Origin of the sequence: Micromonospora sp. A200, assembly GCF_029893845.1 — a bacterium.
GTDB classification, from domain to species: domain Bacteria; phylum Actinomycetota; class Actinomycetes; order Mycobacteriales; family Micromonosporaceae; genus Micromonospora; species Micromonospora purpureochromogenes.
Genome location: NZ_JARXXY010000011.1, coordinates 1 through 57671, shown reverse-complemented (window position 1 = coordinate 57671; position 57671 = coordinate 1). Strand labels below are relative to the sequence as shown.

48 protein-coding genes and 2 pseudogenes (1 of these 50 running past the window's edge) are annotated in these 57671 nt (G+C 74.2%); 35 read left to right on the top strand and 15 right to left on the bottom strand.

Going from position 1 to position 57671, the window contains the following annotated elements; translation table 11 throughout:
- Positions 1-420, top strand: the 3' portion of a protein-coding gene (locus tag M2302_RS13030; protein ID WP_280838169.1) for a low temperature requirement protein A. 918 nt of this gene lie to the left of the window's left edge; the window shows 420 of its 1338 coding nt (coding positions 919-1338); its start codon lies off the left edge, out of view; the stop codon is at positions 418-420.
- 57 nt (positions 421-477) lie between these two features.
- Here the strand turns inward: M2302_RS13030 and M2302_RS13025 are convergent, their stop codons facing one another.
- From M2302_RS13025 to M2302_RS13015, 3 genes are all read right to left on the bottom strand, one after another.
- Positions 478-2304: a long-chain fatty acid--CoA ligase gene (locus M2302_RS13025; RefSeq protein WP_280838168.1), complete on the bottom strand. Its 1827-nt coding sequence runs from the start codon at positions 2302-2304 to the stop codon at positions 478-480.
- A 138-nt stretch (positions 2305-2442) separates the two neighbouring features.
- A complete protein-coding gene (locus tag M2302_RS13020; protein ID WP_280838167.1) occupies positions 2443-3384 on the bottom strand; it encodes a terpene synthase in 942 nt (313 codons plus the stop codon).
- 130 nt (positions 3385-3514) lie between these two features.
- Positions 3515-4144, bottom strand: coding sequence for a TIGR03085 family metal-binding protein (locus tag M2302_RS13015; RefSeq protein WP_280838166.1), 630 nt, complete (start codon positions 4142-4144; stop codon positions 3515-3517).
- 180 nt (positions 4145-4324) lie between these two features.
- On the opposite strand from M2302_RS13015, the gene M2302_RS13010 reads away from it, so the two are divergent.
- Positions 4325-6202 (top strand): ABC transporter ATP-binding protein, encoded by a 1878-nt coding sequence (locus M2302_RS13010; protein WP_280838262.1) that lies wholly within the window; start codon positions 4325-4327, stop codon positions 6200-6202.
- A 114-nt stretch (positions 6203-6316) separates the two neighbouring features.
- A complete protein-coding gene (locus M2302_RS13005) occupies positions 6317-8116 on the top strand; it encodes an ABC transporter ATP-binding protein (RefSeq protein WP_280838165.1) in 1800 nt (599 codons plus the stop codon).
- Between the two features lie 45 nt (positions 8117-8161).
- Here the strand turns inward: M2302_RS13005 and rpsD are convergent, their stop codons facing one another.
- A complete protein-coding gene (rpsD, locus tag M2302_RS13000; protein WP_210774764.1) occupies positions 8162-8773 on the bottom strand; it encodes a 30S ribosomal protein S4 in 612 nt (203 codons plus the stop codon).
- 69 nt (positions 8774-8842) lie between these two features.
- Between rpsD and M2302_RS12995 the strand changes: the two genes are divergently transcribed.
- From M2302_RS12995 to M2302_RS12985, 3 genes are all read left to right on the top strand, one after another.
- Entirely contained in the window at positions 8843-9595 is a 753-nt protein-coding gene (locus tag M2302_RS12995) for a DUF2470 domain-containing protein (protein WP_280838164.1), read from the top strand.
- 144 nt (positions 9596-9739) lie between these two features.
- Positions 9740-10156, top strand: a complete 417-nt coding sequence (locus M2302_RS12990) for an SCP2 sterol-binding domain-containing protein (protein WP_280838163.1) — start codon at positions 9740-9742, stop codon at positions 10154-10156.
- A 7-nt stretch (positions 10157-10163) separates the two neighbouring features.
- A complete protein-coding gene (locus tag M2302_RS12985; protein WP_280838261.1) occupies positions 10164-12245 on the top strand; it encodes a glycogen debranching N-terminal domain-containing protein in 2082 nt (693 codons plus the stop codon).
- Here the strand turns inward: M2302_RS12985 and M2302_RS12980 are convergent.
- The 3 genes from M2302_RS12980 to M2302_RS12970 are packed head-to-tail and all read right to left on the bottom strand — an operon-like array spanning position 12242 to position 14351.
- The gene (locus tag M2302_RS12980) at positions 12242-12859 is read right to left on the bottom strand and encodes a TetR family transcriptional regulator (protein ID WP_280838162.1); all 618 of its coding nucleotides are present in this window, start codon (positions 12857-12859) and stop codon (positions 12242-12244) included. The genes M2302_RS12985 and M2302_RS12980 overlap by 4 nt on opposite strands.
- A complete protein-coding gene (locus M2302_RS12975) occupies positions 12856-13611 on the bottom strand; it encodes an ABC transporter permease (protein WP_280838160.1) in 756 nt (251 codons plus the stop codon). Before M2302_RS12975 ends, M2302_RS12980 begins: the two co-directional genes overlap by 4 nt.
- Positions 13611-14351 carry an ABC transporter ATP-binding protein gene (locus M2302_RS12970; protein WP_280838159.1) on the bottom strand — a complete coding sequence of 247 codons (741 nt, stop codon included), beginning with the start codon at positions 14349-14351 and terminating at the stop codon, positions 13611-13613. Before M2302_RS12970 ends, M2302_RS12975 begins: the two co-directional genes overlap by 1 nt.
- 106 nt (positions 14352-14457) lie before the next feature.
- On the opposite strand from M2302_RS12970, the gene M2302_RS12965 reads away from it, so the two are divergent.
- From M2302_RS12965 to M2302_RS12940, 6 genes and pseudogenes are all read left to right on the top strand, one after another.
- Positions 14458-14844 (top strand): MerR family transcriptional regulator, encoded by a 387-nt coding sequence (locus M2302_RS12965; protein ID WP_280838158.1) that lies wholly within the window; start codon positions 14458-14460, stop codon positions 14842-14844.
- Complete coding sequence (locus M2302_RS12960; RefSeq protein ID WP_280838157.1) at positions 14841-15845, top strand: aldo/keto reductase; 1005 nt, start codon at positions 14841-14843, stop codon at positions 15843-15845. The genes M2302_RS12965 and M2302_RS12960 overlap by 4 nt, the downstream gene beginning before the upstream one ends.
- An 18-nt stretch (positions 15846-15863) precedes the next feature.
- Positions 15864-16682 (top strand): annotated as a pseudogene (locus tag M2302_RS33115) (phosphoribosyl-AMP cyclohydrolase); the annotation flags it as partial.
- A 216-nt stretch (positions 16683-16898) separates the two neighbouring features.
- Positions 16899-17261, top strand: a pseudogene (gene hisI / locus M2302_RS12950) (phosphoribosyl-AMP cyclohydrolase); the annotation flags it as partial.
- A gap of 58 nt (positions 17262-17319) precedes the next feature.
- Positions 17320-18873, top strand: a complete 1554-nt coding sequence (locus M2302_RS12945; RefSeq protein WP_280838156.1) for an anthranilate synthase component I — start codon at positions 17320-17322, stop codon at positions 18871-18873.
- The gene (locus M2302_RS12940) at positions 18870-19469 is read left to right on the top strand and encodes a Trp biosynthesis-associated membrane protein (RefSeq protein ID WP_280838155.1); all 600 of its coding nucleotides are present in this window, start codon (positions 18870-18872) and stop codon (positions 19467-19469) included. The genes M2302_RS12945 and M2302_RS12940 overlap by 4 nt, the downstream gene beginning before the upstream one ends.
- Here the strand turns inward: M2302_RS12940 and M2302_RS12935 are convergent.
- Complete coding sequence (locus M2302_RS12935) at positions 19462-19740, bottom strand: hypothetical protein (RefSeq protein WP_154943793.1); 279 nt, start codon at positions 19738-19740, stop codon at positions 19462-19464. The two genes, M2302_RS12940 and M2302_RS12935, sit on opposite strands and share 8 nt — an antisense overlap.
- A 487-nt stretch (positions 19741-20227) precedes the next feature.
- On the opposite strand from M2302_RS12935, the gene trpC reads away from it, so the two are divergent.
- The 3 genes from trpC (at position 20228) to trpA (ending at position 23192) form a co-directional block, all read left to right on the top strand.
- Complete coding sequence (gene trpC / locus M2302_RS12930) at positions 20228-21031, top strand: indole-3-glycerol phosphate synthase TrpC (protein ID WP_238451801.1); 804 nt, start codon at positions 20228-20230, stop codon at positions 21029-21031.
- Positions 21032-21151: 120 nt separating this feature from the next.
- Complete coding sequence (gene trpB / locus M2302_RS12925; protein ID WP_280838154.1) at positions 21152-22384, top strand: tryptophan synthase subunit beta; 1233 nt, start codon at positions 21152-21154, stop codon at positions 22382-22384.
- A gap of 4 nt (positions 22385-22388) precedes the next feature.
- Complete coding sequence (gene trpA, locus M2302_RS12920) at positions 22389-23192, top strand: tryptophan synthase subunit alpha (RefSeq protein ID WP_154943786.1); 804 nt, start codon at positions 22389-22391, stop codon at positions 23190-23192.
- 221 nt (positions 23193-23413) lie between these two features.
- Here trpA and M2302_RS12915 read toward each other — a convergent pair whose 3' ends face one another.
- A complete protein-coding gene (locus M2302_RS12915) occupies positions 23414-23950 on the bottom strand; it encodes an NUDIX domain-containing protein (protein ID WP_280838153.1) in 537 nt (178 codons plus the stop codon).
- Between the two features lie 103 nt (positions 23951-24053).
- Here M2302_RS12915 and lgt point away from each other — a divergent pair, with 103 nt between their 5' ends.
- Positions 24054-25247 (top strand): prolipoprotein diacylglyceryl transferase, encoded by a 1194-nt coding sequence (gene lgt, locus M2302_RS12910; protein WP_280838152.1) that lies wholly within the window; start codon positions 24054-24056, stop codon positions 25245-25247.
- An 11-nt stretch (positions 25248-25258) separates the two neighbouring features.
- Positions 25259-26449, top strand: coding sequence for an NAD(P)/FAD-dependent oxidoreductase (locus M2302_RS12905; RefSeq protein WP_280838151.1), 1191 nt, complete (start codon positions 25259-25261; stop codon positions 26447-26449).
- A gap of 103 nt (positions 26450-26552) precedes the next feature.
- Here the strand turns inward: M2302_RS12905 and M2302_RS12900 are convergent, their stop codons facing one another.
- Complete coding sequence (locus M2302_RS12900; protein WP_280838150.1) at positions 26553-27395, bottom strand: GNAT family N-acetyltransferase; 843 nt, start codon at positions 27393-27395, stop codon at positions 26553-26555.
- A 146-nt stretch (positions 27396-27541) separates the two neighbouring features.
- On the opposite strand from M2302_RS12900, the gene gltB reads away from it, so the two are divergent.
- From gltB to M2302_RS12880, 4 genes are all read left to right on the top strand, one after another.
- Positions 27542-32197 carry a glutamate synthase large subunit gene (gltB, locus tag M2302_RS12895; protein ID WP_280838149.1) on the top strand — a complete coding sequence of 1552 codons (4656 nt, stop codon included), beginning with the start codon at positions 27542-27544 and terminating at the stop codon, positions 32195-32197.
- Positions 32190-33698 (top strand): glutamate synthase subunit beta, encoded by a 1509-nt coding sequence (locus M2302_RS12890; protein ID WP_280838148.1) that lies wholly within the window; start codon positions 32190-32192, stop codon positions 33696-33698. Before gltB ends, M2302_RS12890 begins: the two co-directional genes overlap by 8 nt.
- Before the next feature lie 253 nt (positions 33699-33951).
- Positions 33952-35520 (top strand): MFS transporter, encoded by a 1569-nt coding sequence (locus M2302_RS12885; protein ID WP_280838147.1) that lies wholly within the window; start codon positions 33952-33954, stop codon positions 35518-35520.
- 302 nt (positions 35521-35822) lie between these two features.
- A complete protein-coding gene (locus tag M2302_RS12880) occupies positions 35823-36344 on the top strand; it encodes a hypothetical protein (RefSeq protein WP_280838146.1) in 522 nt (173 codons plus the stop codon).
- 246 nt (positions 36345-36590) lie between these two features.
- On the opposite strand, the gene M2302_RS12875 is transcribed toward M2302_RS12880, so the two are convergent.
- Positions 36591-38132, bottom strand: a complete 1542-nt coding sequence (locus tag M2302_RS12875) for a M1 family metallopeptidase (RefSeq protein ID WP_280838145.1) — start codon at positions 38130-38132, stop codon at positions 36591-36593.
- A gap of 198 nt (positions 38133-38330) precedes the next feature.
- On the opposite strand from M2302_RS12875, the gene M2302_RS12870 reads away from it, so the two are divergent.
- Both M2302_RS12870 and M2302_RS12865 read left to right on the top strand, forming a co-directional pair.
- Complete coding sequence (locus tag M2302_RS12870; protein ID WP_280838144.1) at positions 38331-39128, top strand: SGNH/GDSL hydrolase family protein; 798 nt, start codon at positions 38331-38333, stop codon at positions 39126-39128.
- A 109-nt stretch (positions 39129-39237) separates the two neighbouring features.
- The gene (locus M2302_RS12865; RefSeq protein ID WP_280838143.1) at positions 39238-41916 is read left to right on the top strand and encodes a hypothetical protein; all 2679 of its coding nucleotides are present in this window, start codon (positions 39238-39240) and stop codon (positions 41914-41916) included.
- 54 nt (positions 41917-41970) lie between these two features.
- Here M2302_RS12865 and M2302_RS12860 read toward each other — a convergent pair whose 3' ends face one another.
- Positions 41971-43383: an alkaline phosphatase PhoX gene (locus M2302_RS12860; RefSeq protein WP_280838142.1), complete on the bottom strand. Its 1413-nt coding sequence runs from the start codon at positions 43381-43383 to the stop codon at positions 41971-41973.
- A gap of 191 nt (positions 43384-43574) precedes the next feature.
- On the opposite strand from M2302_RS12860, the gene M2302_RS12855 reads away from it, so the two are divergent.
- Positions 43575-46112 carry an FtsK/SpoIIIE domain-containing protein gene (locus M2302_RS12855; protein ID WP_280838141.1) on the top strand — a complete coding sequence of 846 codons (2538 nt, stop codon included), beginning with the start codon at positions 43575-43577 and terminating at the stop codon, positions 46110-46112.
- Positions 46113-46844, top strand: a complete 732-nt coding sequence (locus M2302_RS12850) for a hypothetical protein (RefSeq protein ID WP_280838140.1) — start codon at positions 46113-46115, stop codon at positions 46842-46844.
- Here the strand turns inward: M2302_RS12850 and M2302_RS12845 are convergent.
- Both M2302_RS12845 and M2302_RS12840 read right to left on the bottom strand, forming a co-directional pair.
- Positions 46836-47048: a hypothetical protein gene (locus tag M2302_RS12845; RefSeq protein ID WP_280838139.1), complete on the bottom strand. Its 213-nt coding sequence runs from the start codon at positions 47046-47048 to the stop codon at positions 46836-46838. The two genes, M2302_RS12850 and M2302_RS12845, sit on opposite strands and share 9 nt — an antisense overlap.
- On the bottom strand, positions 47045-47221 hold the full coding sequence (locus M2302_RS12840) for a hypothetical protein (protein ID WP_280838138.1): 177 nt from the start codon (positions 47219-47221) through the stop codon (positions 47045-47047). The genes M2302_RS12845 and M2302_RS12840 overlap by 4 nt, the downstream gene beginning before the upstream one ends.
- A 460-nt stretch (positions 47222-47681) precedes the next feature.
- On the opposite strand from M2302_RS12840, the gene M2302_RS12835 reads away from it, so the two are divergent.
- The 6 genes from M2302_RS12835 (at position 47682) to M2302_RS12810 (ending at position 52989) form a co-directional block, all read left to right on the top strand.
- Positions 47682-47927, top strand: a complete 246-nt coding sequence (locus M2302_RS12835; RefSeq protein ID WP_088961183.1) for a winged helix-turn-helix domain-containing protein — start codon at positions 47682-47684, stop codon at positions 47925-47927.
- Positions 47928-48029: 102 nt separating this feature from the next.
- Positions 48030-48293, top strand: a complete 264-nt coding sequence (locus M2302_RS12830; protein ID WP_088961184.1) for a DUF6244 family protein — start codon at positions 48030-48032, stop codon at positions 48291-48293.
- Between the two features lie 456 nt (positions 48294-48749).
- Positions 48750-50963, top strand: a complete 2214-nt coding sequence (locus M2302_RS12825) for a M48 family metalloprotease (protein ID WP_280838137.1) — start codon at positions 48750-48752, stop codon at positions 50961-50963.
- 13 nt (positions 50964-50976) lie between these two features.
- Complete coding sequence (locus M2302_RS12820; protein ID WP_280838136.1) at positions 50977-51369, top strand: hypothetical protein; 393 nt, start codon at positions 50977-50979, stop codon at positions 51367-51369.
- A 215-nt stretch (positions 51370-51584) separates the two neighbouring features.
- The gene (locus M2302_RS12815) at positions 51585-52397 is read left to right on the top strand and encodes an alpha/beta fold hydrolase (RefSeq protein WP_280838135.1); all 813 of its coding nucleotides are present in this window, start codon (positions 51585-51587) and stop codon (positions 52395-52397) included.
- A gap of 226 nt (positions 52398-52623) precedes the next feature.
- Positions 52624-52989 carry a YciI family protein gene (locus M2302_RS12810; RefSeq protein WP_280838134.1) on the top strand — a complete coding sequence of 122 codons (366 nt, stop codon included), beginning with the start codon at positions 52624-52626 and terminating at the stop codon, positions 52987-52989.
- Here M2302_RS12810 and M2302_RS12805 read toward each other — a convergent pair.
- Positions 52973-53140: a hypothetical protein gene (locus M2302_RS12805; RefSeq protein ID WP_280838133.1), complete on the bottom strand. Its 168-nt coding sequence runs from the start codon at positions 53138-53140 to the stop codon at positions 52973-52975. The two genes, M2302_RS12810 and M2302_RS12805, sit on opposite strands and share 17 nt — an antisense overlap.
- A 235-nt stretch (positions 53141-53375) precedes the next feature.
- On the opposite strand from M2302_RS12805, the gene pyk reads away from it, so the two are divergent.
- The 4 genes from pyk (at position 53376) to M2302_RS12785 (ending at position 57358) form a co-directional block, all read left to right on the top strand.
- A complete protein-coding gene (gene pyk, locus M2302_RS12800) occupies positions 53376-54824 on the top strand; it encodes a pyruvate kinase (RefSeq protein WP_280838132.1) in 1449 nt (482 codons plus the stop codon).
- Entirely contained in the window at positions 54821-55702 is an 882-nt protein-coding gene (locus M2302_RS12795) for an acyl-CoA thioesterase II (protein ID WP_280838131.1), read from the top strand. The genes pyk and M2302_RS12795 overlap by 4 nt, the downstream gene beginning before the upstream one ends.
- A gap of 57 nt (positions 55703-55759) precedes the next feature.
- The gene (locus tag M2302_RS12790; protein WP_280838130.1) at positions 55760-56230 is read left to right on the top strand and encodes an Rrf2 family transcriptional regulator; all 471 of its coding nucleotides are present in this window, start codon (positions 55760-55762) and stop codon (positions 56228-56230) included.
- A gap of 117 nt (positions 56231-56347) precedes the next feature.
- On the top strand, positions 56348-57358 hold the full coding sequence (locus tag M2302_RS12785; RefSeq protein ID WP_280838129.1) for a sulfite exporter TauE/SafE family protein: 1011 nt from the start codon (positions 56348-56350) through the stop codon (positions 57356-57358).
- Positions 57359-57671 lie beyond the last annotated feature (313 nt).

Genomic DNA, 57671 nt, shown 5'->3' with positions numbered 1-57671 from the left:
CACCTGCCGCTGATCGCCGGGGTCATCTTCGTCGCCCTGGGGCTCAAGGACCTGCTGGCCGAGGGTGCGGACCCGAGCACGCCGGCCTGGGGGGAGCCGCTGGGCGGCTTCTGGGTGCTGGTGCTGCACGGCGGGGTGGCCGTCTACCTGCTCGGCCTGGCCGGGCTGGGGTGGCGGGCGTGGGGCGAGCTGCGGTGGGTGCCGTTGGCGACGGTGGTGCTGCTCGCGGCGCTCGGGCCGCTGTCCAGCGGGGTGCCGGAACTGGCCGCGGTGGGGCTGCTGGCGCTGGTCTGCGTCGCCTCCACCGGAGCGCAGACGATGGTCGACGGCCCGCGCCGGCGCCGGACCCGGCAGGTGGCGCTGGCGGAGCAGGAGGCGTCGGAGGCCGAGCAGAGCAGGTGGCGGAGCGAGCACCTGTGAGGGGACGCCCGGGTGGCCGTGCCCGGCGGAGGAACCGGCCACGGCCACCCGAGGCGGTCAGAGCTCGGCCAGCGTGCCCTCGTACATCTTCTCGATCTCGGCGGCGAAGTTGGTCTCCACGCCGCGTCGCTTGATCTTGAGAGACGGGGTGATCTCGCCGTGCTCGATGGTCAGGTCGCGCGGCAGGATGGTGACCTTCTTGATCGTCTCCCACCGGTTGAGCTTCGCGTTGAGCTGCGCGACGTACTCCTCGACCATGGCCTTCGCCTCGGGGGAGGCCACGACCTCGGCGTAGTCCCGGCCCTCCAGTGGGCCGCCGGCCGTCCAGCCCTTGATCGCGTCCGGGTCCAGGGTGACCAGCATGGTGCAGTAGTTGCGGGCCTGGCCCACCACGATCGCCTGCGAGGTGTACGGGCAGATCGCCTTGAACATGCCCTCGATGTGCGACGGGGCGATGTACTTGCCGCCGGAGGTCTTGACCAGGTCCTTCTTGCGGTCGGTGATCCGCAGGTAGCCGTCGTCGTCGAGGCTGCCGATGTCGCCGGTGCGGAAGAAGCCGTCCTCGGTGAACGCGGCCTTCGTCTCCTCGGGCAGGTTGTGGTAGCCGCGCATCACCGGCGTGCCCCTGACCAGGATCTCGCCGTCGGTGTCGATCCGGCACTCCAGGTCGCCCATCGCCCTGCCGACGGTGCCGATGCGCAGCCCCTCCGGCGGGTTGACGAAGTTGCCGGCGCTGGTCTCGGTCAGGCCGTACCCCTCGGAGATGGGCAGGTTCGCGGCGGCGAAGAAGGTGGCGATCTCCTTGCTCAGCGGCGCCGCGCCGGAGACCAGCACCCGCATCCGGCCGCCGAGGCGGGCCTGGAGCTTGCTGAAGACCAGCTTCTCGGCCAACGCGTACTTCAGCTTCAGCCCGGCCGGGACCGGCTGGCCGGCCTGCTCCAGCGCGACCTTCTCCTTGCCGACGCGGACCCCCCAGGCGAAGATCTTCGCCTTCGCGCCGCCGGCGCTCTGGGCCGTGGTGACCGCCTTGTTGTAGACCTTTTCGAAGACCCGGGGCGCGCCGCACATCAGCGTCGGCCGGACCACGGCCAGCAGCTCGACCAGCTTGTCCACCCGCCCGTCCACGTACGTCGGCAGGCCGACGTGGGTGGCGCCGCAGAGCAGCGTCTTGCCGAACGAGTGCGACAGCGGAAGCCAGAGGTACTGCAGGTCGTCGTCGCGCAGCAGCCCCATCTCGGCCTGCGCCACGCCCTCCCAGCACCAGCCGCCGTGCAGCAGCTCGACGCCCTTGGGCCGGCCCGTGGTGCCCGAGGTGTAGATCAGGGTGGCCAGGTGCTCCGGGCCGATCGGGGCGACGAGGCGCTCGACCAGGTCCGGCTCGGCCGCCAGCCGCGCCGCGCCCTGCTCCTCCAGCTCCGCGAGGGTGAGCTGGGGTACGGCCGCGGCCGGGTCGACGGCGCCGTCGAAGAGCACCACGTGGGTGAGCGCGGGAAGCTCCGCCCCGGCGATCTTGGCAGCCTGGGCCGGGTTCTCGGCGAAGAGCACCCGGGAGCCGGAGTCGGCGATGATGTAGACCGCGTCCTCGGGCTCGGTGGTGGGGTAGACGGTGGTGGTCGCGCCGCCGGCGCACATGATGCCGAAATCGGCGATCACCCAGTCCAGCCGGGTGTTGGCCAGGATCGCCACCGGATCCTCCTGGCCGACGCCCAGTGCGTGCAGGCCGGCGGCGACCGCCTTGGCCCGCTGGCCGACCTGCTCCCACGTCAGCCAGACGGGGCCGGACTCGTCCGGGCCCGGGTGGGCGAAAGCGTGCCGGTCGGGGGTGGCGGCCACGCGCTTGAGGAACATATCGGGAATGGAACGGTACGGTACATCGAGAACCATCGCTGTAGCCGCCTTCAGGGGGTGGATGGGCGTGACGGGGGTCACGCCGTTCTGCGGTTACCGAAGAGTATTGCCTGCACCGGGGCCTCGGCTAGCCCCGAAAGCTGTGAGCCGACTGTGTCCCGCGAGGTGGAACGCTCAGGCGTACCGGACGGCCCGCAGCGACCAGTCGTAGGTGGCCCGGATCCAGGACCGGCGGACCTCCAGCAAGGGTGCCATGGCCGGCTCACCGGCCAGCGCCGCCTCGCCGGCGAGGTAGCGGTCCAGCCGGTCGTTGAACAGTCCGGCCGCCGTGCGGACGGCGCTGTCGACGTCCTGCCCGGTGCGGGCCGCGATGACGGTGACCAGGTTGTGCGGGTCGGGCGCGCCGCGCAGCTCCTTGCGATGCGAGAAGAGGTCGTTGCACCAGCAGACCAGGTCGGTGGTGAGGTCGTCGAGGGCGAGCACCGCCGGGTCGGTGCGCCTTCCCGGGCCCGGCCGAACGTCGTACGCCAGGTCGGTCAGGGTGAGGCTGGGGCGTACGCCGCCGGTGTGCCGGCGCAGCTGGAGGTACTCGGTCAGCTCCGGCACCCGCCGGTGCTGCCGGTTGGCCGCCTCCCAGAGCAGGGCCAGCAGGTACTCGCGCAACTGGGCCACCAGCCGCAGCAGCAGCGCCGGGCGGCGGTGCTCGCGTACCCGCCGGCAGATGTCGGCCAGCGCGACGCCCAGCGGCCCGTCGACGGGCGCCGCCCCGCCGTCGGCGCCGTGCCGGTCGAGGACGTCCAGCAGCGTGCCGACGGTCGGTGCGAGCCGGCCCGGCTCGGCCCCGAGGTCGTCCTCGTCGCAGCTGTCGTCCACCACGAACAGCCAGGTGATCAGGTCGGTGAGCAGCCGCAGCCGGTCGACCGGCGCCCGTGGGCAGGCCCGGCCGGCGAGTTCGGCGGCGTCGGCGGCCCGCAGCCGGTGCCAGCGTGGCCTGTCCTCCACCAGCCCGAGGCTCCGGGCCCAGGTCAGGCTCTCCGCGGCGACCCGGCCGGTGGCGGGATGCCGCCGGGCGAGGAAGGGGGGCTCGTGCAGTCCCGACCCGGCGATGCCGCGCATGGTGGCCCCCCTCGTCCGCCGCCCGGAACGGGATCGGCGCGCAGAAGAGTACGACACCTCACATTGGCGGGTATCGCTGGGCGCGCGCGGTGGGAAAACTCCTCCTGACCGGTTCCGCACACCCGGGAGGTCAGAGGCCGAGCGAGGCGTGGCGGAGCCGGTCGGCGAGGCGAGCGGAGCCGTCGACCTGGACCCGGGCCACCCGCTGCCGGCCCGAGAGGAAGAGCGCCAGCTCGCCCGGCGATCCGACCAGCCGGAGCCGTTCGCCGCCCCGGCCCACCGACAGTTCGCCGTGACCGGGCGCCTGCACCAGCAGGTCGGCCGGGAACCGGCGCAACGTCGCCCGGGCCATCAGGGAGGCCGGCTTCCACAGCCGCGCCCGCAGGCCGGCCGGCAGGTCACGCGGCTGCCATCCCGCGGCAGCCCGCCGGACGTCCTCGTGGTGGATGAAGAACTCCAGGGTGTTGGCCAGCTCGTCGGTGAGCGGGTTGCTCACCGGGCTCCACAGCGGCGGGCGGCGCACCAGGCCGACCAGCTCCGCCCAGGGGCGGGCGGCGATCCGCCGACGCACCCGCTCGGCGTACCCGCGCAACGGCGGCAGCACGATGCCGCCGGCGGCGTCCGGGCGGCGTTCGCGCACCACCAGATGAGCGGCGAGGTCGCGGGTCGTCCACCCCTCGTTGACGGTCGGTGCGTCCGGTCCCAGCTCCAGCATGAGATCGGCGAGCGCCTCGCGCTCCGATCGGGCGTACCGCGGCATGAGGGTGATGGTAGGCGCGCCGGCCGGTGTCGGCGCGCCGGAGCGCGGGCCGCGGTGACCGAGGCGCGCCGGAGTGTGCCGGAGCGCACGTGACGGCGGACATACCGGGTCCGGGTCGGCGGAGGTGGCCGGGAGCGGTAAGGATGAGGGGGAACAGTGCGGCTTACGGCGGGGGACAGTGTGGCGAGCGGGACAAGTCGGGACGTGCTGGGCAGGGGGCTGTCGGTCCTCGGCAAGGCGATCCGGGAACAACCGCGGATCTTCGCGGTAGCGGTGAGCGGCAGCGTGCTCTTCGGCCTCATGGTCATCGCCAGCGCGTACGTGGTGGGCGCGGTGGTCGGCGAGGTGGTGGTGCCGGCCGTCGCCCGCGGCTCCGTCGGGACGGGCGCGCTGGGCCTGGCCGCGGCGGCGCTGTTCGGCATCAGCGTGCTGCGGGTGGTGGGCATCTTCGGCCGCCGGCTCGGCGCCGGCTACATGCAGTTCCGCCTCCAGGCCGCGTACCGGCGCCGGGTCACCCGCCGCTACCTCGACCTGCCGCTGGCGTGGCACCAGCGCAACGCCACCGGCACCCTGCTGTCCAACGCCAACTCGGACGTGGAGGCGGCCTGGTACCCGATCGCCCCGCTGCCCTTCGCGGTCGGCACGCTGGTCATGCTGGTCGGGGCGGTCGTCTCGCTCTTCCTCACCGACTGGGCGCTGGCCCTGGTCGGGCTGGCCGTCTTCCCCGCGCTCTTCGCGCTCAACGTGGTCTACTCGCGGCGGATGGCGCCCCGGCAGGCCCGCGCCCAGCGGCTGCGCGCCGAGGTCAGCGGCATCGCCCACGAGAGCTTCGACGGCGCCCTGGTGGTCAAGACGATGGGTCGCGAGGCCGAGGAGACCGCCCGGTTCTCCGCCCGGGCCGGCGAGCTGCGCGACGCGCTGATCTCCGTCGGCCGGCTGCGCGGCGTCTTCGACCCGTTGCTGGAGACCCTGCCCAGCCTCGGCACCCTCGCCGTGCTGGTGGTCGGGGCGTTCCGGCTGCAGGCGGGCGCGATCAGCGTCGCCGAGCTGGTCAGCGTCGCCTTCCTCTTCACCGTGCTGGCCTTCCCGGTGCGGGCCATCGGCTGGGTCCTCGCCGAGCTGCCGCGCAGCGTCGCCGGCTGGGACCGGGTCCGCCGGGTCCTGGACGCCACCGGCGAGATGCCGTACGGCGAGCGTCGGCTCGACCGGGCCGAGCCGACACCCGCCACGCTCGCCTTCGCCGACGTCTGCTTCTCCTACGAGCCGGCCGAGGCGCACCTGCCCGGCACGGAGGTACTCGGCGACGTCACCTTCACCGTGCCGGCCGGGAAGACGGTCGCCCTGGTCGGCCCGACCGGCGCCGGCAAGTCCACCATCGCCTCGCTGGCCGTGCGCCTGGTCGACCCGCGCGCCGGCACGGTGGCCCTGGACGGCGTCGACGTCCGCGAGCTGGCGGCGGACTCGCTGGCGGCGACCGTCGCCCTGGTCGCCCAGGTGCCGTTCGTCTTCGACGACACCGTGCGGGCCAACATCACGCTGGACCGGCCGGGCATCGGCGACGAGGACGTGTGGGCCGCGCTGCGGCTGGCCGAGGCGGACGGCTTCGTCGCCGCGCTGCCCGAGGGGCTGGACACCATGGTCGGCGAGCGGGGCACCTCGCTCTCCGGCGGGCAGCGGCAGCGGCTCACCCTGGCCCGGGCGCTCGCCGGCCGGCCCCGGCTGCTGGTGCTCGACGACGCGACCAGCGCCGTCGACCCGAGGGTGGAGGCGGCCATCCTGGCCGGGCTGCGCGCTCCGACCGGGGGGCAGGGCGCCGCCGCGTCGATCCTGGTGGTCGCGTACCGGCGGGCGACCATCGCCCTCGCCGACGAGGTGATCTACGTGGAGCAGGGGCGGGTGGTGGCCCGGGGCCCGCACACCGAGCTGCTCGCCACCGTGCCCGGCTACGCCGACCTGGTGACCGCGTACGAGCAGGCCGAGCACGAACGCGAGCAGAACCGCACGTACGACGAGGTCGCGCCGCTGACCTCGGGCCTGGAGATCGAGGTGGACCGGTGAGCGCGAGGAGTGCAGCGGGGCGGAGCCCCGCAGTCGCGAACGAAAGGTCGGCCCGGTGAGCGCGAGGAGTGCAGCGGAGCGGAGCCCCGCAGTCGCGAACGAAAGGTCGGCCCGGTGAGCGCGACGACGGTGGAGCCGGAGCGGCGCGAGGAGCCGCAGGAGCGTCCCGAGACGACCTGGCGGACGCTGCGGCGCGGCCTGGCGCTCTCCCCGGAGCTGCGGACCGGGCTGGCCGGCACCCTGGCGCTGGCCCTGGTGTACATGGTCGGCCGGGTGGCCGTGCCGGTCGCCGTGCAGCGGGGCATCGACGGCGGCATCGTCGGCGGCCTGGACCTGGCCGTGGTGTGGCGGGTGGTCGCGGTCACCGCGGCGGTGCTGGTGGTCACCACCGGCTGCGGGTACCTGATGATGCGCCGGCTGTTCACGGTCAGCGAGACCGCGCTGGCCAATGTCCGGACCCGGGCGTTCCGGCACGTGCACGACCTGTCGATGCTGCACCAGCAGTCCGAGCGGCGTGGGTCGCTGGTCTCCCGGGTGACCAGCGATGTCGACCAGATCACCCAGTTCCTCCAGTGGGGCGGCGTGATCCTGCTCGTCAACCTGGGTCAGCTCCTGGTCACCACGGCCGTGATGCTGGCGTACTCCTGGAAGTTGACCCTGGTGGTGCTCGTCGCCTTCGCGCCGGCGGTGCTGGTGATCCGGCAGCTGCAGCGTCGGCTCGGCGCCGCCTACGGCGTGGTCCGGCAGCGGACGGGCACCCTGCTCGGCACGATCGCCGAGAGCGTGGTCGGCGCGCCGGTGATCCGGGCGTACGGCATCGCGGGGCGCACCGCCCGGCGGCTCGACACCGCGATCGAGGGGCAGCAGCACGCCCAGCAGCGGGCGATCCGGATCAGCATCCTGGGCAGCTCGGTGGGGGAGTTGGCGGCCGGCCTGGCGCTGGCCGGCGTGGTGGTCCTCGGGGTGCTGCTCGGCGTGGACGGCTCGCTCTCCATCGGCCAGCTCACCGCGTTCCTGTTCCTGGTCACGCTCTTCATCCAGCCGGTGCAGATCGCCACCGAGGTGCTCAACGAGGCGCAGAACGCCATCGCCGGCTGGCGTCGGGTGCTGGACGTGCTCGACGTCGCGCCGGACGTGGCCGACCCGGGCGAGCAGGGGCGGGAGCTGCCGCCGGGCCCGCTGGACATCCGCTTCGCCGGGGTGACGTTCGCGTACCCGGGCGGCCCGCCGGTGCTGCACGACGTCACCCTCGACATCCCGGCGAAGAGCCGGGTGGCGGTGGTCGGCGAGACCGGCAGCGGCAAGACCACCTTCGCCAAGCTGCTCACCCGGCTGATGGACCCGACCGACGGGCAGGTGCTGCTCTCCGGGGTGCCGCTGGACCGGGTGCGGTTCGACTCGCTGCGCGCCCGGGTGGTGATGGTGCCGCAGGACGGTTTCCTCTTCGACGCCACGGTGGGCGACAACGTCCGCTTCGCCCGCCCCGAGCTGACCGACGCGCAACTCACCGCGGCCTTCACCGAGCTGGGGCTGGCCGACTGGCTGGACGGCCTGCCGTCGGGGCTGGCCACCGCGGTCGGCGAGCGGGGCGAGTCGCTGAGCGTGGGGGAGCGGCAGCTGGTGGCGCTCGCCCGGGCGTACGTGGCCGACCCGGACCTGCTGGTGCTCGACGAGGCCACCAGCGCCGTCGATCCGGCCACCGAGGTACGCCTGCAGCGCACCCTGGACGCGGTGACCCGCGGCCGGACCACCCTGGCCATCGCGCACCGGCTCTCCACCGCGCAGGCGGCCGACGAGGTGATCGTGGTGGACCGGGGCCGGATCGTGCAGCGCGGCCCGCACGACGAGCTGGTCCGCGACCCGGAGTCGGTCTACGCCCTGCTCTACGCCTCCTGGCTGGAGCAGACCCGCTGACCCGTTGAGCCGGATCCGGCGCGTCGCGCGCCGGATCCGGTCGGCTCATCGGGAGTAGTGCTCGACCACCAACTGCTCGTCGCAGATCACCGGCACCTCGTGCCGGGCCGGCTCGCGCAGCAGGGTGGCCCGTAGGCCGGTCAGGTCGACCGACAGGTACGGCCGGCCGGGCCCCTCGTCCGCGTTCGCCCCGGTGGCGGCGAGCTGGAAGGGCGGCAGCTGCCGGCTGCGCTCGCGGACGGCGACCACCTGACCGGGCCGCAGCCGGTACGACGGCCGGTCGACCTTGCGCCCGTCGACGGTGAGGTGCCCGTGGGCGACCAGTTGCCGGGCCTGGTAGATGCTGCGGGCCAGGCCGGCGCGGTGCACCACCGCGTCCAGCCGCCGTTCCAGCAGCGCGACCAGCGTCTCGCCGGTCTTGCCGGCGTCCCGCGCCGCCTCCTCGAAGGCGCGGCGCAGCTGTACCTCGCTGACGTTGTACTGGTGCCGCAGCCGCTGCTTCTCCAGCAGCCGGACCTGGTAGTCGGAGGTGCGCCGGCGGGCCCGGCCGTGCACGCCCGGCGGGTAGGGGCGGCGTTCGAGGTACTGGACGCACTTGCGGGTAAGAGGGATGCCGAGGGCCCGGGAGAGGCGGGCCTTGGGGCGGGGGTGGTTCACGTGGACGTCTCCGCTCGGGTGTTCTAGGGTGCTACTTAGGTAAGCCTAACCTACGCAGGAGGTGCCCCGATGGGACCGAGCCCCGCCGAGATCGTCCGCACCCTGGTCGCCGGTCGGCTCCCCGGTCTGGTGCACCTCGCGCACCGCCCGGGCCCGTACCACGTCCGGCACGCCACCGACCCGGAGGGACAGGTGCTGATGCTCGTGCCGGTGGTCAGCGACCTCGCCGCCGAGCTGGACCCCGGGGCCGACGACGACGTCGCCGTGGTGCTCGACGTGCTGGACCTGCCCCCGGCGCCCGGCGCGCCGTCGCTCGGCCGCGCCTGGATCTCCGGCTGGGCGGCGCCGCTGCGGGGTGCGGACGCCCGGCGCGGCGCGGCCGACTTCGCGGCCGTCGATCCGACCGGTGACCTGCTCGACGTCGGCACCCGGTTCCGGCTGCACCGGTTCGAGGTGGTCGAGGCCCGCCTGGAGGGCGCCGACTCCGTGCGCCGCGTCGACCCCGGGGAGTACGCCGCCGCCGAGCCGGACCCGCTGCACGCGATCGAGGCCGAGCTGCTGGCCGACCTCACCGACCACCACGCCGACCAGGTGGCGGGCTACCTGCGCCGGCAGCTCGGCCTGGCCGACGGCGGCACGGACACCGCACCCCGGGTGGTCCGGATCGACCGGTACGGCCTGGTGGTCTCGTACGGCCGGCCCGGCGCCCGTCGCCGGGCCCGGCTCGCCTTTCCGCATCCGGTGGCCGACCACGCGGAACTGGCCCGGCTGCTGCACCCCATGCTCTGCCCGCACGCCGGCGCCGGCGAGCGGAGCCGGTAGGCATTTCTGCCGCCGCAGGAACCAGCGTCCGGTCTCCGACGTCTCCCCAGGGCTGACGGGATCTGATTTGCACCATGGTCCCTCGAAACCACCTCGACGAGGCTGGCGCCTGCCTACACTTTGCCGAGGTGCGTGGGAGGGTGTATGGGCGGGGCGATTGAGGAGTTCTTGCTCGCGCTGGAATCACGCGGTCGCTCATTGTTGCCGCCACGCATCAGGGGGACCATGCGCATCGACCTGGTCGATGGCGGTCACACCGATCACTGGTATGTGAACATGAGCCTGGCGGATGCTGTGGTGGTGACGCGGGAGGCGAAGGCCGCTGACGCGGTGTTGACGACTACCCACGAGCTTTTCGAGCAGCTGATTTGCGGCGAAACGCCGACGACAGCTGCGCTGCTCCGTAATGAGGCGTCTTTTGCCGGTGACGCCCGCCTGATCCTGACTTTCCGGCGGTTTTTCCCCTCACCGTCGGGCACCCGTGATCCGCGGGAGGTGGCGCGGCAGCAGGCCCCGCACGGGCAGGCGTGGCGGGAGCGCCTGCAGGCACGGATCCGGTGATGCCGGGATGAGAAGGTCAATCAGCATTCTGGACGGCAACACGTTCCTGGCCTGCGACGAGCAGGGCGATGTCGATCCATCGCCGAGTGTGCCGACAGGCTTGTTCTCCTATGACACACGCTTCTTGTCGACGTGGCGGCTGAGGGTGAACGGTGAGCGTCTGCACGCGTTGTCGGTTGACGACGTCCGGTATTTCGAGACCCGCTTCTTTCTCGTGCCCGGGGAGCCCACCCACTACATCGACGCGAAAATCTCGGTGATTCGCAACCGGACGATCGGTGGCAGTTTCACTGAAGACCTCGCTGTCCTCAACCACGGCGCTCACGAGGTCGAACTGTCCGTGCGGGTGGACATGGGCAGCGACTTCGCCGACATCTTCGAGATCAAGAACCCGCAGCGCAAGAAGGCGCCGGTGTCGGCGATCGTGGAGGAGGGGCAGCTGCGACTGCGCTATCTGCGCGACCGGTTCCACCGGGAGACCGTGATCTCGTCGTCGGCCGCGGCGGTCATCGACTCCGACGGGATGACCTTCCAGGTCCGTATCCCGCCGCAGGCGGAGTGGCAGACGCAGCTGCACGTGCGGACCCTTGTGCTCGGTGCGCAGGAACGGGACTTCCGGGAAAGCTTGAAGCTGCGGTACGTCCGCTCCCGGGACGAGCTGGACGAGGAGCTGCGACGGTGGGTGGCAGCAGCTCCGCGGCTCTCCTGCGACAGCCCGCCCATAGCGTCCACCTACCGCCGGAGTCTGGTGGACCTGGCGGCGCTGCGGTACACGTCGATCAGCGTGGCCGCGGAGCTGATCGCCGCCGGCCTGCCGTGGTTCATGACCGTGTTCGGCCGGGACAGCATCTTCACCTGCCTGCAGGCCCTGCCGTTCACCCCGCAGCTCGTGCCGGCCACCCTCGGCACCCTCGCTTACGGTCAGGGCACCCGGATCAACGACTTCTCCGACGAGGAACCGGGCAAGATCCTGCACGAGCTGCGCTACGGCGAATCGGCCGGCTTCGAGGAGCAGCCGCACTCTCCGTACTACGGGTCTGCGGACAGCACCCCGTTGTTCGTGATCCTGCTAGATGAGTACGAACGCTGGACCGGGGATGCGACCCTGGTGCGCGCGTACGAATTCGAGGCTCGCGCAGCATTGCGGTGGATCGACACCTACGGCGACCTTCTTGACACCGGATACATCTGGTATCAGACCCGCAACCCCAAGACCGGGCTACCCAACCAGTGCTGGAAAGACTCCTGGGACTCCGTGTCCTACCGCGATGGCCGGCTGCCCGACTTTCCGCGGGCGACCTGCGAACTGCAGGGCTACGCCTACGACGCGAAGGTGCGCGGTGCCCGCCTGGCCCGCCTGTACTGGAACGACCCCGCCTACGCCGACCGCCTCGAACGCGAAGCCGCCGACCTCAAGACCCGGTTCAACCAGGAGTTCTGGGTAGCCGACGGGGAGTACTACGCCTTCGCCCTCGACACCGACGGCGGCCAGGTCGACGCGCTGTCGTCCAACATTGGACACCTGTTGTGGAGCGGCATCGTCGACGAGTCCCGCGCCGGCCGGATCGCCGAACTTCTGCTCAGCCCCAGGCTGTTCTCCGGCTGGGGCGTGCGCACCCTGGCCACCGACTGCGCCCGGTACAACCCGCTCGGCTACCACGTCGGCACGGTGTGGCCGTTCGACAACTCCATCATCGCCTGGGGCCTGTGGCGCTACGGCTTCCGCCGCGAGGCCGCCACCATCTGTCAGGCCATCTTCGACGCCGCCGAGTACTTCCAGGGCCGGCTGCCTGAGGCGTTCGCCGGCTACCCGCGAGCCCGCACCACCTACCCCGTCGAATACCCCACCGCCTGCAGCCCACAGGCCTGGTCGGCCGGGGCCCCGCTGCTGCTGCTGCGCGTCATGCTCGGCCTCGAACCGCAGGGCGAACACCTCGTCATCGACCCCGAGTTGCCCACCGGCGTCGGACGTGTCGAGCTGCTGAACATCCCCGGTCGCTGGGGCAGAATGGACGCCTTCGGCCGCAGCCGCACACCGGAAGACGAGCCGGAGCCGGCCGTACTGCCGGACCGCCCGCGCGCACTCTAGACGTCACGGCCCCGTCCGGCCGGCAGGTCGCCGGTGAGGTAGCGCTGCACCGTCGGGCCGATCGCGGCGACGAGCGTCTCCGGTGCCGCCGACGCGACGGGCTCCAGCCGGATGACGTACCGCATCATGGCCAGGCCGATCATCTGGGTGGCCACCAGCGAGCCGCGCAGCGGCAGCTCCGCCGGCGGGACGTCGAGGTGGTCGAGCACCCGGCGCAGCACCTGGGTGACCAGGAACTCGCGCAGCAGCCGGGCCGTCCAGTCGTTGTTGACCGCCGAGCGGAGCAGGGCCAGCGCCGCCTTGCCGGCCGGCGAGTCCCACACCCCGAGGAACGTCCGGACCAGCCGCTCACCGACGCCGTCCGCCCCGCCGGCCAGCACGACGGGGAGCAGCTCCGCCGGGTCCAGCGGGATCTCGACGGTGGCCCGGAAGAGTTCCTCCTTGCTGCCGAAGTAGTGGTGCACCAGGGCCGGATCGACCCCCGCGGCGGCGGCGATGACCCGGATCGAGGCCGCGTCGAAGCCGCGCTCGGCGAAGGTCGTCCGGGCCGCCGCGAGGATGGCCTGCCGGGTGTCCGGGTTGCCGGGGCGCCGGCCGGTGCGGCGCGGCGTCATCCGCTGCGCCGCCGCAGGGTCGCCGCCGCGAGCACCAGGGCCGCCACCGCCGCGCCGGCGACGATCGCCACGTCCCGCCACATGGTGCCGGTCGGCTCGGCGTGCGCGCCGACCTCCTGCAGGGCCTCGACCGCGTACGACAGGGGGAGCGCGTCGCTGACCGCCTGGAGCCAGCCGGCCATCTGGCCGCGCGGCACGAAGAGCCCGCAGAGCAGCAGCTGCGGGGCGACCACGACCGGCATGAACTGGACCGCCTGGAACTCGGTGCGGGCGAAGGCGCTGCAGAACAGCCCGAGCGCCACGGCCAGCACGGCGTTCAGCGCCGCGACCAGGATGACCAGCCCGGCGCTGCCGGCGGTCTCCATCCCGAGCAGCCAGTACGCCACGCCCGCGGCGATGGTCGCCTGCACCGCCCCGGCCAGCCCGAACGCGATGCCGTAGCCGAAGAGCAGGTCGAGCTTGTGCAGCGGCGTGGTGAGCAGCCGTTCCAGCGTGCCGGTGGTGCGCTCGCGCAGCATCGCGATGCTGGTCACCAGGAACATCACGATGAACGGGAAGAAGCCCAGCATGATCAGGGCGATCCGGTCGAAGGTCGACGGCTGCCCGGGGGCGGTGGGCTGGTCGGCGTACATGTAGTAGACCAGGGTCAGCAGCACCGTCGGCACCACCACCAGCAGCGCCACCGTGCGCTTGTCGTGCCGCAGCTGGCGCAGGATGCGCCCGACGGTGACGGCCAGGATCCTCGCACTCATCACGCCTCCCTACCCGCGGGCTGCTGGCCCGCCTCGCTCGACCGGATCAACCGCAGGAACGCCTCCTCCAGGTCGTCGACCCCGGTGCGCTCCCGGACCGCGTCGGGAGTGTCGTCGGCGACCAGCCGACCCTCCCGGATCAGCAGCAGCCGGTCGCAGCGGGCCGCCTCGTCCATCACGTGGCTGGAGACCAGCAGCGTGGTGCCGGCCGCCGCCATCTCGTGGAACCGGGCCCACAGGTCGGCCCGCAGCACCGGGTCCTGGCCGACCGTCGGCTCGTCGAGGATGACCAGCTCGGGGTCGCCGACCAGGGCGCAGGCCAGCGAGGCCCGGCTGCGCTGCCCGCCGGAGAGGGTGCCGACCAGCTGGGTGGCCGCGTCGGCCAGCCCGACGTCGGCGACCGCCCGGTCGGCGTCGGTCGCGTGCCGGCCCTGCAGCGCCGCGAAGTAGCGGGCGTTCTCCCGGACCGTCAGGTCGGCGTAGACGCTGGGCGCCTGGGTCAGGTAGCCGACCCGGTGGCGCAGGTCGGCCGAGCCGGCCGGCCGGCCCAGCACGGTGACCGTGCCCGAGTCGATCACCTGGACCCCGACCACCGCCCGCATCAGGGTGGTCTTGCCGCTGCCGCTAGGCCCGAGCAGCCCGGTCACCGAGCCCCGGGGGACGGTGCAGTCGATGCCGTGCAGCACCCTCCGCCGGCCCCGGTCGACGACCAGGTCGCGGACCGTGATCGCGTCCTCCACCGCCCACCTCCAAAACTCATCAGCTGTTGAACTCAACGCTAGATGAGATACCCGGACCGACGCAACGGTTGACTTCGAGTGCTCTCGAACTGGAAGCCTGGGCGGCGTGGACATCAGCACGCAGGAAGCGGCCCTCTCCGTGGGCGAGGCGGCGGCCCGGGTCGGCCTGACCACCTACACGCTGCGCTGGTACGAGCAGGAGGGGCTCGTCGCCCCGGTCGGCCGGGACTCGGCGGGGCGCCGCCGCTACACCGAGTCCGACCTGGACTGGCTGCTCCTGCTCACCCGGCTGCGCCGCACCGGGATGCCGGTGCGCGACATGCGCCGGTACGCCGAACTGGCCCGGCAGGGCGACCGGACGCTCGGCGCCCGGCGGGCGCTGTTCGAGGCGCACCGGGCCCGGGTGCTGGCCCGGATGGCTGAACTGGAGGAGGACCTGAAGGTGCTCAACTACAAGATCGACCTCTACCGCCGGGCCGAGGAGGGCCGATGATCCGTCGACGGATGGGGGCCACCGGCCCGGAGGTCTCGGCCATCGGGCTGGGCTGCATGGGGATGAGCTTCGCCTACGGTGGGCGCGACGACACCGAGTCCACCCGTACCCTGCACCGGGCCCTTGACCTGGGCGTCAACCACCTGGACACCGCCGACATGTACGGCGCCGGCGCGAACGAGCGGCTGCTCGCCCCGGTGGTGCGGGCCCGCCGCGACGAGGTCTTCCTGGCCACCAAGTTCGGCAACCGCACCGGCGGCGACAGCGTCGGTGGCACCGGCACCCCCGGCGCGTACGTGGACAGCAGCGCCGCCTGGGCCCGCGAGGCCTGCGACGCCTCGCTGGGTCGGCTCCGGGTCGACACCATCGACCTGTACTACCTGCACCGGCGCGACCCGCGCACCCCGATCGAGGAGACCGTCGGCGCGCTGGCCGAGCTGGTCGAGGCCGGCAAGGTCCGCCTGATCGGGCTCAGCGAGGTCAGCCCGGCGACGCTGCGGGCGGCGCACGCGGTGCACCCGGTCACCGCGGTCCAGATGGAGTACTCGCTGTTCACCCGGGACGTCGAGGGCGAGATGCTGGCCACCTGCCGGGAGCTGGGGGTGGCGCTGGTGGCGTACTCGCCGGTCGGGCGGGGGCTGCTCACCGGGGCGATCAGCGGCCGCGACCAGCTCGCCGCCGACGACTGGCGGGCCGGCGTGCCGCGCTTCGCCGAGGGCAACCTCGACGCCAACCTGCGGCTGGTCGCGGCGGTGCGCGCGGTGGCCGAGGAGATCGGCTGCACCCCGGCCCAGGCCGCGCTGGCCTGGCTGCTGGCCCAGGGCGAGGACATCCTGCCGATCCCCGGCACCAAGCGGGTCCGCTACCTGGAGGAGAACGCCGCGGCGGCCGACATCCGGCTCACCCCCGAGCAGCGGGACCGGCTGGGCGCGGCGGTTCCCGCCGGCGCGGTGGCCGGCGAAAGGTATCCCGAGGCATCAATGCGAACCGTGGGGCACTAACCCCCCTGAACGGACACCGTGTCCGTCATCGGACACGGTGTCCGTCATCGGGCATTGCGGCCCGATGGGGCGCAACGGCAGGATGGCGCGGTGGATCACGCTCCGTTGTTGGCGGGCACCTTCTTCGACGACTGGGCGACCCGGCTGCGCGAGGGCGCCGAACGCCCCGTCGTCGGGATCCTGCTGCGCGGCAGCCACGCCCGACGGTCCGCCACCGCGCACAGCGACGTCGACCTCGACGTGCTCGTCGCCGACGACGACCGCCCCGCCCCGCCCACCTCGGGCGCGACGGGCCGGTCCACCGGCCCCGGCCGCACCCCGTACGCGGTGCGGCAGGCGTACCTGGTCGAGGTGGACGGCCGGCTGGTGCACGTGTCGGTGGCCGCCCGGGACGTCCGCTCCTGGGTGGACCGGCTCGGCGAGCCGGCCGACTGGGCGTTCGGCCTGCCGGTCACCGCGCCGGTCCGGCTGCTCTGGGCGGAGGAGGGCTGGCGGCCCCGGATCGACCTGCCGGTGCTCTGCCAGCCCGCCGACCAACCCCGGCTGGAGGAACTGGTCGCCACCCTGGGCAAGGTGGCCGCCGCCCGCGCCGCCGGCGACCACCTCGGGGTACGCCTGGCCGCCGCCGACCTGGCCCGGCTCTGCCCCTCGGTGCTGCGGCTGGCCAACCCGAGCGTCCGGGTGGTGTCCCGGCGGGCCGCCTTCGCCGCCGCGCTCGCGCTGCCGGTCGCCCCGCCCGGCTACCGCGACGACATGCTGCTCTGCCTCGGGCTGCGCCCCGCCTCCACCGGCCAGCTCGGGGCCGCCGCGGCGCGCCTGGTCGCCGGGGCCCTCCCGCTGGTCCGCCCGTACGCCGACCGGGTCGCGGAGGTGGCCGGGCCGGACCTGGCCGCGGCGCTCGCCGACCGGCGGCTGGACCGCTACGTCGCCCAGCTCGCCCGGGCCGCCCGCCGGGGCGGGTACGCCCCGCAGGTCCCCGCACCGCGTGCGGGACAATGGGTCACTGTGCCCGTGACTGACTCTTCCCCGAGCGACGCCGACGCCGGCGCCGTGCGCCCGTCGCGCCTCGATCCGGCCGTCGCCGCCCAGCTGCGCCGCACCCCCGACGGCCTGGTCGCCGCGGTGGTGCGCCAGCACGACACCGGCGAGGTGCTGATGGTCGCCTGGATGGACGACGAGGCGCTGCACCGCACGCTGACCACCGGCCGGGCCACCTACTGGTCGCGCAGCCGGCAGGAGTACTGGGTCAAGGGGGCCACCTCCGGGCACCACCAGTACGTCCGCTCGGTCGCGCTGGACTGCGACGGTGACGCGCTGCTGGTCAGCGTCGACCAGGTGGGGGCGGCCTGTCACACCGGGCACCGCACCTGCTTCTTCACCGAGCTGCCGGTCAGCGGCGCAGGCACCCAGCGGTGAGCGCGGACAGCGGGGCGCGGCCGGACCGCGCCGGCGCGGACGAGAGGCAGGCCCGGCGATGACCGACGGCACCCTGAGCCCCGACCTGGGCAGCTTCACCGAGCTGGCCGCCCGCTGGCGGGTGGTGCCGGTGACCCGGCGGCTGCTGGCCGACGCGGAGACCCCGGTCGGGGTCTACCGCAAGCTCGCCGGGGGCCCGGGCACCTTCCTGCTGGAGTCCGCCGAGCAGGGCGTCGGCTCGGCCGGGATGTCCTGGTCGCGGTACTCGTTCATCGGCGTGCGCAGCGGCGCGACCCTGGTCGAGCGGGACGGCGTCGCGGTCTGGACCGGCCAGCCCCCGGCCGGCGTGCCGTCCTCCGGAGACCCGGTCGAGGTGCTGCGCGAGACCGTCGAGGCCCTCGCCGGCCCGGTCTGGGACCCGGCCAGCGACATGCCGCCGCTGACCGGCGGCATGGTCGGCTACCTGGGCTACGACCTGATCCGGCGCTTCGAGCGGCTGCCCGAGCTGACCGAGGACGACCTCGGGGTGCCGGAGCTGGGCATGATGCTCGCGACCGACCTGGTGGTGCTCGACCACTACGACGGCTCGGCGATCCTGGTCGCCAACGCGGTGCTGCCGCCGCTGGACGCGCCGGACCGGGAGCCGCTGGTCGCGGCGGCGTACCACCACGCGGTCGGGCGGCTCGACGCGATGACCACCGCGCTGTCCCGACCGATTCCGCCCATGATCTCCACCGTCGGCCGGCCGCCGGCCGGCGAGGTGGTCAGCCGTACCCCGGAGGGCGGCTACCCGAAGGCGGTCGAGGCGGCCAAGGAGGCGATCCGCGCCGGCGAGTGCTTCCAGATCGTGCTCGCCCAGCGCTTCGAGCGGGACACCCGTGCCGACCCGCTGGACGTCTACCGGGTGCTGCGCACCACCAACCCCAGCCCGTACATGTACCTGCTGCGCTTCGACGGCTTCGACATCGTCGGCTCGTCGCCAGAGGCGCACCTGAAGGTCAACGCCGGTCCGGACGGGCAGCGGCGGGCGCTGCTGCACCCGATCGCCGGCACCCGGCCGCGCGGCGCCACCGCGGACGCCGACACCCGGCTCGCCGCGGAGCTGCTCGCCGACCCCAAGGAGCGGGCCGAACACGTGATGCTGGTCGACCTGGGCCGCAACGACCTGGGCCGGGTGTGCCGTCCGGGCACGGTGGAGGTGCCGGAGTTCGCCACCATCGAGCGGTACAGCCACGTGATGCACATCGTCTCGACCGTGGTCGGCACGCTGCGCGACGACCGGACGGCCTTCGACGCGCTCGCCGCGACCTTCCCGGCCGGCACCCTCTCCGGTGCCCCGAAGGTGCGCGCCATGGAGATCATCGAGGAGCTGGAGCCGGTCCGGCGCGGCATCTACGGCGGCACGGTCGGCTACTTCGGCTTCGGCGGCGACCTGGACATGGCGATCGCCATCCGCACCGCGCTGATCCGCGACGGGCGGGCGTACGTGCAGGCCGGGGCCGGGGTGGTGGCCGATTCCGATCCCGCCGGCGAGGACCAGGAGACGCGGAACAAGGCCGCCGCGGTGCTCGCCGCCATCGCCGCCGCCGAAACCCTCCGGCCGGCCCGATGAGTGGCCCGGTGAGCGGCCCGGACACCCCCGCCGAGGCGGGTACGCCGGCCGGGCCGGGCCGGCGCGAGTTGACGTACGCGGTGCTGCTCTGCCTGGCCGGGGCGGGCCTGGCCTTCTGGGCGGCGACCCGGACCTGGTCGGTGGAGGTGACCCCGCGCGGATCGCTGCCGTCGGCGCGGCCGGGCCGCACCGGCGCGGACCTGCTGCCGTGGCTGTCGGCGCTGGCGCTGGTCGGGCTGGCCGGGGGCGGCGCGGTGCTGGCCACCAGGGGCCGGGTCCGGCGCCTGCTGGGCGGGCTGCTGGCCCTGCTCGGCGCGGCGGTGGCGGCGGGCGGCGGGTACGGGCTGGTCGCCGCGTTCGACGGCGAGGTGAGCCGGCAGTGGCCGGCGCTCTGCCTGCTCGGCGGGGTGCTGGCGGCGCTCGGCGGCGCGCTCACCGCGGCGCGCGGTCAGCGTTGGCCGGCGATGGGCGCCCGGTACGAGCGCCGCGCCGGCGCCGAGGTGCCGGCGGGGGCCGACGGGCGCCCGGCCACCGAGCGGGGCACCCGCGAGGCGTGGGACGCCCTCGACCGGGGCGAGGACCCGACGGTCAGCTGACCGGCTGGCGCTCGCGGACCTCGCGGCGGTCCCGGGCCGCGGCCCGGGCGGCGGCCAGCTCGGCCACCAGGCGGTCCAGCTCGGCCCGCTGGTCGGCGCGGGCCCGGTCGGCGCAGACCGCCTCCCAGGCGTTGCCGCGCGCGGTACGCACCCGGCCCTCGCCGACCACGGCGCGTTCCAGGGTGTGCACCACCCCGACGGCCAACGAGGCGACGGTGCGGGAAAGGGTGGTCAGTCCGAGGGCGGTGGAGTTCGGCCCGGTCGTGCTCATGAGGTCACCCCAACAGGAGGAGTCCGACGTCTCGGCAGGCGCGTCATCGAGTCTGCCCGGTGGACACGCTGCCCGGCTCACGTTTCACCGTGGTGACGGGCGGATCAACTGTCCGTCGGAGCGAACGACCAGGGTAGGGCCGTTCTTCCTTGACCTTCGTCACAGCATCGACGGGCGTCGCCGTGATGCGGGAACCGGGCGCCCGTGCTCTCATGGTCCATGGGCCACGGTGGATGCTCGCGCGACGACCCGGAGCGGGGCGTAGGGGCCGGTCGACGGACATCGTGGCGCTGCGTGACATCGCGTTCACCGGAAGTCGGCCATCATGCCACAGCCCATTTCGTGAGGAGCGCCATACCCCCGGCACCCGTCATCACCTGGCGCCCCCTAGCATCGGCCCATGACACCCGGAGAGGGGAGTCCGTTGGTGACTGCTGAGCATGGGCACGCGGAGGGGGACGAGGCCGGTTCGGCGGCGTCCGGAAGCGTGCTCGACGAGATCCTGGCCGGCGTCCGGGAGGACGTGGCACGGCGGCAGGAGCAGGTTCCGCTGGAGCGGATCCGCGAGCTGGCCGCCGCCGCCCCGCCGCCGCTGGACGCGTACGCGGCCCTGCGCCGGCCCGGGGTGGCCGTGATCGCCGAGGTCAAGCGTTCCTCGCCGTCCAAGGGCCGGCTGGCCGAGATCGCCGACCCGGCCGACCTGGCCGGGCAGTACGCCTCCGGCGGCGCGCGGGCGATCAGCGTGCTGACCGAGGGGCGCTGGTTCGGCGGTTCGCTGGACGACCTGGCCGCCGTCCGGGCCGCCGTCCGGGTCCCGGTGCTGCGCAAGGACTTCGTGGTCTCCAGTTACCAGGTGCACGAGGCGCGCGCGCACGGCGCCGACCTGGTGCTGCTGATCGTCGCCGCCCTCGAGCAGAACGTGCTGATGGGTCTGCTGGAGCGGATCGAGTCGCTCGGCATGACCGCCCTGGTCGAGGTGCACGACGAGGAGGAGGCCGACCGCGCCCTGGAGGCCGGCGCGCAGGTGATCGGGGTCAACGCCCGCGACCTGCGTACCCTGGAGGTCGACCGGTCGGTCTTCGAGCGGATCGCGCCCGGCCTGCCCAGCAGCGTCGTCAAGATCGCCGAATCCGGCGTGCGTGGCCCGCACGATCTCATCCGGTACGCCTCGGCCGGCGCCGATGCCGTGCTGGTGGGCGAGGGCCTGGTCACCCAGAAGAGCCCCCGCGAGGCGGTCGCCGAGTTGGTCAACGCCGGCAACCACCCGGCCACGCCCCGCCCGGTGCGCTGAGCCCGCGCCCGGGAGACGTCAGCAGCGAGAGGACACCGCCTTGAGCGAGCGCAGCGAGCGAATCATCCGGCGTGGTGCGCCAGTGCCTCATGGCGTCGCCGACCGTAGGGAGGTGACGGCATGAGCGCCAACGACTCGGCCCCGGCCGGTCAGCTTCCCGACGCCGCCGGTCACTTCGGTCGCTTCGGCGGCCGGTTCGTGCCGGAGGCGCTGGTCGCGGCGCTGGACGAGCTGGACGCCGCGTACCGCAAGGCGATGACCGACGCCGCGTTCCTCGCCGAGTTCGACGGCCTGCTGCGCGACTACGCCGGCACCCCGTCGCTGCTCTACTCCGCCGAGCGGTTCTCCGCCAAGGTGGGCGCCCGGGTGCTGCTCAAGCGGGAGGACCTCAACCACACCGGGGCGCACAAGGTGCGCAACGTGCTGGGTCAGGCGCTGCTCACCAGGCGGATGGGCAAGAAGCGGGTGATCGCCGAGACCGGCGCCGGCCAGCACGGCGTGGCCACCGCCACCGCCGCCGCCCTGTTCGACCTCGAGTGCGTGGTCTACATGGGCGAGGTCGACACCCAGCGGCAGGCGCTCAACGTGGCCCGGATGCGGATGCTCGGCGCCACCGTCGTCCCGGTCACCACCGGCTCGCGCACCCTCAAGGACGCGATGAACGAGGCCATGCGGGACTGGGTGGCCAACGTCGACGACACCCACTACCTGATCGGCACCGCCGCCGGCCCGCACCCGTTCCCGGAGATGGTCCGGGACTTCGTCCGGGGCATCGGCGAGGAGGCTCGCCAGCAGTGCCTCGACCTGACCGGCGCGCTGCCGGACGCGGTCGCCGCCTGCGTCGGCGGCGGCTCCAACGCGCTGGGCATCTTCCACGCCTTCGTCGGCGACACCGACGTGCGGCTGTACGGCTTCGAGGCCGGCGGCGACGGGGTGGAGACCGGCCGGCACGCGGCCAGCATCACCGGCGGCAGCTCGGGCGTGCTGCACGGCACCCGCACGTACGTGCTCCAGGACGCCGACGGCCAGACCATCGAGTCGCACTCGATCTCCGCCGGGCTGGACTACCCGGGCGTCGGGCCGGAGCACGCCTGGCTGCACGACAGCGGCCGGGCCACGTACGAGCCGGTGACCGACGCGGAGGCGATGGCCGCGTTCGAGCTGCTCTGCCGTACCGAGGGGATCATCCCGGCGATCGAGAGCTCGCACGCGCTGGCCGGCGCGCTGCGGATCGCTCCCCGACTCACCGCCGAACTCGGCCGGGAGCCGGTCATCGTGGTCAACCTGTCCGGTCGGGGTGACAAGGACGTGCACACCGCCGGCGAGTACTTCGGCATCCTCGACAAGGAGTGACAGCGTGAGTCGGATCGGGGTGGCCTTCGACAAGGCCCGCGCCGACGGGCGGGCCCTGCTGGTCGGCTGCATGCCGGCCGGCTTCCCGACCGTCGAGGGCAGTATCGCCGCGATGACCGCCATGGTCGAGGCGGGCGTCGACGTCATCGAGGTGGAGATCCCCTACTCCGACCCGGTGATGGACGGGCCGGTGATCCAGAAGGCCAGCGACATCGCCCTGGCCGGCGGGGTCCGCACCGCGGACACCCTGCGGATCGTCGAGGCGGTCGCCGCCACCGGCGCCCCGGTGGTGACGATGACCTACTGGAACCCGATCGAGCAGTACGGCGTCGACGCCTTCGCCCGCGACCTCGCCGCCGCCGGCGGCACCGGTCTGATCACCCCGGACCTGATCCCCGACGAGGCCGGCGAGTGGCTGGCCGCCTCGGACGCCCACGGCCTGGACCGCACGTTCCTGGTCTCGCCGTCGTCCACCGACGCCCGGCTGAAGATGACCGTCGAGCACTGCCGGGGCTTCGTCTACGCGACCGCGATCATGGGGGTCACCGGCGCCCGGGCGCAGACCTCGGAGGCCGCGCCGGTCCTGGTCTCCCGGCTCCGCGAGGTCACCGACCTGCCGGTCGGCGTCGGCCTCGGCGTGGGCACCGGCGCCCAGGCCGCCACGGTCGCCGGCTACGCCGACGGCGTGATCGTCGGCAGCGCCCTGGTCCGCTGCGTGCTCGACGCCCCGGACCCGGCCGCCGGGCTGACCGCTCTGCGCACGCTCAGCGCCGAACTCGCCGAGGGCGTCCGCCACCCCGTCCGCTGACCCGCACCACCCCCCCTCGCCGCCGCCGTCCCGGCGCCCCGGCTGCCCGTGCCCGTGGCGGTCTGCCCTGCCCGCGCCCGCGCCCTCGTGACCGGGCCGGTGTTCGGCGACGGCCGGCATGATCGACACCGTTTGCGGTGTGTCGCGGTATCCCAAGCCGGGACACCGCGACACGCCGCATGTCGAGTGCCTCCCTCGAACGGCGGGGGGTGGGAGCCCGGTCAGGGAGTGGGCCGGACGGCCGACCCGGTGCGCGGCGCGGGCGGCACGGAATCGCCCGGCCGGGACTGCGGACCCGCCGGGGTCGTCGTGGCCGGGTCGGGGCGCAGGTCGCGCAGCACCCCTGAGCACCCGGCCCGGGCGTCGGCGACGGCGGCCCGGGTGACCGGGGTGACCTCCGCGGGCAGCCGCTCCGGCAGGTGCCAGGAGAGCGTGCAGCCGGCCGGCGGCGCCTCGGCCGCGTCCCGGCCGGTACGCGCCCGGAACACGTGCACCAGGACGTCGGGCTGCGGGTCCGGCTTCGACGGCCCGCCGCAGGGCGAGCCGCTGAGGTGGTAGAGGCCGACCAGATCGACGATCTCGACCGGGCACCCGGTCTCCCGCCGGACCTCGCCCGCCACCGCTGCGGTCGGGCACCCCGGCCGGTGCAGCCGCCCACCGGGCAACGCCCACCGCCCGCCCCGGTCGCGCCGGCACAGCAGCACCCGACCGGCCTCGTCGGTCAGGACCGCGGCGACCGCCCAGGTGAGCGTGCTCATGGACAAAGAGCGTACGGGCCGGCAAACCCGAAGTCAGCCGGCGCGCGAACCTCGCCGGACCGGGGTGCCGCGGATGCGGTCCGCAACGGTAGCCTTTGCAGCCGTGACCCTCGCCTCGTTGAGCCCCCAGGCGGCCCTGCCGAGCCCGACCACCGCGGTCTGGCAGCTCGGGCCGGTGCCGATCCGGGCCTACGCGCTCTGCATCATCCTCGGCATCGTGCTGGCCTGCTGGGTCACCGAGCGCCGGCTGCGCCAGCGCGGCGTGGCCCCGGGCGCGGTGCTCGACATCGCGGTCTGGGCGGTGCCGACCGGCATCATCGGCGCCCGGATCTACCACGTGATCACCTCGCCGGAGAAGTACTACTTCGGCGCCGGTGGCGAGCCGCTGAAGGCGTTCGCCATCTGGGAGGGTGGCCTGGGCATCTGGGGCGCGGTGGCCGGCGGCGCGGTCGGCGCCTGGATCGCCGCCCGGCAGCTCGGCATCCCGTTCGCCGTGGTGGCCGACGCACTCGCCCCCGGCCTGCCGCTGGCCCAGGCGGTCGGCCGGTTGGGCAACTGGTTCAACAACGAGCTCTACGGCGGCCGCACCACGCTGCCCTGGGGGCTGGAGATCCACAAGATGGACCCGGCCGACCCGGGCCAGGCGCAGCGCGACCCCGCCGGCCAGCCGGTCCTGGAGCCCGGGCTCTACCACCCGACGTTCCTCTACGAGGCGCTGTGGAACGTCGGCGTCGCCGCCCTGGTGTTCGCCCTCGACCGCCGGTTCAAGCTGGGCAGGGGTCGGGCCTTCGCGCTCTACGTGATGGGCTACACCGTCGGTCGGTTCTGGATCGAGCTGATGCGCACCGACGAGGCGAACGAGATCCTCGGCGTGCGCCTCAACGTCTGGACCGCCGCCCTGGTCTTCCTCGGCGCGTTGATCTACTTCCTCCGGGTCCGCGGTCCCCGCGAGTACCTGATCCCGGTGGGCGTGCCGGCCGTCCCGGCCCCGCCGGCCGGTGGGGACATCTCCCAGGTCGACCTCTCCCACACCGAGAACGGGCCCCGGGCGGTCGCCCCGGAGGGCTACCGGACGGTCAGCGAGGAGCAGTTCCAGGCGTACCGGGAGACCGGCGAGGTCCCCGACGAACCCGCCGCCGAAACGACCACGGTGACCGACGACGAAACCCCGGCCGACGCCGACGACGAGGCCGCGCCCGCCGACGACGAGGCCGCGCCCGTGGGCGACGAAGACGTCCCGGAGCGGGACGACCGGGCGGGCGCCGCCGGCGCCCGGCCCGCCGACCGGGACAGCTGAGCGGGGCGGGGATGCGCACCGCGGTGGTGGTCGGCGCCGGGCTCGGCGGGCTGGCGGTGGCCGGCACGCTGGCCCGGTCCGGCTGGCAGGTCACCCTGCTGGAACGGGCGGACCGGGTCCGTCCGGAAGCCACGGCCGTGGTGCTCTGGCCCAACGGGGTACGCGCGCTGCACGCGCTCGGCCTCGGCGCGGGCCTGGACGCGATCGCCACCCCGCTGCCCGACGCCGGGGTGCGCCGCCCGGACGGGCACTGGCTGGTGCAGCCGCGCCCCACGCCGGCGGACCGGATGCCGGTGGTGGTGCACCGGGAGGACCTGCACGACGCGCTGATCGCCGGGCTCGGCGACCGGGTGGAGCTGCGCACCGGCGTGGCCGTGGACACCGTCCGGGTCCGCCCCGGACAGCGGCCCGCGGTCGGCACCGCCGGGCACCTGGTCGAGGCCGATCTGGTGGTCGCGGCCGACGGCACCGACAGTGCGGTACGCCGCCAGCTCGCCCCCTCCTCGGCGGTGATCAGCTCCGGCTGCGCGGCCTGGCGCGCGGTGATCCCCTGGTACCGGGCGCCCCGACTGCCGGCCGACCAGCCGCTCGGCGGGGAGGTGCTGGGGGCGGGCTACCGCTTCGTAGCCGCCTCGCTGGGCGAGCGCGGCTCCTCCGGCGCCTCCCGCCGGGGCGGCATCTACTGGGTCGCCACCGCCGCCGGAGCGCCCCGGCCCGAGCCGCCGGAGACCCAGCTCGCCCTGCTCAAGCGCTGGTACGCCGGCTGGCCCGCGCCGATCGGCGAGCTGCTGGACGCCACCGAACCGGCCGACCTGGTGCAGCAGGAGGTCCGCGAGCTGCGCCCGCTGCCCCGGGCGTACGGCTTCCCGGCCGGCTCCGGTGGCGTGGTGCTGCTCGGCGATGCGGCGCACGCGATGCCACCGCACCTGGGGCAGGGGGCCTGCCTCGCCTTCGAGGACGCCGCCACCCTCTCCTCGCTGCTGCGCGAATCCCGACTGCCCGACGCCGTGCAGGCGTACGACCGGTTGCGCCGCCCGCGCGCGGCGACGGTGGTCCGGCAGACCCGCCGGATGTCGGCGGTCCTCCAGGCCCGGGGCCGGCTGGCCCTGCGCGCCCGCGACGCCGCCCTCGGCACGATAAGCCCCCGCCTGCTCTCCAGCGCCGCCTCGTCGGCCGCCCAGTGGCGCCCCCCAACCCCCTGACCCACCCCGCCGCCGCCCCCGTTGATCATGAGGTTGGCCGGGCTCGCCTCGGCGTGTCGTGCCGCCAACGTCATGATCAACGCAGGCGGCCGGGGGCCGGAGGTCAGATGAGGGCGGTGGGTTCGGCGATGCAGGCGGTGCCGACGCGGCGGAAGCCGACCCGGAGGTAGACCCGGGCGATCTCCTCGCTGCCGGCGGAGAGAAAGACCAGGTCGGTGCCGGCGGCCAGCAGTTCGTCGGCGAGGGTGGCGGTGACCGCCGCGCCGAGGCCCCGGCGGCGGGCGGCCGGCAGGGTGGCCACCCCGGCGATCTCGGCCACGTCGTCGACCCGCATCGCCATCCCGCTGGCCAGCGCCCCCTCCTCGGGTGTGCCGGCGAGCGCCGACAGCCGGCGGCCGTCGGCGAGCCGGGTCCGCTCCTCGTCCAGCGCCGCCACGTCCAGTTCGGTGATCGCGGCGTCCCGCTCCGCCGGGCCCGCGTCGCCGCGGGCCGTGCCGGCGGCGGCGAAACCGACCGCGGCGACCGCGCGGCGGGCGGCCACGTCGGCGGCGAAGCCGGGCGCGTCCGGGTCCAGCACCCGCACCGGTACGTCGGTGAGCGTCGCCGGGTCGGGCAGGGCGGCCGGGTCGAGCACCATCAGCGGCGCCTCCAGCACGCTCAGCCCCGCCGCCCGGGCCACCGCCAGCAGGTCGGGCGTGGTCTCGTGCACCCACTCCAGGGCCTCGGGCAGGCCGAGCTCGCGCTGCCGCTCGCGGACGGCGGTCACGTCGGCCAGCGACGGGGGTGCGGTGGCGTCGAGGCGGGGTCGGGCGTAGAACGGCCAGCCGACCCCTTCCCGCACGAAGAGCACGAGCGCGCCGTGCTCCTCCCCGCGTGCGACGTCGCGGGGCACCGCGTCGTAGAAGCGTTCCAGCCGGGCGAGGATTTCGCTGCGCAGGGGATCCACCGCGCGAGACTACCTGTCCCAGAGTCTGGAAGGTGTGATCAATCTGCACTGGCCTTGCGCGGGTCTCCCTAACGTAGACTCAATAAACCGCCAAGGGCCGACGTCGTCCCGACCATGATCCAACCTGAGTGACGACAGGAGGCCCGGTGGCCTTTCCGTACCCTCACAGCCCGCAGTCGGCCCCGCCCCCGGCCGGTCTCTACGACCCCGCCAACGAGCACGACGCGTGCGGCGTGGCCTTCGTCGCGGACCTGCACGGCCGGCGCTCCCACGCGGTGGTGGCGGGCGGCCTCGGCGCGCTCTGTCGCCTGGACCATCGGGGCGCCCGGGGCGCGGAACACAACACCGGTGACGGCGCCGGGATCATGATCCAGATCCCGGACGCCTTCCTGCGCGCGGTGGTCGACTTCCCGCTGCCACCGGTCGGCCAGTACGCCACCGGCCTGGTCTTCCTCCCCGACGACGACGCGGCGGAGGCCCGCGCCCGGCAGGTGGTGGAGAAGTACGCCCTGGTGGAGGGGGCCGACCTGCTCGGCTGGCGGGACGTGCCGGTCGACCCGAGCGGGCTGGGCGAGACGGCGCTCGCGGCGATGCCCCGGATCCGTCAGCTCTTCCTGGCCGCGCACCGGCTCACCGACACCCCGGCCGGCCCGGCCGGCTCGCCGCTGACCGGCCTCGACCTGGACCGGGTGGCGTTCTGCGTGCGCAAGCAGGCCGAGCGGGAGAGCGCCGAGCGGGGCGTGCCGGCGTACTTCCCGTCGCTGTCCTCCCGGACCATGACGTGGAAGGGCATGCTCACCCCGGACCAGCTGCCGGCGTACTTCCCGGACCTGACCGACGAGCGGGTCGAGAGCGCGATCGCGCTGGTGCACTCCCGGTTCTCCACCAACACCTTCCCGTCCTGGCCGCTGGCCCACCCGTACCGGTTCATCGCGCACAACGGTGAGATCAACACCATCCGCGGCAACCGCAACTGGATGCAGGCCCGGGAGGCGCTGCTGCGCAGCCCCGAGATCCCCGGCAACATCCGCCGCATCTTCCCGGTCTGCACCCCGGGCGCCTCCGACTCGGCGAACTTCGACGAGGTCCTCGAACTGCTGCACCTGGCCGGGCGGAGCCTGCCGCACGCGGTGCTGATGATGATCCCGGAGGCCTGGGAGAACGACCCGGGCATGCGGGCGGACAAGCGGGCCTTCTACCGGTTCCACGCCAGCCTGATGGAGCCCTGGGACGGGCCCGCCTCGGTCGCCTTCACCGACGGCGAGATCGTCGGCGCGGTGCTGGACCGCAACGGGCTGCGCCCGGGCCGCTGGTGGCGGACCTCCGACGGCCTCGTCGTGCTCGGCAGCGAGGCGGGCGTGCTCGACCTCGACCCGGCCACCGTGGTCGCCAAGGGGCGGCTCCAGCCGGGCCGGATGTTCCTGGTCGACACGGTCAACGGGCGGATCGTGCAGGACGACGAGATCAAGGCCGAGCTGGCCGCCGCCCGGCCGTACGCCGAGTGGCTGCACGCCGGGCTGATCGACCTGACCGACCTGCCGCCGCGCGAGCACTTCGTCTACACCCACGACTCGGTACGCCGCCGCCAGCAGACCTTCGGCTACACCGAGGAGGAGCTGAAGATCCTGCTCGCGCCGATGGCCCGGCTCGGCGCCGAGCCGCTCGGCTCGATGGGCACCGACACCCCGATCTCCCCGCTGTCGACCCGGCCGCGGCTGCTCTACGACTACTTCCACCAGCTCTTCGCCCAGGTCACCAACCCGCCGCTGGACGCCATCCGCGAGGAGCTGGTGACCAGCCTGTCGTCGACCATCGGCCCGGAGGGCAACCTGCTCGACCCGGGCCCGGCGAGCTGCCGGCAGATCGTGCTGCCGTACCCGGTGATCGACAACGACGAGCTGGCCAAGATCCTCTCCATCGACGAGGACGGCGACCTGCCCGGCTTCAAGGCCGTCCGGGTCTCCGGGCTCTACCGGGTGCGTGACGGCGGCGCCGGCCTCAAGGCGCGGCTGACCGAGATCTGCCGGCACGTCTCGGAGGCGATCGAGGACGGCGTGCGGATCCTGGTCCTGTCCGACCGGGACTCCAACGCCGACCTGGCGCCGATCCCGTCGCTGCTGCTCACCGCGGCGGTGCACCAGCACCTGGTCCGCGAGCAGACCCGCACCCAGGTGGCGCTGATCGTCGAGTCCGGCGACTGCCGCGAGGTGCACCACGCGGCCGTGCTGATCGGGTACGGCGCGGCGGCGGTCAACCCGTACCTGGCCTTCGAGTCGGTCGAGGACATGATCTCCACCGGCGCGCTGGTCGGCGTGGACCCCGGCAAGGCGATCCGCAACTACGTCAAGGCGCTCGGCAAGGGCGTCCTGAAGATCATGTCGAAGATGGGCATCTCGACGGTGTCGTCGTACTGCGGGGCGCAGGTCTTCGAGGCGGTCGGGCTGCACACCCGGCTGGTGGAGCGCTACTTCCGCGGCACCCCCAGCACCATCAGCGGCATCGGGCTGGACGAGATCCACGCCGAGGTGGCCGCCCGGCACGGCCTGGCCTGGCCGGCGGCGGGCGCGGAGACCTCCGACCGGCTGGAGGTCGGCGGCGAGTACCAGTGGCGCCGCGAGGGTGAGCTGCACCTGTTCAACCCGGAGACGGTCTTCCTGCTCCAGCACGCCACCCGCAGCCGCCAGTACGACGTGTTCCGGCAGTACACCGCCAAGGTCGACGAGCTGGCCGCGCGGGCCGGCTCGCTGCGCGGGCTGTTCACCCTGCGTACCGGGGTGCGCCCGGCGGTGCCGATCGACGAGGTCGAGCCGGCCACCGAGATCGTCAAGCGGTTCGCCACCGGCGCCATGTCGTACGGGTCGATCTCGGCGGAGGCGCACGAGACCCTGGCCATCGCGATGAACCGGCTCGGTGGCAAGTCCAACACCGGCGAGGGCGGCGAGGACGTCGAGCGGCTGTACGACCCGGCCCGCCGCTCCGCGGTCAAGCAGATCGCCAGCGGTCGCTTCGGCGTGACCAGCGAATACCTGGTCAACGCCGACGATCTCCAGATCAAGATGGCCCAGGGCGCCAAGCCCGGCGAGGGCGGGCAGCTGCCCGGCAACAAGGTCTGGCCGTGGATCGCCCGTACCCGGCACGCCACCCCGGGTGTCGGCCTGATCTCCCCGCCGCCGCACCACGACATTTACTCCATCGAGGACCTCGCCCAGCTGGTGCACGACCTGAAGTGCGTCAACCCGGCCGCCCGGGTGCACGTCAAGCTGGTCAGCGAGGTGGGCGTGGGCACCGTCGCGGCCGGCGTCGCCAAGCTCAAGGCCGACGTCATCCTGATCTCCGGGCACGACGGCGGCACCGGCGCGTCCCCGCTGAACTCGCTCAAGCACGCCGGCACCCCGTGGGAGCTGGGCCTGGCCGAGGCGCAGCAGACGCTGCTGCTCAACAAGCTCCGCGACCGGGTCACCGTGCAGGTCGACGGCCAGCTCAAGACCGGCCGGGACGTGCTGGTCGCGGCGCTGCTCGGCGCCGAGGAGTTCGGCTTCGCCACCGCCCCGCTGATCGTCGAGGGCTGCGTGATGATGCGGGTCTGCCACCTGGACACCTGTCCGGTCGGCATCGCCACCCAGAACCCGGTGCTGCGCGAACGGTTCACCGGCAAGCCGGAGTTCGTGGAGAACTTCTTCCTCTTCCTCGCCGAGGAGGTCCGCGGCTACCTCGCCGAGCTGGGCTTCCGCAGCATCGACGAGGCGATCGGGCACGCCGAGCTGCTCGACGTCGCCCCGGCGGTGGACCACTGGAAGGCGCACGGGCTGGACCTCGGGCGCGTACTGCACCTGCCGGAGCTGCCGGCGGACGCCGCGCGGCGCGGGGTGCGGGCCCAGGACCACGGCCTGGAGCTGGCCCTGGACAACGAGCTGATCGCCCTCGCGCAGCCGGCACTGCGCGACGGCAGCCCGGTCCGGGTCGAGGTGGCGGTGCGCAACGAGCACCGCAGCGTCGGCGCGATGCTCGGCGGCGAGGTCACCCGCCGCTTCGGCGGCGCCGGCCTGCCCGACGACACGATCGAGTTCGTGCTGCGCGGCACCGCCGGGCAGTCCTTCGGCGCGTTCCTGCCGCGCGGGGTGACCCTGCGGCTGCACGGCGACGCCAACGACTACGTCGGCAAGGGGCTCTCCGGCGGGCGGATCGTCGTCCGCCCGGACGCCGCCGCGCCGTTCGCCGACCCGGAGGCCGCCGCCGGGGCGCGGGCCGAGGACCAGATCATCGCCGGCAACACCATCCTGTACGGGGCCACCGGCGGCGAGCTGTTCCTGCGCGGCCGGGTGGGGGAGCGGTTCGCGGTGCGCAACTCCGGCGCGGTGGCCGTCGTCGAGGGCGTCGGCGACCACGGCTGCGAGTACATGACCGGCGGTACGGTGGTGGTGCTCGGCGAGACGGGCCGCAACTTCGCCGCCGGCATGTCCGGCGGGACCGCGTACGTGCACCGGCTGGACACCGACCGGGTCAATGCCGAGCTGGTGGACCTGGTGTCGCTGCGCGACGCCGAGCGCGACCTGCTGCACGAGCTGGTGCAGCGGCACGTCGCGGAGACCGATTCGGTCCTCGGCGCGGAGCTGCTCAAGCGCTGGCCGGAGGCGGTGGAGGAGTTCACCGCGGTGGTCCCGCGGGACTACCGCCGGGTGATGGAGATCATGCGGGCCGCCGAAGCCGCCGGCCGAGACGTCGACGACGCGGTCATGTCTGCGCTGACCGCGCCGGTGCCGCCCGCCCCGCGGGTGGCGGCCCAGGAGGTGGCTCGTGCCTGACCCGAACGGTTTCCTGCGCTACGACCGGCGGCTGCCGGCGCGCCGCCCGGTGCCGGTGCGGATCAGCGACTGGCGCGAGGTCTACCCGCCGGCCGGCGAGGAGCTGATCCGCGAGCAGGCCACCCGGTGCATGGACTGCGGCATCCCGTTCTGCCACGACGGCTGCCCGCTGGGCAACCGCATCCCGGACTGGAACGACCTGGTCCGCACCGGCAACTGGGACGCCGCGGTGGAGTCGCTGCACGCCACCAACAACTTTCCGGAGTTCACCGGCCGGCTCTGCCCGGCACCCTGCGAGGCCGCCTGCGTGCTCGGCATCGGCGGCGGGCAGCCGGTCACCATCAAGCAGGTCGAGGTGGAGATCGCCGACGCGGCGGTGGCCCGGGGCGGGCTGCGGCCCCGCCCGGTGCCGGCGCCGACCGGCCGGTCGGTCGCCGTGGTCGGCTCCGGCCCCGCCGGCCTCGCCGCCGCGCAGCAGCTCGCCCGCGCCGGTCACGCCGTGACGGTGTACGAGCGCGACGACGCGATCGGTGGCCTGCTCCGGTACGGCATCCCCGACTTCAAGCTGGAGAAGCAGCACATCGACCGGCGGCTGGCCCAGCTCGCCGCCGAGGGCGTCCAGTTCCGCACCGGGGTGGACGTCGGCGTGGACGTCACCGCCGAGCAGTTGCGCGCCGAGCACGACGCGGTGCTGCTGGCCTGCGGCGCGCTCCAGGGCCGGGACACTCCGGAGACCCCCGGGCGGCAGCTGCGCGGCGTACACCAGGCGATGGCGCACCTGGTCGCCGCCAACCGCGTGGTGGCGGCGGCCGGTGACGGGCGACCGGCCCTCGCCGTGCTGCCCGACGGCATCCCGATCGACGCCGCCGGCAAGCACGTCGTGATCATCGGCGGTGGGGACACCGCCGCGGACTGCCTCGGGGTGGCCCACCGGCAGGGCGCCGCCGGGGTGCACCAGCTCGACCTCTACCCGGAGCCCCCGCAGACCCGGGACGCCGCCCGGGACCCGTGGCCGACCTGGCCGTGGGTGCTGCGCAACTACCCGGCGCACGAGGAGGGCGGCGAGCGGGTCTTCGCCGTCGCGGTGCAGGAGTTCGTCGACGACGGCACCGGCCAGGTCAAGGGCGTACGGATCGCCGAGGTCAGTGTCGAGAAGCGGGACGGCCGGCGGATCGTCACCCCGCTGCCCGGCTCCGAGCGCGAACTTCCGGCCGACCTGGTGCTGCTCGCCATCGGCTTCGAGGGCACCGAGCAGCAGCCGCTGCTGGAGCAGTTCGGGGTGCGCCGCAACGCCCGGGGCGCGGTCGACGCCCGGCCCGACTGGCAGACCGACGCCGACGGCGTCTTCGTCGCCGGTGACATGCACCGGGGCGCCTCGCTGATCGTCTGGGCCATCGCCGAGGGGCGGGCCGCCGCCGCGGCGATCCACGCGTACCTCGGTGGGGTCGGCGAGCTGTCGGCCCCGGTGGACCCGGCGCGGCAGCCGCTCGCCGCCCGCTGACGACCCGGCGGCGACCCCGCCGCACGGACACCCCGGTCCGGACGTGCCCGTCCCGACCGGGGTGTCCGTCGTCGGCGTCCGGTCCGTCCCGGGGCCTGCCGGGCTGGCGGGGCGTGCCCCACGCCAGCGCCGTCGACCTGGTGAGTCCGCTCACGAAAGCCGCAAATCGGTTTAGCGCGCGGCAGACTTGGCCGCTGCCGAACCCGCCGTGGGTTCGGCTTCGTCATGTCGTCGTCTGGACGGGGAGGCCCTCGTGGCCCTCGGAAGCACGTTCGCCGCACTGCGTCACCGCAACTACCGGATCTGGGCCGGTGCCGGCTTCGTATCGGTGATCGGGACCTGGATGCAGGTGCTCGGCGTCAACTGGTACGTGCTCGAGGAGACCCGCTCGGCGACCTCGATGGGCCTGGCCGTCCTGCTCCAGGCCCTGCCGACGCTGCTGCTCAGCGTCTGGGGTGGGGCGCTGGCCGACCGGCTGCGGGCGAAGCCGGTGCTGATCGCCGCCCAGGCGGTACACGCTCTGCTCGCCGCGGGACTGGCGGTGGTCGCCGTCACCGGCGTCGGCGGCCTCCCGGCGATCTACGCGATCGCGCTGGTGACCGGGGCGGTGTCGGCGATCGAGGGGCCGGTGTCGGGCCGCTGGTCCTCGACGCTGGTCGACCGGAAGGACCTCGGCAACGCACTCGCGCTCGGCTCGCTGACCAACTCCGCCGGCCGCATCCTCGGCATGAGCGCCGGCGCCGTCGTGGTCGCCGCCGTCGGCCCCGCACTGCTCTTCGCCGTCAACGCGGCCAGCTTCGTCGCGGTGGTCGGCGCCCTGTTCGCCGTACGCGAGGGGGAGCGGCACACCGGCGAGCCGGCGGCGGCCGAGGCGGTGCCGGCGGACGGCGGCATACGGGCCGGCTTCCGCTACCTGCTGCGCCAGCCGGTGGTGCTGGTCGCGTTGGCGCTGTCGTTCGTGCTGGGCAGCCTGGGCCGTAACTACCAGGTGACCATGGCGGCGATGAGTGACGGCCCGCTGGCCGCCGGGGCGTCGGGCTACGGCGTGCTCTCCACCGTCTTCGCGGTCGGCACGGTGCTGGGCGCGTTGGTGGCGGCCCGCCGCCGCGAGCTGGGCTACGGGCTGCTGATCGGCGCCGGCCTGCTGGCCAGCGTGCTGCAGATCGCCGCCGGGCTGGCTCCCGGCACGGTCAGCTTCGCCGCGGTGATCCTCCCGGTGGCCGCGGCGGCGGTGGTCATCGACACCACGGTCGGCGCCCGCGCCCAGCTCGACACCGACTACGCCATGCGCGGTCGGGTGCTGGCCGCCCTGGCGGTCACCGGCTCGGTCTCCGCGGCGGTCGGTGCGCCCCTGCTCGGTTGGCTCTCCGAGCACGCCGGCCCCCGGCAGACCCTGGTCCTGGCCGGCGCGGTGGCGGCCGTCGCCACGGCCGCCGCGGGCGTCGCCCTCGACGGGCTGCGCGACCACCGGCTGCGTCGCCGGGTCACCCTGGTGCTGGCCGCGCCCGTGGTGCGCCGCCCGGCCCGCCGGGTCGCCGCCATCGCCACCCGCGTCGTCCGGCCCGCGACCCGGCCCGTGGCGACCGCCCGCCCGGCCACGACGCCCCACCCGGTCACGACGCCCCGCCCGGCGGGGAGCCCGCCGCCCGGCTGGTACCCGGCGGCGGTGCGCCGGCCGGGGGCGGGGCGGCTGCCGTCCAGCCGACTGGTCCGGGCCGCAGCCGACTGCGCCGGCGGGGCGCCGGCCCGGTCCCGCCCGCGCCCCCGGTTGGCCGGCGGCGCGGCCCTGATCGAGGCGCCTCCGGGCGACTGCCTGCCCTGAGGCGGCTCGACGCCGGGGCAGGGCGCGGGCGGAAGTGCTGTCGGTGTCGCCTGCACACCTGCCTCGGGCGAGCCCGCCGACCCGGCTGCGCCTGGACCTCAACCGAGGTAACCCCGAGCGGTGTCGGGACGCTACGGACCTGATGTCGTAGACGATTCACAGTGGCGATGCGGATTCCTCCGGTGGCCGCGTGGCCGTTCCTGGTGGAGTCACCGGGCGTGGTGAGCCAGGTCATGAGGTTCGCCGGTGGATCAGGCGTCCACGGGACCGAGCGGCGCAAAGATCATCGTTACGCTCCGGCCATGGATACCGAGGAGCGGCTGCGGCGGATCCGCCGGTGGCTGTGGATCGTGCTGGTGGGTCTCTTCCTCAGTGGAGCGACCGCGTTCCCGCTGGAGATCGAGGTGCGCTGGCTGCTGCGCGCGCTCGACCCGCTCGCCGACGACCTGCCGGCGCTGGTCGGCTGGATCGAGCGGGTGCACACCGGGCTGGTGGAGACCGGCGACCGCTACCCGTTCATGCTCTACGGCACCGACTGGCTCGCCTACGCCCACCTGGTGCTGGCGGTGGCCTTCTGGGGACCGCTACGGGATCCGGTGCGCAACGTCTGGGTGGTACAGCTCGGCATGATCGCCTGCGCCGGAATTGTGCCGCTGGCGCTGATCTGCGGGCCGATCCGGGACATCCCGTGGTTCTGGACGCTGGTCGACCTCTCCTTCGCGGTCGGGGCCTTCCCGCCGCTCTGGTTCGCCTACCGGCACATCCGGGCGATCGAGGCCGCTGGCGCGCCGGCCGCGCCGCCGGTGTCGGCGCCAGCGGCCTGACGCCCCTCCCGGCGCCGTGAGTCGTTCACGTCATCAGGTCGGTAGCGTCTCGCGGGCGGTCTGCGCTCCAGGTGGTCCTCGCGTTGAGCGCCGACCGCGCCGACCGCCGTCGGTGCCGAGCGATGCCCGCCCCGGCGTGTTCGGGCGAGCTGTTCCCGCCCCGGATGGCGCCGCCGCCGAAACGGGCGCACCGGCCGGGTACCCGGCCCCCCGGGTAGGGGGAGCGGGCACCCGGCCGGGCCGGGGTCAGCGTTGCAGGAGCTGGTGCGCCTCGCGGATCTTCGTCCACGACTTCGGCTGCGCCGGGGCGGCCGCAGCCGTCGCGCGGGCGGCCGTGGCCAGTTCCGGACGGCCGGCGGTGAACAGCCAGGTGGTGAAGAGCTCGTCCAGGTCCAGTCCGGAGATCCGCTCCGCGAGGTCCTGGAACTGCGCCACGGAGCCGTTGCCGTACCGGTGCTCGGCGGTCCAGGCCCGCAGGATCTCGAAGAACGCCTCCTCGCCGACGGCCAGCCGGAGCTGGTGCAGCGCCATCGCGCCCCGGTCGTAGACCGCGTTGTCGAAGACCCGGTCGGCGCCCGGGTCACCCGGCCGCACCTGCCAGAACCCGGAGTCCTCGGGGTACGCGGCGTAGGTGAAGTCGAAGAGCTCCTGCGCGGTGCCCTCGCCCTGCTCCTCCGACCAGAGCCACTCGGCGTACGAGGCGAAGCCCTCGTTGAGCCAGATGTCCCGCCACTGCGCGACGGACACCGAGTCGCCGAACCACTGGTGGGCGTTCTCGTGCACCACCACGTAGGTGTTCGCGCCGCGGCGCCAGAAGCCCGGCCCGTACACCGGGCGGGTCTGGGTCTCCAGCGCGAAGCCGATGCCGTCGATCGGCCCCGCGACGCCGCCCTGGGCCTCGAACGGGTACGGCCCGAACAGCCCGCTCGCCCAGTCGACGATCTCGGCGGTCCGCTCGATGCTGGCCCGCGCGGCCGGCCCGCGCTCGCCCAGCGTGGCGCTGTACGCGTTGATCACCGGCTGCCCGTTCGGCGCGCTGTCGGTGACGATGTCGTACTGGCCGATCGCCAGGAACGCCAGGTAGGTGGCGGCCGGCTTGGTGCTGCGCCAGCCCCACCGCATCCGGTTGCCGGGCTCGGCCAGCGGCGGGCGGGGCTGCACGCCGTTGCTGATCACCTCGACTCCGGTGGGCACCGACACCGAGATGTCGAAGGTGGCCTTGTCCAGCGGGTGGTCGTTGGCCGGGAACCACCACCAGGCCGACTCGGGCTCGTTGACCGCCAGCGCGCCGTCGTCGGTCCGGGTCCAACCGGTGTAGCCGCCGACCAGGGTCTCCGACGGCACGCCGGAGTATCTGACCACGATGGTGAGCAGTTGGCCCTTCACGATGGCGCGCGGCGCGGTGACCACCAGCTCGTGAATGCCCTCGCGGGTGTACGCGGCAGGCCAGCCGTTGACCCGGACGGACTCCACGTCGAGCAGGAAGTCGAGGTTGAAGCGGGACAGGTCCTGGGTGGCCGTCGCCAGGATGGTGGTGGTGCCGGTGAGCCGGTCGGTGGCCGGCTCGTAGCGCAGGCGGACGTCGTAGTGGCTGACGTCGTACCCGCCGTTGCCGTAGTCGGGGAAGTAGCTGTCGCCCAGGCCCGGGCTGCCGGGCGCCGGTGCGGCGGCGACCGGGACCGGCCGGCCCCAACCCGGTAGGGCGGCCTGGCCGGGGGTGCCGGTCACCAGGGTGCCGGCGGTGGTGACGGTCAGGGCGGCGATGGCCGCCGTGAAAACACGTCGCACGAGGTGGACTCCCTCCGTCGGGGTGTTCGCAGGACGAACCTAATCGACGTTTGTGAACGTGTCCGCCCCGTGCGGAGAGATCAGCTGTTCACTTGATCTAAATATTTCGATAGCATTACCGACTAGTAACAAGACCCACACCCCTGGCCAGCGCGCGGTCACGAGGATCCCACCACCTCTGCTCCGTGGAGGTCCGTGATGCCCCACCGCGCCCTGGCCCGCGCCGTCACCGCGCTGGTCGCCCTGTTCGCCACCGTCCTCGGCGTCGTGCTCGTCCCCGGCACCGCCCAGGCGGCCACCGTCAACTACGTCGCCCTCGGCGACTCCTACTCCTCCGGGGTCGGCGCCGGCCCGTACGACCTCTCCACCTGCCTGCGCAGCGAGAAGTCGTACGCCCCGCTCTGGGCCGCCGCCAACGCGGTGACCAGCTTCCGGTTCCCGGCCTGCGGCGGCGCGGTCACCGCCGATGTGATCAACAGCCAGGTCAACTCGTTGAGCACCAGCACCACGCTGGTCACCGTCACCATCGGCGGCAACGACGCCGGCTTCGCCGACGTCATCACCAGCTGCCGGTTCGGCAGCACCTCGACCTGCACCAACGCCGTCAACGAATCCAAGAGCTTCGCGACCTCGACGCTGCCCGGCCGGCTCGACGCCACCTACGCCGCCATCCGCAACCGAGCCCCCAACGCCCGGCTCGTCGTCCTCGGCTACCCGCGGCTGTTCGAGACCAACTACTGCGGGCTGCTGGCCATGAGCACGTACAAGCGCACCATCCTCAACGAGGCCGCCGACCTGCTCGCCACGATCATCGCCGACCGGGCCCGCGCGGCCGGCGCCACCTTCGCCGATACCCGGCCCTTCTTCGCCGGTCACGGGGTCTGCGCCGCCGACCCGTGGATCCGGGACGTCTCCGGGGTCATCGAGGCCTACCACCCGAACGCCGCCGGCTACCGGTACGGCTACCTGCCGGCGCTGAACGCGGTGCTCGGCTGACCGACGCGCCCCGGCGGCCGGCGGTCCCGTACCCGGGCCGCCGGCCGCCGTTGCATCCATCGCCGACAATGGAGGGTCCGTGGCTGCCCGGACCCGGCGGAGGTGCGCAATGCGAGAACCAACGACCCGGCAGCGGCCCCGGCCGGCCCAGGACCGGCTCCCCACCGGGGGGCCGGAGCTGCTCTCCCTGCTGGCCCGGCTACTGCGCCGGCCCCGGCGCGGCGACCGGCGGCTACCGCTGCTCTGGCTGGTCCGCGCGGCCGGCGCCGGTGACGTGGCCGGGCTGCTGCGCCGCTTCGTCGGCCAGGGCACCGGCCGCCGGGTGCCGCACGCCGTGCTCGACCCGGCCACCCGGCCGGGCACCGACGACATTCCCGCCGTGCTGCGCGAGCTGCACCGGCAGCTGTCCCTGGAGGCGTTCGGCACGGCGCGGCTGCGGTTCCGGCACTACCCGCTGGCCGACTGGCTGATGCACCAGAACGTCGCCGACGGGGTCGACGCCGCCGACAGCGGCCGGGCCGCGCTGGTACGGCGGCTGCGCGACCGGCGGGGCCGGCGCTCCGCCGAGGAACCCCCGGTGACCGGCGAGTCGGGCTTCGGCACCGCCCTGCAGGTGCTGCTCTGGCTGCTGCGCCGCGCGGTGCCCAGCGCGGTGTTCCGGATCGCCGTCTCCGGGCGGGTGCCGCTGGTCGGCCGGCACTACCGGTGGTTCATGCGGCAGCAGTACCTCGCGCCCCGGCAGTCGGTCACCTTCCTCGGCTTCGCCGAACGGCTCACCGCCGGCTGGCGGGACGGCGAACAGCCGGCCCAGGTCGACAAGTTGCTGCTGCACGCCTTCCTGGAGGACCTGCGGCAGGCGTACCGCCGGCGGTTCTGGCAGCCGGGGGACTGGCGCCGCACCGCGTACCCGGTGCTGCTGCTCGACGGGGTCGCCGTGGGCACCGTCGGGCACACCCTGGTCCGGCTGCTCAACGACGTCCGCAACGAGACCGGTCGCAACGACCCGCTGCTGGTGGTGGCGGTCGCCGACGAGCCGCCGCCGGAACTGCCCGCCACCCGCGCGCTGCGTGAGGCCGACGAGGCGTACGAGGAGTGGGCCGAGGCGCTGCCGGAGACCCGGCGACTGCGCCGGGCCGCCGCCTGGCTGCTCGTCCTGCGGTTGGCGGCCGGGGACGTCGTACCCCCGCCGGGGGTCGCCCCCCGGGCGCTGGTGGCGCCGGACCCGCCCTGGTGGTCGCGGCGCTTCCTGCCGGCGGCGGTGGTCCTGGTGCTGCTGCTGGCCGCCGGGGCGTGGGCCGACCGGCGGTGGGCGCCCGACTGCCATCCGTCCCCGACCGGGCAGGTCCGGGTGCAGATGGTCGACGGTGAGTGCGTCGGCTACAGCGACAGCGCGGGGCAGCTGTTCAACAGCGACCCCGGCCAGGACCGGCTCCGGGCGGTGCAGCGGCGGATCTTCGCGCAGAACCGCGCCGCCGAGGAGGTCTGGCGGCGCAGCGAGCACCGCCGCCCGTACCTGACCCTGGTCTACCTGGGTTCGCTGACCGGCAACCGGACCCGCGCGGACGAGGAGTCGTACGTCTCCGAGCGGGAGGAGCTGGAGGGCATGGCGACCGCCCAGTACGCCCTGCTCAAGGAGTCCGCCGCCGCGGACGGCGCCGCCCTGCTGCACATCGTCGTCGCCAACGGCGGCCGGCAGATGCGCCACGCCGGTCGGGCGGTGACCATGCTGGAGGGTCTGGCCCGCGACGACCCGACCCTGCTCGGCGTGGTCGGCCTGGTGGAGAGCCGGACCAGCACCGCCGCCGCGCTGCGGGAACTCAACCGGGTCGGCCTGCCGGTGCTCGCGCCCACCCTGTCGGCCGACCGGATGGACCAGAACTCCAGCCTCTACCTGCAGATGTCGGCGCCCAACTCCGACCAGGCCCGGATGCTGGAGGCGTACGCCCGGCAGGTGTTGAAGGTGACTGAGGCGCACGTCTACCACACCACCGGGGAGGGCAGCTCGCTCGCCGACGACCTCTACGTCTCCACCCTCGTCGACGGCCTGCGGGAACGCTTCGGCGACCGGCTCACCCGGCTGGACGAGTGGCGTACCGGGCGGCGGCTGACCCAGGAGTGCGGCTACCCGGGCGTGCTGGTCTTCGCCGGCCGCTGGTCGGAGTTCGACGGGTTCCTGCGCGCGCTCAAGGAGTGCGGCGCGAACCCGCCCCGGCACCTGCTCGCCGACGACTCGGTCAACCGCTACATGGCCAACCCCGGGCTGCGGGCCAGCGCGCCCGGCAACCTGCCGGTGACGTACGTGTCGAAGGCCGCCCTGGCCACCTGCGGCGCGCTGCGGGCCGCGCAGGCCCGCCGCGACGACGCCCGGGGCACCTTCCTGAGCTGGGTCCGCGCCGACGACCTGCTGGAGCCGCCGCGCTGCCGCGACGACGCCGGCCCGCCGGTCGGGGAGCGGGTCAGCCTCGCCTACGACGCGTCGATGATGATGGTGCGGGCCCTGGAGAGCCTCGCCGCCCGGCTGCGGCACGCCGACACCGGCCGGCGCTGGGAACCCCGCGCGGTCAACCCGGCCGGCGTGCACGCCGAGGTGCTGCGGCAGAACGCCGCCGGCGGCTACCCGGGCGTCGCCGGCGTGGTCCGGTACGCCCCGGACTCCGGTGAGCCGGTCGCGAAGCGGATCGCGCTGCTGCGGGTGGCGGAGGTGCCCGACGTGGCCGCGCAGCCGGTGGAGGTGTACCACTGCGGCGCCGCCGACGGCCCGCCCGATCCGGTGTGCCGTCCCGCCTGAGGGCCGGGCGGCCGGCGTCCCGGTCGGGGACGCCGGCCGCAGCCGCCGCCGGGATCAGGCCGGGTCGGCGTTGCTCGGCCGCCCCCACGGCCCGGTGATCGCGAAGACGTAACCGGGGGACTGGATGTTGGCGAACAGCACCGTGCCGTCCGCGCTGAACGTCGGGCCGGCGAACTCGCTGTCGTTCAGCTCGTTGCGGGCCAGCGGGTACGCCTTGCCCTGCGCGGTCACCCCGACCAGGTGGGACAGCCCGTCGCCGTCCTCGGCCAGGATCACCCCGCCGTAGGGCGAGACGGTGATGTTGTCCGGGCCGTCGTAGCCGCCCGCGACCGACGGGTCCGGGTTGACCCCGAAGATGGTCTTCAGGGTGACCGTCTCCGAGCGCGGGTCGTAGAACCAGACCTGGCCGTCGTGCTCGTTGACGCTGCCGTCGGCATGCCGGGCGAAGCTGGCGACGAAGTACGCGCCCCCGTCGGCCCACCAGGCGCCCTCCAGCTTGCGGCTGCGGGTCACCTGCTCGTCGGTGAACTGCTTGCGCACCGAGACGGTCTTCGCGTCCCGGTCCGGCACGTCCATCCACCGCACCTTGTAGCGGGTGCCCGGGGTGGTCGCCTCGGACAGGTCGGCGATGTGCCGGCTGTCCTGGAAGCAGTTCATCGCCTGCAACTCGCCGGCGGTGCCGCCGTCGGGGCGCAGGGCCAGGGCGCGCAGCGCACCCTTGCCGCCCCGGAAGCCCGACGGCGGCGTCCACCGGAAGTACAGGCCGTTCGGCCCGCCCGCGTCCTCGGTGAGGAAGATCGAGTGGGTGTACGGGTCGACCGCCACCGCCTCGTGCGCGTAGCGGCCGAGGAACGTCAGCGCCACCGGGTCGAGGTTCTGCTCCCGGTCGTGCGGGTCCACCTCGAAGACGTACCCGTGGTCCTTGAGGTACCTGCCACCGGCCCGCTGCTCGGTTTCCTCGCAGGTCAACCAGGTGCCCCACGGGGTGATCCCGCCGGCGCAGTTGTTGTGGGTGCCGGCCACGCTGACGTACTCGCGCAGCCGCCGCCCCGCGGCGTCCACCTCGATGGTGGTGGTGCCGCCGCGGGCGCCCGGGTCGTAGGTGAGGCCCGGCAGCGCCGGCACCGGGTAGGGCTCGCTGCCGCCGATCTCGTGGTTGTTCACCAGCACCGAACCGGTGGGGGACCGGAAGCAGCCGTTGGCGTCGGGATCGCTGGGGGTCGGGTGGCCGCTCTCCAGCAGCGTGCTGCCGGCCTGCGCCACGATCGTGTACGAGAAGCCGGGCGGCAGCGCCAGCAGGCCGGCCGGGTCCGGCACCAGCTCGCCGTAGCCGACGGCCGGGCGGCAGGCGGCCCGGGCGGCGGCCGGTCCGGCGATCGCCTCCAGGCTGCCGGCCACCACGATGCCGAGGCCGCCGGCCGCGCCGCCGCGCAGCAGGTTGCGGCGGGAGATGGGGGAGGAGGTCACGTCGTCACCTTCCAGTTCTTTCACCATGTCGTCCGCCAGCAGGCAATCCGGACCGGCGGAACACCCGGCGGCGCGGCGGCGGACCGGCAGGTGAACAGTGGACCAACGGCTCACCCGCGACGCCTGGTGCGTCGCCGGCCCGGCTCCGTTAGGGTTCCCTCGACCGGACGGACGTGGTGGGGGAGCAGACGGTGGGCAGGCTCGCGTCGGCGTACGGCCAGGCGGTCACCGCCCACCGGCGGGCCCGTGACCGGTGGACCCGGGCCCGGGCGCTGCTCGACCGGCTCGCCGGGCAGCCCGTGCCGGAACGCACCGTCGACCTCGTCGCCCGGCTCGGCCGCCTCGCCGCCGGCCTGACCGCCCCCACCGCACCGGCGACCCGTCCGGCCGGCGAACCCGCGCCGGTGCGCGTCGGCGACGCCACCACCGCCGACGGCCGGTTCCCGCTGCTGCTGCCGCTGGGCGCCGGCCGGCACCTGGCGATCAGCGTCGACGCCCGCGACCCCCGGGTGGCGGTGCTGCTGCGGGTGCTGGTGCTGCGGCTGCTCGCCACCGCCCCGCCCGGCACCGTCCGGGTGGTCGGCATCGACCCGGCCGCGCTGGGCGCCACCTTCCTACCGCTGCGGCCGCTGCGCGACGCCGGTGTGCTCGGCGCGACCGCCACCACCGAGGCCGAGATCGGCGCGCTGCTCGACGCCGCCGAGGCGCACGCCCGCGCCGCCCAGCAGGCCGACCGCGACGACCACGAGCTGCTGCTGGTGGTGGCCGCCTCGGTGCCGGCCCCGCGCGAGCTGGCCCGGCTCGCCGCGCTCACCCACGCCGGGCCCGCCGCCGCGGTCTGCGTGCTGCTCGCCGGCCATCCCGTGGCGCCGCCCGGGCAGGCCCCACCGCTGGGCGCCACCACCACGCTGCGGCTCGACGAGCGGTACGCCTGGGTCGGCGACCCGCCCGGGTACCCGTTCGGCGACGACGGCACGGGGCTGGCCGTACCCGTGCTGCTCGACGGCGACCCGCCGCAGGAGGCCGTCCGCTCGCTCGCCGGGCGGCTGGCCGCTGCCGTGCGGCGCGACACGGCGCTGCACGTCGCGGACCTGCTGCCCGAGCGGCGCTGGACGGAGTCCGCGCGGGCCGGGCTGCGCACGGTGGTGGGCCGGGCCGGGCGGGAGCCGGTCACCCTCGCCTTCGACGACGCCACCCCGCACTGGCTGGTCGGCGGGCGCACCGGCGCCGGCAAGACCGTCTTCCTCGTCGACGTCCTCTATGGACTGGCCGTCCGCTACTCCCCGGCCGACCTCCAGCTCTGGCTGCTCGACTTCAAGGAGGGCGTCAGCTTCACCGAGTTCGTGCCCACCGAACGGGACCCGTCGTTCCTGCCGCACGCCCGCACGGTCGGCGTCGAGTCCGACCGCGAGTACGGCCTCGCCGTGCTCCGCGAGCTGCGCCGGGAGCTGGGCCGCCGGGCCGAGGAGTTCAAGCGGCACGGGATCACCAAGCTCGCCGACCTGCCGGCGGACGCGGCGGTGCCCCGGATCGTGACCGTGGTGGACGAGTTCCACGTCCTGCTCGCCGGCAATGACCGGCTGGCCCGGGAGGCCGTCGACCTGCTGGAGGAGCTGGCCCGCAAGGGCCGCTCGTACGGCGTGCACCTGGTGCTGGCCAGCCAGAGCACCACCGGCGTCGAGGCCCTCTACGGCCGCGCCGAGACGCTCTTCGGGCAGTTCGCGCTGCGGGTGGCGCTGCCCGGCGGCGAGGCCGTGCTCGGTCCCCGCGCCGCGACCGGCACCGCCGGCACGGTCGGCACCGCCGTGGTGAACACCGCCGCCGGCGCGCCCGGGGCCGACCTGCTGGTCCGCTTCCCCGACGCCCACGCCGACGCCCGGGAGGTCGCCCGCCTGCGCTACGAACTGTGGGACGACCGGCCGGAGGGCTGGCCGCCGCCGGCGGTCTTCCGCGGCTACGAGCCGGCGCACCTGGAGGACGAGCCGGCCGCCGCCGCGCTGCGGCCCGGCGCGCGCCGCCCGTCGGTGCTGGTCGGCCGCACGGTCGACGTGGCGGGCAGTCCCGCCCGGTTCGCCCTGGATGCCGCCCCCGGGCGGCACCTGGCCGTGGTGGGTACCGCGGCGACCGGGGCGCACGTGCTGCGGGCCGCCGCGCTGAGCCTGGCCCGCCAGCACGCCCCGGGCGAGGCCGAGTTCGTGCTCGCGCCGCTGGTCGAGGCCGCCGACGAGCTGGCCGACGAGACCGCCGCTGGGATCAAGACGGCCGGGCATCCGGTCACCGTGGTCGACGCGGCCGGGCTACGCGGGCGGATCGGCGAGCTGGCCGCCGACCCGGGGCGGCGGGGCCGGACGTACCTGGTGGTCTTCGGGGTGGACGCGGCCGGCGCCACCCTCGCCCGGACCGACCCGGAGACCTTCCGCTCGGGCCACGACGACCTGCGGGCGCTGCTGCGCCAGGGCCCCGGCCACGGGGTGCACCTGCTCGGCTGGTGGCGCGGGCTACGCCGGCTCGCCGACGACCTCGGCGGCTCGCAGAACCGCGACGACGTGGCCTGCCTGGTGGCGCTCAACGTGCCCGGCGCCGACCTCGGCCTGCACCTCGGCGTCACCGACCTGGCGTACACCCCGCGGGCCGACCGGGCGCTGCTGGTGGACCGGCACGCCCAGCGGACCGCGCTGATCGTGCCGTTCGTCCGCCCCGGCTACCGGCCCGAGGACGAGGAGCGCTGAGTGTCCACCTTCGACGAGTACGCCGCCGCGGTGCGCCAGCTCTCCGTGCAGGTACGCGAGGGCGAGCGGGGCGCCGCCGCCGAGGCGGAGCGCCGGCGGCGGCTGCACGCCGGGGTGGCCCAGCTCGGCCAGCGGCTCGCCGCCCAGGGTCAGCGGCTGGACCAGCTCGGCGAGGCGATCGGTCTTCCGCCGGCCACCGCCGCCGCTCCGGACGGGCCGGACGCCGCCACCGACCCCCCGGTCGCCACCGGCGCCGTCGACCCGGACGCCGACCCGGACGCCGACCTGGACGCCGACCTGGACGCCGACCTGGACGCCGACCCGGGCGTCGTGCTGGAGGAGGCCCGCCGGCTGGTCGACGAGGCCGACCTGCGGACCCGGGAGGTCGAGACCCTCGCCGCCCGGCCGGAGCTGCTGCCGACCTGGTCGCCGGCGGCCCGGGCGGTGGCCGTCTACGTCGCCTGCGCCGCCGCGGGCGTGCTGCTCATGCTGGTCCTGGTGGTCGCCTCCGGCGTGGGGCTGGTCAGCGGCTTCACCCTGGGCGCCTGGATCTGCGCCGGGCTGCCGGTGCTCTCCTTCGCCGCCGGCTGGCTGATCCTCGGCCGCTGGGGCCGGCCCGCCCTGGCCACCGTGGAGCCGCCGCGGTTCGTCCCGCTCGGCTTCGTCATCTGCGTCGCGCTGGTGCCGACCGCGTACTGCGCCAGCCTGCTGCTCGTCCGTTTCCTACGCTGACGTCGCCCGGCCCGCGCGCAGAGCGTGCAGCGTGGCGTCGTGGTGCGCCAGCCGAGTCCGCGCCGCCCGCTGCTCGTCGCACGGCTCGGGCCGTCCGCAACTCCGGCACACCCCGGTGTACGCCTCCGTGCGGTGCTCGGCGAGGGTCCGCCGCGCGTCGGCAGCCTGCTCGGCCGCGTACCTGCGCAGGCCGGAGCTGTTCACGGGCTGCCCTCGCCGCCGGTGGTGGCCGCGCTGTGGGCGGCCTTGACCAGCCGGGCGAAGCGGACCTCGGGGCAGGGGTAGTCCTCACCGCAGCCGCAGAGCCACCGGGTGACCACCCGCGGGGGATGGGCGAAGAGGATGTCGTCGGCGTCCTCGACGTCCTGTGCGGACACCAGCGGCTCCGGACGGCCGGGCCGCCCGGGTGGGTGGTCGCCGCCTGGTCGCCCCACCCGATCGTCCCGGTCGGTGGGTGAAGGACGGGCGCGGTCGGTCGGCGGAACACCATGGGTGTCAAAGGGCTCCGGTGACACCCATGGTGTTCCACCCGTCCGGTCCTCGTCCCCGTTGGTGGAGCGGTTCTCGTGAGGTTGCTCGTGCATCGGGTGCTCCCATCCGGTGGCGTCTCCTTGTTGGGGGATCGCTTGAGCGTGGGCGCTGCGTGTGAGCGCGGGCAGCGCCCGGCACGCCCGGCCGTCCAGGGGGACCGGCCGACCGGGCGCTCTGTGCGGTGGGGAAGGGCCAACTTCGGTTTGCAGACCTGGGAGCCGGCCGAAACAGAGCGTATATAACAGGTCATGTAAGCGCAAGCAGCGGACCAGACATCGCTTGCTATACAAAGTTTCACGTGATCAAATGGCGGTGCAGACCTGGGAGACACCTATGCCCGCCAAAGCCAAGTGGGCGCAGATAGCCGACGGCATCCGCGCCCAGATCCAGTCCGGCGAACTCGCGCCGGGAGACAAGCTGCCGTCGACGTCCGAGCTGTGCCGTCAGCACAGCGTGTCGGCCATCGTCGTCCGACAGGCGATCAACGCGCTCAAGATCGAAGGACTCGTCGAGGGAGTCGGTGGCGTCGGCGTGTTCGTCGCCGAGCGATAGTCGACAATCGGTCCGTCGTCGTGTGATCGCCGGAGGGCGTGGTATCTCGTACCCTCCATCGTGGTCCACGCCGGTCGGCGCGGGACGACCAGGGGAGGGCGCGTGAGCGCAGCACAGGTCATCGCCAGGCTGGCGGCGGCGGCGCAGAAGCTGGACGAGGCGAAGGCGAAGACCGCCGCCGCGGCGCAGGACGCCGCCGAGGCGCGGGAACTGGTCGCCGGCGCGCTGGAAGGCGTCGCGGCCGGGCCGCTGATCGGGATGCTGGACGCCTACCGGCAGGCGCTGACCCAGGCGGCCCAGGGTGCCGGGCCGGCCAGTCAGCAGGTCCAGGAGACGATCGCCAAGGTGCGGGCACTGGGCAGCTGAGCCCGGCCCCGCCCGGCGGGCCAATGGCGTGTCGGATAGCTGATCCGGAACAGGGCGGTGCCGCCTGCGCTCCTGCACATATCCTGGCGGGTTCGCGACCAATCAGCGTGGTTTCCCGGCCAATTCGCCGGAGGCCTCCGCCAACCCCTGTTTTCGCATCGATCCACGCCGCCACCGACTCGGGCGAAGAGCTGCGAATGCCCTGGTGAGACAAGGAATCGCGCCACGGTCGGCGCGCTGTCGCCGCCGGTCCGGGCCGGATTAGTGGTGGCGATTACCATTCGCTACGGGTAATGTCCTGCGACGTCGAAATCCACTGATCCATTTCGGCACCGCATTCCTGCCCGCGCACATACCGTCGACGGTCGGCCCGGCCGCCGTCCGATGCGCCGTGCCCGTGGAACGTGCGCCCCTTCGCCGTCCCGGGTGGTGGCGTCTGTCGTCGAGGAGTCTCCCGTGAGCGACCCGGACGTTGACCCGCAGGTGAGACCCCCGGTCGAGCAGCGGCCGACCGAGCCCCGCCCGGCCGCACCGGGCGGACTCGACCGGCGGCTGGCCGACCGGCCACCGGGGTACCCGAACGCGCTGGTGTGGCTGCGCGCCGGCATCCTGCGCGACTGGCGGGGTGTGCTCGGCAGCTTCCTGGCCACCTGGTTCTACGTGCCGCTGGCGCTGCTGGCCGCGGTGTGGGGCGGGCTCGCGCTGGGCGTGCTCGGGCTGGTCGCCGGGGGTACCCAGGCGGGCGACGCCCTGCCGTCGGTGGTGCGCGACGCGCCGCTGGTCGGCCCCCTGCTCGATGCCTTCCTCAACCGGTCCGGCGGGGTGGTCGGCGGCTTCGCCGGCTTCGCGGTCGGCTTCCTGGCCGGCTTCCTGGTCGTGCTGGTGCTGCCCTGGCGGGACGCCTTCGACGAGCCGGCGAACCTGTTCACCGGCCTGGTCGGGATGGTGGTGGCCGCCGCCCTGGTCGGCCTGGTCTACACCCTCGGCCGGGTACTGCTGGAGCCGTGGTTGCTCAGCGTCTCCGGCGCGCGTCAGCTCAGCCGGCGGGAGGCGGAGCGGCTGCGGCCGATCCTGTCCGAATGCGCCGCCCGCCTCGGCCTGCCGAGCGTGCCCCGGCTGCTGATCGAGGACGACCCGGTGCTCACCAACGCCCGGGCCTACGCCCGGCACATCGTGGTGACCACCAGCCTGCTCGACGAGCCGGACGAGGACGTCGCGGCGCTGCTCAGCCACGAGTTGGTGCACTGGCGTACCGGTGACGAGGTGACCAGCGCGTTCGTCCGGGGGGTCGGGCTGCCGTTGGTGCTGGTCCACGCGGTGCCGACCTGGCTGATGCGCAGGTTCCCGCACCCGGCCACCGACCTGCTGGTCTTCATCGTCTTCTGGCCGGTGCTGCTGACCATGCGGTTCGTGGTGCTGCCCTGCCACCGCCGCGACGTCCGGGCGGCCGAGTACCGGGCCGACGCCGGGGCGGTCCTCGCCGGCCACGCGGCCGGCATGCGGTCGATGCTGGAACGGCGTCGGTCCTTCGAGACCGGCCGCAGCGGGTGGGACGAGGCGGTCTGCGCCACCCACCCGCCGTCCGAGCTGCGGCTCGACCGGCTCGAGCGGCTCACGCCGGCCACCGCCGACGAGGCGACGGCCGCCGACGGGAGCCCCGCTCGGGTGGGCACCGAGGAGCTGTTCGGACGGCCGGGGCCGGTCGGCTCCCGGCGCGCCTGGGTGCTGGTCGGCGCGCTGGCGCTGATCGGCTGCCTCGGTGGCGGCGCGCTCACCACGGCGCAGTGGCTGCTGTTCCGCCCGCAGGCGGCGGTGGACACCTACTTCTCGGCGCTGGACAACGGCGACGGCCGGGGAGCCCTGGCGGCGTTGACCCCGGACGCCAGGGCGGCGGCGGGCGACGGCGAGCAGCTCGCCCGGATCGTCGGCGGGGAGGGCTACCAGCCGCCGAGCGACGTGGACGTCACGTCGGTCGAGCGCGACGGCGACGAGGCGGTGGCCAAGGTCGCCTACACCCTGGCCGGGCAGAAGCTGAGCGCCGAGCTGCCGCTGCGCCGGGACGAGTCGGCGACCCTCGGGCTGTTCCACCGGTGGCAGATCGCCGCGCCACCCGCGCGGCTCAGCCTGCCCGGCGCGGCGGGCCTGACCGTCAACGGCCAGCCCGCGCCGGCGGCTGGAGAGGGCGTCGAGCTGGCGCTGCTGCCCGGTGCGTACACCGTCGGCGGCCAGCGCAACGCCCTCAGCGAGACCCCGTCGCAGGTCGTCTACGTCCTGCCCGGGCAGGAGAGCACGGCGAGCCCGGACCTGACGCCGACGCTGGCCCCGGCGGCCCAGGCCACGGCGGAGGAGAGCGTCAAGGCGTACCTGGACGCCTGCGCGGCGCAGACGGTGGCCGCGCCCCAGGGGTGCCCGTTCCGGTACTACACCGGAGAGACGGTGAAAAAGATCGCCTGGAAGATCACCCGGTACCCGACGGTGCAGCTCACCCTGACCGGCCCGACCACGGCGCAGGTGTCGACGCCGTTCGAGGGCCGCGGGTCGGCCCAGGCGACCGGCACCACCACCGGCTTCTTCGGGACCACCCCGTTCACCGAGGACGAGGAGATCCAGGTGGTCGGGGTGCTGTCCGTGGTGGACGGCAAGCTGACATTCCGGCCCGGCGGCGACTGAGGGAGATTTTGACATGACCGAACCGTCCACCCGGCCGGGGCGACCCGTGCGGATGGTGCTGACCCCGCGTACCGCCCGGCCACCCCGGGTGCCGCTGCTGGCCTGGATCCACCGCCGGCCGGAGTTCCGCGCCGCGGTGCGCGACGCCGCCGGCCAGGGCGGCCGGCCCGGCTTCAGCGACGCGGTGATCATCGCGGTGGTGGCCCAGGGACTGCTGCCCGGCCTGTTCAACCTGGTGCAGTCCTGGGTGGACCAGCAGCGCACCGAGGTGAGCATCCGCATCCAGGTCGGCGATGCCGAGGCGGAGATCCAGGTCAACGGCCGGACGGATCCCACCAAGTTGCTCGACCAGGCCACCCGGGCGCTGCGCGAGGCGGCGGACGGGGAGGCCGACCCGACCGCCTGACCAGGGACCCGACCGGGGCCGACCGCGAACGCGGTCGGCCCCGCCGTGGTGCGCCCGCTTTGCCGGAAGACACCTCCGGTGCGACATCAGGTTACCGGCGCGTAACTTGCCATTGACGTGTGTGAATTGTGACCCGCATCATCGTCCCACCGATCGATCGGATCCCTCCACCCACCGTCCCCGCTCCCCGGGAACCTCCCACCGGAGGTGCAGCCATGCTGCTCCGAACGATCCTCGCCGCCACCACCGCCGTCGCCGCACTGCTCGTCCCGGCCACCGCCGCCGCGGCCGCCCCCGACCGCACCACCACCGCCGGCACCACCACCGCCAGCGCCGCAACCATGTCCACCACCGCCGCCGCCAACGCGAGCGCCAACCCGGTCATCGTGGTCGGCGGCCTGATCGGCGTCTCCATCGCGTACGAGCCGATCGCCGCCCGGCTGCGCGCCGACGGCTTCCGGGTCTCCATCTTCCAGATCCCCGGGCTCGGCTTCGGCGACATCCGCGAGTCCGCCCGGGCCTTCAAGACGTACGTCGACCAGGTCCGCGCCAGCACCGGCGCGGCCAAGGTGGACCTGGTCGCCCACTCCGAGGGCGGCCTGGTCTCCCGCTGGTACGTCAAGTTCCTCGGCGGCGCCGACGTCGTAGGCCGGTACGTCAGCCTGGGCAGCCCCCAGCAGGGCACCTACGCCGCCAACATCCTCAAGTTCATCGGCCTCGGCAACTGCGCCGGCATCGTCGCCTGCCAGCAGATGTCCATCGGTTCCGACCTGCTCACCGCCCTCAACGGCGGGGACGACACCCCGGGCGCCATCCGCTGGGCGACCGTGCGGACCTGGCAGGACGAGCTGGTCTGGCCGATCGGCAACGCCGCGCTGTCGGACGGCGCGACCAACGTGCTGATCCAGAGCTGGTGCCCGCTGCGGCTGGTCGGCCACCTCAGCCTGATCCTGGACGGGACCACCTACACCGTGGTCCGGCAGGTGCTCACCGACGCCCCGGTGCGCCCCAACTGCTTCGCCCTGTGAGCCAGCGACGGGCGGACGGGAGCACCCCGTCCGCCCGTCGTGCTGTCAGGCCGCGGCCATCGTCGTCGGTGATGACCGGCTGGACGAACGACCCAGCCGGTCGGCAACCGGGTACGTCGGTGGGGCAGTTGGCCCGAGCGGCCGCTGCGGCCCGCCGCAGCGTGCGACGCTGTGCCGAGTCGGGGGAGACCGCGGTGCCGACGCCGGCAGCGTGGGAGGGGGCGCCATGACGGGTATGCCGCAGCTGGACTTCGCGCTCGACACGTACGAGTGCATCGTGCTCTATCCCGGGCCGGCCGGTCGGGCCCTGCCCAGCGAGACCGTGCAGCGGTTGCAGGCCGAGCACTTCGAGCACATGCAGGCGTTGCAGCGCCGGGGCATCGTGCTGGTCTCCGGGTCGATCGACGGCCCCGCCCGGGAGCCGGCCCCGCCGATCGGCATCGGCCTGGCCCGCACCGGCTCGGTCGACGACGTGCGCAGCGTGATGGAGGCCGACCCGGCCGTGCAGGCCGGGCTCTACCAGGTGGACGTGCTGACCTTCCTCTGCCCGGCCGGCTCGCTGGAGTTCCCGCTGGTCAAGGCCCAGGGCTGACCGACTGTCGCCAGCCGCCACCCCCGACCTCTCCCGCGCCGCCGCCGACCTGCGTGAGCTGCTCGGCGACCGGTTGCTCCGGCCCGCCGACGCCGACCACCCCGCCCCGACCGGCGGTCTTCTCCGTCGTACCCACGCTGCCGGCGACCACCGGCGGTGGGTGAGTGGCGGCGCGGCGGGCGCCCGTCGCGGGCGTGGGAGCGCCTCCGGCAGCGGATGCGGGCGGGCGGTACGATTCCCGGCGCGGTCGCCGATGCCCGCCACTCACGACGTCCCGGTGCGGGTCCGCGCCCGCCGGCCACGCGCCCTGCGCGGCGCGTCGGTGGACAACTGTTCCGCAGTCCGAAAGGGGTCGGCCCGGCCGACCTGGAGGAGAGACTAGCCTGATGGGCGTGACACGCCGCGCGAAGATCGTCTGCACTCTTGGCCCTGCCACCTCGTCCCCGGAGCGGATCCGGGGGCTCGTCGAGGCGGGCATGAACGTGGCCAGGCTGAACTTCAGCCACGGCAGTCACGCCGACCACGAGTCGGTGTACCGGCTGGTGCGGGAGGCGGCCGACGCCGCCGGGCACCCGGTCGCCATCCTGGCCGACCTCCAGGGTCCGAAGATCCGCCTCGGCCGGTTCGCCGACGGCCCGCACGAGTGGCGCACCGGCGACTCCGTCGTGATCACCGGCGACGACATCGTGGGCACCAAGGAGCGGGTCTCCTGCACCTACCGCAAGCTGCCGCAGGAGGTGAAGCCGGGCGACCGGCTGCTGATCGACGACGGCCGGGTCGCCGTCGAGGTCAGCGACGTCACCGGCAACGACATCCGCGTCCTGATCACCGAGGGCGGCCCGGTCTCCAACAACAAGGGCGTCTCGCTGCCCAACGTGGCGGTCAGCGTGCCGGCGATGTCCGAGAAGGACGCGGAGGACCTGCGCTTCGCCCTCGGGCTGGGCGTCGACCTGATCGCGCTCTCCTTCGTCCGGTCGGCCGACGACATCAAGCTCGTGCACGGCATCATGGCCGAGGAGGGCGTGCACCGCCCGGTGCTGGCCAAGGTCGAGAAGCCCGAGGCGGTGGACCACCTCGAGGCGATCGTGCTCGCCTTCGACGGCGTCATGGTCGCCCGCGGCGACCTCGGCGTCGAGCTCCCGCTGGACCAGGTGCCGCTGGTGCAGAAGCGCGCCGTGCAGCTCTGCCGGGAGAACGCCAAGCCGGTGATCGTGGCCACCCAGATGCTCGACTCCATGATCGAGAACTCCCGCCCGACCCGCGCCGAGGCCTCCGACGTCGCCAACGCGGTGCTCGACGGCGCGGACGCGGTCATGCTCTCCGGCGAGACCAGCGTCGGCAAGTACCCCGTGCTCACCGTCAGCACCATGGCGAAGATCGTCACCACCACCGAGTCCGGTTCGATCGGGGTGCCCCGGCTCCAGCACGACCCGCGTACGCACGGCGGCGCGCTCACCGTCGCGGCCTCCTCGATCGCCCGGGCGATCGGCGCCAAGGCGCTGGTCGCCTTCTCGCAGACCGGCGACACCGTCAAGCGGCTCTCCCGGCTGCACTGCGACCTGCCGCTGCTGGCCTTCACCCCGGTGCCCGAGGTGCGCAACCAGCTCGCGCTCTGCTGGGGCGTGGAGACCTTCCTGATGCCGTTCGTCGAGCACACCGACGACATGTTCCGCCAGGTCGACCAGGCGCTGCTCGGCCTCAACCGGGCCAACCCCGGCGACTACGTGGTGATCGTGGCGGGCAGCCCGCCGGGCACCCCCGGCTCCACCAACACGCTTCGGGTGCACCAGCTCGGCTCGCTGGTCGACGCGGCCTCCGCGCGGGCCCTGCAGTGACCGAGCGCCAGGTGGCCGGGCAGGCCGCGGTCGACCAGTTGCTGGAGGTCCTCGACCTCGACAACACCGGCGAGATGACCTTCCGGGGGATGAGCCCGCCGGTCGGCCCGCAGCGGGTGTACGGCGGGCAGGTCGCCGGCCAGGCCCTGGTGGCCGCCGGTCGTACCGTCGATTCGGAACGCTTCGTGCACTCGCTGCACGGCTACTTCGTGCGCCCCGGCGACCCGGTGGAGCCGATCGAGTACCAGGTGGAGAACGTCCGCGACGGCCGGTCGTTCTCGGTGCGCCGCTCGGTCGCCCTCCAGCACGGCAAGCCGATCTTCTTCATGTCGGCCTCCTTCCAGCGGCAGGAGGAGGGCCTGGACCACCAGGCTCCCACCCCGCCGGACGTGCCCGGGCCGGACGACGTGCCCACCATGACCGACCGGCTCTCCCGCTACCCGGAGCGGCTCGGCATCTGGGGGCAGATCCCCCGCCCGATAGACGTGCGCTACGTCGGCGAGCCCGGCTGGGTACGCCCCGGCGACCGCCCCGCCGACCCGAACCAGCGGGTCTGGATGCGCATCGACGGCAAGCTGCCGGACGACCCGCTGCTGCACGCGTGCGCCCTGACGTACGCCTCCGACCTGACCCTGCTGGACTCGGTGCTCTCGGTGCACGGCGAGGTCTGGGGCCCGGGCGGCGTGGTGGGGGCGAGCCTCGACCACGCGCTGTGGTTCCACCGGTCGTTCCGGGCCGACGAGTGGTTCCTCTACGACTGCTGGAGCCCGTCGGCCTCCGGTGCCCGTGGGCTGGCCACCGGCCGGATGTTCACCACCGAGGGCCTGCACATCGCCAGCGCCGTGCAGGAGGGCCTGCTCCGCCGCGTCGGCGAGTGATCAAAAGGGTGAGGGGCGGCAGGTCGGCCGGCTGACCTGCCGACTAACCTTGCGGTCATGCGTCTCTCCGCCCGGGTCGACTATGCCCTCCGTGCGGCCGCCGAGCTGGCCTCGGTCGCCGACGGCGCGAGTGCGGGGCGGTCCCGGCCGGTCACCGCCGAGCAGATCGCCCGGGCCCAGGAGATCCCACCGAAGTTCCTGGAGAGCATCCTGCTCCAGCTGCGCCGGGGCGGCATCGTGCACGCGCAGCGCGGGCCCGAGGGCGGCTACTGGCTGGCCCGGCCGGCCGCGGAGATCTCCCTGGCCGAGGTGATCCGGGTCATCGACGGTCCGCTGGCCCACGTGCGCGGGCAGCGCCCCGAGGACTTGGGCTACCACGGCGCGGCCCGGGCGTTGCAGGAGGTCTGGATCGCGCTGCGGGCCAGCGAGCGGGAGATCCTGGAGCAGGTGAGCATCGCCGACGTGGCCGCCGGGGACCTGCCGGGCCGGATCACCGAGCTGGCCGCCGATCCCCGCGCCTGGAGCTGAGCCCGGGCGCACCGTCGGTGTCGTCCCACCCACCGATAGGGGGCTTGACCCGGCCCCCGTCGTGCCGCATTGTCGACCAAGTCGATAGGAGATGCCGAAAAGTTCGGAGGGGCGCGCGTGCGCAAGCTTCTGGTCCTCGCCCTGGTCGGGCTGGCCGCCCAGCTCGTCGACGGGGCGCTCGGCATGGCGTACGGGCTGACCTCGTCGACGCTGCTGCTGTTCGCCGGCATCGCCCCGGCCACCGCCTCCGCCTCGGTACACCTGGCCGAGATCGGCACCACCCTCGCCGCCGGCGTCGCGCACTGGCGGTTCGGCAACGTCGACTGGCGGGTGGTCGCCCGGATCGCCGTCCCCGGCGCGCTCGGCGCCTTCGCCGGGGCCACCTTCCTCAGCGCCATCTCCACCGAGTCGGCCGCGCCGTGGATGGCGGGCATCCTCTTCGTGCTCGGCGCGTACCTGTTGGTCCGCTTCTCCCGGCCGCTGCGCCCCCGGGCCGGCGCCGGTGGGCTGCGCGGCCGTTTCCTCGGCCCGCTCGGCCTGGTCGCCGGCTTCGTCGACGCCACCGGCGGCGGCGGATGGGGCCCGGTGGCCACGCCCGCGCTGCTGGTCTCCGGCCGGCTGGAGCCGCGCAAGGTGATCGGTTCCGTCGACACCGCCGAGTTCGTGGTCGCCGGCGCGGCCAGCATCGGCTTCCTGATCGGCCTGGGCAGCCAGGGCTTCCTGCTGCCCACCGTGGCCGCGTTGCTGGTCGGCGGCCTGATCGCCGCGCCGGTCGCCGCCTGGCTGGTGCGCATCGTCCCGGCCCAACTGCTCGGCGCGACCATCGGCGGCGTGATCGTGCTGACCAACGCCCGCACCCTGATGCGCGCCGGCGAGCTGGGCGGCGCCGCCCGCCCGGCGGTCTACGCGCTGCTCGCCGTCGGCTGGGCGGTCGCGCTGGCGCTGGCGGTGCGCGCGCTGCGCCGTACCCGTCGGGCCCGGACCACCGTCGCCGCCGCCCTCGCGACGACCGGCGACGGTGGTCCGGTGGAGGCCGCGACGCCGACGCCGGCCGCGTCGGCGGTCCCCGGATCGCCGGCCACCGCGCCGGTCCAGGATGCGTCGCGGCTGGCCACGGCTGATCGCTGACCCGATCGGGTACGCCCGCGGGCGCCCCCGCATTCCTCAGCGCGCCGAAAGGGTCCACCCGGCCGCGGCGAGCGGCGGGCCGCGATCGGGAACATGCCCTTGGGGGCGGTGGAGCCGCGAACACGCCGACCCGGGCGGGGAGCCCGGTCCGTCACGCCGCGTCACCGCGCTCCGGGGCGGATGCCACCGCAAGCGATATGCCTCCCAGGCATATTTATGGGTCTTCTGCTGGGTTTGTGGGTCGGTGTAGATCATCTGTTGGGTAGTTGGGGTCGGTGGCCGCCGAGGCTGAGCATGGCCAGGGCGATGAGGG

Coding starts and splice junctions, on each gene's coding strand:
- M2302_RS13025 (WP_280838168.1), bottom strand. CDS start 2,304: ATGGTTCTCGATGTACCGTACCGTTCCATTCCCGATATGTTCCTCAAG.
- M2302_RS13020 (WP_280838167.1), bottom strand. CDS start 3,384: ATGCGCGGCATCGCCGGGTCGGGACTGCACGAGCCCCCCTTCCTCGCC.
- M2302_RS13015 (WP_280838166.1), bottom strand. CDS start 4,144: ATGCCGCGGTACGCCCGATCGGAGCGCGAGGCGCTCGCCGATCTCATG.
- M2302_RS12995 (WP_280838164.1), top strand. CDS start 8,843: ATGGGACCGAGCCCCGCCGAGATCGTCCGCACCCTGGTCGCCGGTCGG.
- M2302_RS12990 (WP_280838163.1), top strand. CDS start 9,740: ATGGGCGGGGCGATTGAGGAGTTCTTGCTCGCGCTGGAATCACGCGGT.
- M2302_RS12985 (WP_280838261.1), top strand. CDS start 10,164: ATGAGAAGGTCAATCAGCATTCTGGACGGCAACACGTTCCTGGCCTGC.
- M2302_RS12980 (WP_280838162.1), bottom strand. CDS start 12,859: ATGACGCCGCGCCGCACCGGCCGGCGCCCCGGCAACCCGGACACCCGG.
- M2302_RS12975 (WP_280838160.1), bottom strand. CDS start 13,611: ATGAGTGCGAGGATCCTGGCCGTCACCGTCGGGCGCATCCTGCGCCAG.
- M2302_RS12960 (WP_280838157.1), top strand. CDS start 14,841: ATGATCCGTCGACGGATGGGGGCCACCGGCCCGGAGGTCTCGGCCATC.
- M2302_RS12945 (WP_280838156.1), top strand. CDS start 17,320: ATGACCGACGGCACCCTGAGCCCCGACCTGGGCAGCTTCACCGAGCTG.
- M2302_RS12940 (WP_280838155.1), top strand. CDS start 18,870: ATGAGTGGCCCGGTGAGCGGCCCGGACACCCCCGCCGAGGCGGGTACG.
- M2302_RS12935 (WP_154943793.1), bottom strand. CDS start 19,740: ATGAGCACGACCGGGCCGAACTCCACCGCCCTCGGACTGACCACCCTT.
- trpB (WP_280838154.1), top strand. CDS start 21,152: ATGAGCGCCAACGACTCGGCCCCGGCCGGTCAGCTTCCCGACGCCGCC.
- M2302_RS12915 (WP_280838153.1), bottom strand. CDS start 23,950: ATGAGCACGCTCACCTGGGCGGTCGCCGCGGTCCTGACCGACGAGGCC.
- M2302_RS12905 (WP_280838151.1), top strand. CDS start 25,259: ATGCGCACCGCGGTGGTGGTCGGCGCCGGGCTCGGCGGGCTGGCGGTG.
- M2302_RS12880 (WP_280838146.1), top strand. CDS start 35,823: ATGGATACCGAGGAGCGGCTGCGGCGGATCCGCCGGTGGCTGTGGATC.
- M2302_RS12870 (WP_280838144.1), top strand. CDS start 38,331: ATGCCCCACCGCGCCCTGGCCCGCGCCGTCACCGCGCTGGTCGCCCTG.
- M2302_RS12865 (WP_280838143.1), top strand. CDS start 39,238: ATGCGAGAACCAACGACCCGGCAGCGGCCCCGGCCGGCCCAGGACCGG.
- M2302_RS12835 (WP_088961183.1), top strand. CDS start 47,682: ATGGCGGTGCAGACCTGGGAGACACCTATGCCCGCCAAAGCCAAGTGG.
- M2302_RS12820 (WP_280838136.1), top strand. CDS start 50,977: ATGACCGAACCGTCCACCCGGCCGGGGCGACCCGTGCGGATGGTGCTG.
- M2302_RS12815 (WP_280838135.1), top strand. CDS start 51,585: ATGCTGCTCCGAACGATCCTCGCCGCCACCACCGCCGTCGCCGCACTG.
- M2302_RS12810 (WP_280838134.1), top strand. CDS start 52,624: ATGACGGGTATGCCGCAGCTGGACTTCGCGCTCGACACGTACGAGTGC.
- pyk (WP_280838132.1), top strand. CDS start 53,376: ATGGGCGTGACACGCCGCGCGAAGATCGTCTGCACTCTTGGCCCTGCC.
- M2302_RS12790 (WP_280838130.1), top strand. CDS start 55,760: ATGCGTCTCTCCGCCCGGGTCGACTATGCCCTCCGTGCGGCCGCCGAG.